The 54,704-nt window shown below is 63.3% G+C and carries 58 protein-coding genes and 1 pseudogene (2 of these 59 cut by a window edge); 26 read left to right on the top strand and 33 right to left on the bottom strand.

The features are described 5' to 3' along the window. Positions 1–432: the 3' portion of a fasciclin domain-containing protein gene (locus X735_RS153830; protein ID WP_023810789.1), read on the top strand. Its footprint begins 129 nt before the window's first position; only the last 432 of its 561 coding nucleotides appear in the window; its start codon lies off the left edge, out of view; the stop codon is at positions 430–432. A 183-nt stretch (positions 433–615) separates the two neighbouring features. Here X735_RS153830 and X735_RS153835 read toward each other — a convergent pair whose 3' ends face one another. The 3 genes and pseudogenes from X735_RS153835 to X735_RS1000000169765 all read right to left on the bottom strand — a co-directional run. Continuing rightward, entirely contained in the window at positions 616–2,157 is a 1,542-nt protein-coding gene (locus X735_RS153835) for a DHA2 family efflux MFS transporter permease subunit (protein WP_023810788.1), read from the bottom strand. After that, positions 2,154–3,446: an HlyD family secretion protein gene (locus X735_RS153840; protein ID WP_023810787.1), complete on the bottom strand. Its 1,293-nt coding sequence runs from the start codon at positions 3,444–3,446 to the stop codon at positions 2,154–2,156. Before X735_RS153840 ends, X735_RS153835 begins: the two co-directional genes overlap by 4 nt. A gap of 258 nt (positions 3,447–3,704) precedes the next feature. Continuing rightward, positions 3,705–3,902 (bottom strand): annotated as a pseudogene (locus X735_RS1000000169765) (MarR family winged helix-turn-helix transcriptional regulator); the annotation flags it as partial. A 179-nt stretch (positions 3,903–4,081) separates the two neighbouring features. Between X735_RS1000000169765 and X735_RS153845 the strand changes: the two are divergent. The 3 genes from X735_RS153845 to yihA all read left to right on the top strand — a co-directional run bounded on the left by X735_RS153845 (position 4,082) and on the right by yihA (position 5,815). Beyond that, positions 4,082–4,396, top strand: coding sequence for a hypothetical protein (locus tag X735_RS153845; protein WP_023810786.1), 315 nt, complete (start codon positions 4,082–4,084; stop codon positions 4,394–4,396). Between the two features lie 124 nt (positions 4,397–4,520). Then, the gene (locus tag X735_RS153850) at positions 4,521–5,159 is read left to right on the top strand and encodes a CatB-related O-acetyltransferase (RefSeq protein ID WP_023810785.1); all 639 of its coding nucleotides are present in this window, start codon (positions 4,521–4,523) and stop codon (positions 5,157–5,159) included. Then, positions 5,156–5,815, top strand: a complete 660-nt coding sequence (gene yihA / locus X735_RS153855; RefSeq protein ID WP_032909086.1) for a ribosome biogenesis GTP-binding protein YihA/YsxC — start codon at positions 5,156–5,158, stop codon at positions 5,813–5,815. The genes X735_RS153850 and yihA overlap by 4 nt, the downstream gene beginning before the upstream one ends. A gap of 152 nt (positions 5,816–5,967) precedes the next feature. On the opposite strand, the gene X735_RS153860 is transcribed toward yihA, so the two are convergent. Continuing rightward, positions 5,968–6,702 (bottom strand): TetR/AcrR family transcriptional regulator, encoded by a 735-nt coding sequence (locus X735_RS153860; RefSeq protein WP_023810783.1) that lies wholly within the window; start codon positions 6,700–6,702, stop codon positions 5,968–5,970. 132 nt (positions 6,703–6,834) lie between these two features. On the opposite strand from X735_RS153860, the gene X735_RS153865 reads away from it, so the two are divergent. Together X735_RS153865 and X735_RS153870 are read left to right on the top strand one after the other, a co-directional pair. Then, positions 6,835–8,034 carry an HlyD family secretion protein gene (locus X735_RS153865; protein ID WP_023810782.1) on the top strand — a complete coding sequence of 400 codons (1,200 nt, stop codon included), beginning with the start codon at positions 6,835–6,837 and terminating at the stop codon, positions 8,032–8,034. Positions 8,035–8,056: 22 nt separating this feature from the next. Continuing rightward, the gene (locus X735_RS153870; RefSeq protein WP_023810781.1) at positions 8,057–9,652 is read left to right on the top strand and encodes a DHA2 family efflux MFS transporter permease subunit; all 1,596 of its coding nucleotides are present in this window, start codon (positions 8,057–8,059) and stop codon (positions 9,650–9,652) included. Between the two features lie 112 nt (positions 9,653–9,764). Here the strand turns inward: X735_RS153870 and msrB are convergent, their stop codons facing one another. The 4 genes from msrB to X735_RS153890 form a co-directional block, all read right to left on the bottom strand. After that, complete coding sequence (gene msrB, locus X735_RS153875; protein WP_023810780.1) at positions 9,765–10,268, bottom strand: peptide-methionine (R)-S-oxide reductase MsrB; 504 nt, start codon at positions 10,266–10,268, stop codon at positions 9,765–9,767. Between the two features lie 210 nt (positions 10,269–10,478). Continuing rightward, entirely contained in the window at positions 10,479–11,036 is a 558-nt protein-coding gene (locus tag X735_RS153880) for a fasciclin domain-containing protein (RefSeq protein ID WP_023810779.1), read from the bottom strand. Positions 11,037–11,258: 222 nt separating this feature from the next. Continuing rightward, a complete protein-coding gene (locus X735_RS153885) occupies positions 11,259–11,987 on the bottom strand; it encodes an anti-sigma factor (protein WP_023810778.1) in 729 nt (242 codons plus the stop codon). Beyond that, a complete protein-coding gene (locus X735_RS153890) occupies positions 11,984–12,523 on the bottom strand; it encodes a sigma-70 family RNA polymerase sigma factor (RefSeq protein WP_013528490.1) in 540 nt (179 codons plus the stop codon). Before X735_RS153890 ends, X735_RS153885 begins: the two co-directional genes overlap by 4 nt. A 152-nt stretch (positions 12,524–12,675) precedes the next feature. Between X735_RS153890 and X735_RS153895 the strand changes: the two genes are divergently transcribed. Continuing rightward, positions 12,676–14,175 carry an amidase gene (locus tag X735_RS153895; protein ID WP_023810777.1) on the top strand — a complete coding sequence of 500 codons (1,500 nt, stop codon included), beginning with the start codon at positions 12,676–12,678 and terminating at the stop codon, positions 14,173–14,175. 160 nt (positions 14,176–14,335) lie between these two features. Further along, positions 14,336–15,229, top strand: coding sequence for an acetylglutamate kinase (gene argB / locus X735_RS153900; RefSeq protein WP_013528489.1), 894 nt, complete (start codon positions 14,336–14,338; stop codon positions 15,227–15,229). Positions 15,230–15,237: 8 nt separating this feature from the next. On the opposite strand, the gene bchE is transcribed toward argB, so the two are convergent. Both bchE and X735_RS153910 read right to left on the bottom strand, forming a co-directional pair. Then, positions 15,238–16,806: a magnesium-protoporphyrin IX monomethyl ester anaerobic oxidative cyclase gene (gene bchE, locus X735_RS153905; RefSeq protein ID WP_023810776.1), complete on the bottom strand. Its 1,569-nt coding sequence runs from the start codon at positions 16,804–16,806 to the stop codon at positions 15,238–15,240. 116 nt (positions 16,807–16,922) lie between these two features. Beyond that, positions 16,923–17,399 (bottom strand): Lrp/AsnC family transcriptional regulator, encoded by a 477-nt coding sequence (locus X735_RS153910; protein WP_023810775.1) that lies wholly within the window; start codon positions 17,397–17,399, stop codon positions 16,923–16,925. Positions 17,400–17,537: 138 nt separating this feature from the next. Here X735_RS153910 and phhA point away from each other — a divergent pair, with 138 nt between their 5' ends. Further along, entirely contained in the window at positions 17,538–18,374 is an 837-nt protein-coding gene (gene phhA, locus X735_RS153915) for a phenylalanine 4-monooxygenase (RefSeq protein WP_031213067.1), read from the top strand. Positions 18,375–18,394: 20 nt separating this feature from the next. Here the strand turns inward: phhA and X735_RS153920 are convergent, their stop codons facing one another. The 3 genes from X735_RS153920 to X735_RS153925 all read right to left on the bottom strand — a co-directional run bounded on the left by X735_RS153920 (position 18,395) and on the right by X735_RS153925 (position 20,964). Beyond that, complete coding sequence (locus tag X735_RS153920; RefSeq protein ID WP_023810773.1) at positions 18,395–19,834, bottom strand: GMC family oxidoreductase; 1,440 nt, start codon at positions 19,832–19,834, stop codon at positions 18,395–18,397. Beyond that, positions 19,831–20,007, bottom strand: a complete 177-nt coding sequence (locus X735_RS1000000167415; protein ID WP_023810772.1) for a hypothetical protein — start codon at positions 20,005–20,007, stop codon at positions 19,831–19,833. Before X735_RS1000000167415 ends, X735_RS153920 begins: the two co-directional genes overlap by 4 nt. A 195-nt stretch (positions 20,008–20,202) precedes the next feature. Further along, positions 20,203–20,964: a GGDEF domain-containing protein gene (locus X735_RS153925; protein WP_023810771.1), complete on the bottom strand. Its 762-nt coding sequence runs from the start codon at positions 20,962–20,964 to the stop codon at positions 20,203–20,205. A gap of 160 nt (positions 20,965–21,124) precedes the next feature. Here X735_RS153925 and X735_RS153930 point away from each other — a divergent pair, with 160 nt between their 5' ends. After that, the gene (locus tag X735_RS153930) at positions 21,125–21,850 is read left to right on the top strand and encodes a pyrimidine 5'-nucleotidase (RefSeq protein WP_023810770.1); all 726 of its coding nucleotides are present in this window, start codon (positions 21,125–21,127) and stop codon (positions 21,848–21,850) included. An 81-nt stretch (positions 21,851–21,931) separates the two neighbouring features. Here X735_RS153930 and X735_RS153935 read toward each other — a convergent pair whose 3' ends face one another. Beyond that, positions 21,932–22,777 carry an LOG family protein gene (locus X735_RS153935; RefSeq protein ID WP_023810769.1) on the bottom strand — a complete coding sequence of 282 codons (846 nt, stop codon included), beginning with the start codon at positions 22,775–22,777 and terminating at the stop codon, positions 21,932–21,934. Between the two features lie 226 nt (positions 22,778–23,003). Between X735_RS153935 and dapD the strand changes: the two genes are divergently transcribed. From dapD to X735_RS153955, 4 genes are all read left to right on the top strand, one after another. Next, entirely contained in the window at positions 23,004–23,858 is an 855-nt protein-coding gene (dapD, locus tag X735_RS153940; RefSeq protein ID WP_023810768.1) for a 2,3,4,5-tetrahydropyridine-2,6-dicarboxylate N-succinyltransferase, read from the top strand. Between the two features lie 72 nt (positions 23,859–23,930). After that, complete coding sequence (locus X735_RS153945; protein ID WP_023810767.1) at positions 23,931–24,293, top strand: DUF805 domain-containing protein; 363 nt, start codon at positions 23,931–23,933, stop codon at positions 24,291–24,293. Beyond that, positions 24,286–24,663, top strand: a complete 378-nt coding sequence (locus tag X735_RS153950) for a DUF805 domain-containing protein (protein WP_023810766.1) — start codon at positions 24,286–24,288, stop codon at positions 24,661–24,663. The genes X735_RS153945 and X735_RS153950 overlap by 8 nt, the downstream gene beginning before the upstream one ends. A gap of 13 nt (positions 24,664–24,676) precedes the next feature. Continuing rightward, positions 24,677–25,450: a hypothetical protein gene (locus X735_RS153955; protein WP_023810765.1), complete on the top strand. Its 774-nt coding sequence runs from the start codon at positions 24,677–24,679 to the stop codon at positions 25,448–25,450. Here the strand turns inward: X735_RS153955 and X735_RS153960 are convergent. Then, a complete protein-coding gene (locus X735_RS153960) occupies positions 25,353–26,393 on the bottom strand; it encodes a 2-dehydropantoate 2-reductase (RefSeq protein ID WP_023810764.1) in 1,041 nt (346 codons plus the stop codon). The genes X735_RS153955 and X735_RS153960 overlap by 98 nt on opposite strands. Before the next feature lie 127 nt (positions 26,394–26,520). On the opposite strand from X735_RS153960, the gene dapE reads away from it, so the two are divergent. Both dapE and X735_RS153970 read left to right on the top strand, forming a co-directional pair. Then, the gene (gene dapE, locus X735_RS153965) at positions 26,521–27,714 is read left to right on the top strand and encodes a succinyl-diaminopimelate desuccinylase (protein ID WP_023810763.1); all 1,194 of its coding nucleotides are present in this window, start codon (positions 26,521–26,523) and stop codon (positions 27,712–27,714) included. Between the two features lie 5 nt (positions 27,715–27,719). After that, entirely contained in the window at positions 27,720–28,355 is a 636-nt protein-coding gene (locus X735_RS153970; protein ID WP_023810762.1) for a hypothetical protein, read from the top strand. Here the strand turns inward: X735_RS153970 and truA are convergent. The 6 genes from truA to def all read right to left on the bottom strand — a co-directional run bounded on the left by truA (position 28,322) and on the right by def (position 32,043). Beyond that, on the bottom strand, positions 28,322–29,092 hold the full coding sequence (gene truA / locus X735_RS153975; RefSeq protein WP_023810761.1) for a tRNA pseudouridine(38-40) synthase TruA: 771 nt from the start codon (positions 29,090–29,092) through the stop codon (positions 28,322–28,324). The two genes, X735_RS153970 and truA, sit on opposite strands and share 34 nt — an antisense overlap. A 121-nt stretch (positions 29,093–29,213) precedes the next feature. Then, the gene (locus X735_RS153980; protein WP_023810760.1) at positions 29,214–29,720 is read right to left on the bottom strand and encodes an N-acetyltransferase; all 507 of its coding nucleotides are present in this window, start codon (positions 29,718–29,720) and stop codon (positions 29,214–29,216) included. Then, on the bottom strand, positions 29,717–30,670 hold the full coding sequence (gene fmt, locus X735_RS153985) for a methionyl-tRNA formyltransferase (RefSeq protein WP_023810759.1): 954 nt from the start codon (positions 30,668–30,670) through the stop codon (positions 29,717–29,719). The genes X735_RS153980 and fmt overlap by 4 nt, the downstream gene beginning before the upstream one ends. A gap of 43 nt (positions 30,671–30,713) precedes the next feature. Beyond that, positions 30,714–31,130, bottom strand: a complete 417-nt coding sequence (locus tag X735_RS153990) for a type II toxin-antitoxin system VapC family toxin (RefSeq protein WP_023810758.1) — start codon at positions 31,128–31,130, stop codon at positions 30,714–30,716. A 5-nt stretch (positions 31,131–31,135) separates the two neighbouring features. After that, positions 31,136–31,396: a hypothetical protein gene (locus tag X735_RS153995; protein ID WP_023810757.1), complete on the bottom strand. Its 261-nt coding sequence runs from the start codon at positions 31,394–31,396 to the stop codon at positions 31,136–31,138. Between the two features lie 116 nt (positions 31,397–31,512). Beyond that, positions 31,513–32,043, bottom strand: a complete 531-nt coding sequence (gene def, locus X735_RS154000) for a peptide deformylase (RefSeq protein ID WP_023810756.1) — start codon at positions 32,041–32,043, stop codon at positions 31,513–31,515. A 103-nt stretch (positions 32,044–32,146) separates the two neighbouring features. Between def and X735_RS154005 the strand changes: the two genes are divergently transcribed. Continuing rightward, entirely contained in the window at positions 32,147–33,418 is a 1,272-nt protein-coding gene (locus tag X735_RS154005; RefSeq protein ID WP_023810755.1) for a DNA recombination protein RmuC, read from the top strand. A gap of 20 nt (positions 33,419–33,438) precedes the next feature. Here X735_RS154005 and X735_RS154010 read toward each other — a convergent pair whose 3' ends face one another. The 3 genes from X735_RS154010 to X735_RS154020 form a co-directional block, all read right to left on the bottom strand. Further along, positions 33,439–33,843 carry a GFA family protein gene (locus X735_RS154010; protein ID WP_023810754.1) on the bottom strand — a complete coding sequence of 135 codons (405 nt, stop codon included), beginning with the start codon at positions 33,841–33,843 and terminating at the stop codon, positions 33,439–33,441. A gap of 62 nt (positions 33,844–33,905) precedes the next feature. Next, positions 33,906–34,871, bottom strand: coding sequence for a cation diffusion facilitator family transporter (locus tag X735_RS154015; RefSeq protein ID WP_023810753.1), 966 nt, complete (start codon positions 34,869–34,871; stop codon positions 33,906–33,908). A 143-nt stretch (positions 34,872–35,014) separates the two neighbouring features. Continuing rightward, positions 35,015–35,824, bottom strand: a complete 810-nt coding sequence (locus X735_RS154020; RefSeq protein ID WP_023810752.1) for a transglutaminase family protein — start codon at positions 35,822–35,824, stop codon at positions 35,015–35,017. Between the two features lie 211 nt (positions 35,825–36,035). Between X735_RS154020 and X735_RS1000000170250 the strand changes: the two genes are divergently transcribed. Continuing rightward, complete coding sequence (locus X735_RS1000000170250) at positions 36,036–36,161, top strand: hypothetical protein (RefSeq protein ID WP_013528464.1); 126 nt, start codon at positions 36,036–36,038, stop codon at positions 36,159–36,161. A 207-nt stretch (positions 36,162–36,368) separates the two neighbouring features. Beyond that, positions 36,369–36,683, top strand: a complete 315-nt coding sequence (sugE, locus tag X735_RS154025; RefSeq protein WP_023810751.1) for a quaternary ammonium compound efflux SMR transporter SugE — start codon at positions 36,369–36,371, stop codon at positions 36,681–36,683. A 138-nt stretch (positions 36,684–36,821) separates the two neighbouring features. Here sugE and X735_RS154030 read toward each other — a convergent pair whose 3' ends face one another. Then, complete coding sequence (locus X735_RS154030) at positions 36,822–37,250, bottom strand: DUF6481 family protein (protein ID WP_023761392.1); 429 nt, start codon at positions 37,248–37,250, stop codon at positions 36,822–36,824. A 301-nt stretch (positions 37,251–37,551) separates the two neighbouring features. Between X735_RS154030 and X735_RS154035 the strand changes: the two genes are divergently transcribed. From X735_RS154035 to X735_RS154045, 3 genes are all read left to right on the top strand, one after another. Then, positions 37,552–38,613, top strand: coding sequence for an LLM class flavin-dependent oxidoreductase (locus tag X735_RS154035; protein WP_023810750.1), 1,062 nt, complete (start codon positions 37,552–37,554; stop codon positions 38,611–38,613). A gap of 117 nt (positions 38,614–38,730) precedes the next feature. Beyond that, positions 38,731–39,900: an AI-2E family transporter gene (locus X735_RS154040; RefSeq protein WP_023810749.1), complete on the top strand. Its 1,170-nt coding sequence runs from the start codon at positions 38,731–38,733 to the stop codon at positions 39,898–39,900. Between the two features lie 68 nt (positions 39,901–39,968). Then, entirely contained in the window at positions 39,969–40,970 is a 1,002-nt protein-coding gene (locus X735_RS154045) for an LLM class flavin-dependent oxidoreductase (protein WP_023810748.1), read from the top strand. A 32-nt stretch (positions 40,971–41,002) separates the two neighbouring features. Here the strand turns inward: X735_RS154045 and X735_RS154050 are convergent, their stop codons facing one another. Further along, positions 41,003–42,022, bottom strand: a complete 1,020-nt coding sequence (locus X735_RS154050; protein WP_023810747.1) for a LacI family DNA-binding transcriptional regulator — start codon at positions 42,020–42,022, stop codon at positions 41,003–41,005. A 221-nt stretch (positions 42,023–42,243) separates the two neighbouring features. On the opposite strand from X735_RS154050, the gene X735_RS154055 reads away from it, so the two are divergent. The 4 genes from X735_RS154055 to X735_RS154070 all read left to right on the top strand — a co-directional run bounded on the left by X735_RS154055 (position 42,244) and on the right by X735_RS154070 (position 47,014). Beyond that, the gene (locus X735_RS154055; RefSeq protein ID WP_023810746.1) at positions 42,244–43,827 is read left to right on the top strand and encodes a sugar ABC transporter ATP-binding protein; all 1,584 of its coding nucleotides are present in this window, start codon (positions 42,244–42,246) and stop codon (positions 43,825–43,827) included. Next, positions 43,824–45,140, top strand: coding sequence for an ABC transporter permease (locus tag X735_RS154060; RefSeq protein WP_023810745.1), 1,317 nt, complete (start codon positions 43,824–43,826; stop codon positions 45,138–45,140). Before X735_RS154055 ends, X735_RS154060 begins: the two co-directional genes overlap by 4 nt. Further along, on the top strand, positions 45,137–46,105 hold the full coding sequence (locus X735_RS154065) for a substrate-binding domain-containing protein (RefSeq protein WP_023810744.1): 969 nt from the start codon (positions 45,137–45,139) through the stop codon (positions 46,103–46,105). The genes X735_RS154060 and X735_RS154065 overlap by 4 nt, the downstream gene beginning before the upstream one ends. Before the next feature lie 156 nt (positions 46,106–46,261). Next, positions 46,262–47,014: a DUF5131 family protein gene (locus X735_RS154070; RefSeq protein ID WP_023810743.1), complete on the top strand. Its 753-nt coding sequence runs from the start codon at positions 46,262–46,264 to the stop codon at positions 47,012–47,014. Here the strand turns inward: X735_RS154070 and X735_RS154075 are convergent. From X735_RS154075 to X735_RS154105, 7 genes are all read right to left on the bottom strand, one after another. Further along, positions 47,011–47,862, bottom strand: a complete 852-nt coding sequence (locus tag X735_RS154075; protein ID WP_031213061.1) for a three-Cys-motif partner protein TcmP — start codon at positions 47,860–47,862, stop codon at positions 47,011–47,013. The two genes, X735_RS154070 and X735_RS154075, sit on opposite strands and share 4 nt — an antisense overlap. A gap of 116 nt (positions 47,863–47,978) precedes the next feature. After that, positions 47,979–48,440, bottom strand: a complete 462-nt coding sequence (locus X735_RS154080) for a MarR family transcriptional regulator (RefSeq protein ID WP_023810741.1) — start codon at positions 48,438–48,440, stop codon at positions 47,979–47,981. After that, on the bottom strand, positions 48,437–49,021 hold the full coding sequence (locus tag X735_RS154085) for an amino acid synthesis family protein (RefSeq protein ID WP_023810740.1): 585 nt from the start codon (positions 49,019–49,021) through the stop codon (positions 48,437–48,439). The genes X735_RS154080 and X735_RS154085 overlap by 4 nt, the downstream gene beginning before the upstream one ends. After that, positions 49,014–49,898 carry a thiamine biosynthesis protein ApbE gene (locus X735_RS154090; protein ID WP_023810739.1) on the bottom strand — a complete coding sequence of 295 codons (885 nt, stop codon included), beginning with the start codon at positions 49,896–49,898 and terminating at the stop codon, positions 49,014–49,016. Before X735_RS154090 ends, X735_RS154085 begins: the two co-directional genes overlap by 8 nt. Then, entirely contained in the window at positions 49,898–51,439 is a 1,542-nt protein-coding gene (locus X735_RS154095) for a 6-hydroxynicotinate reductase (RefSeq protein WP_023810738.1), read from the bottom strand. Before X735_RS154095 ends, X735_RS154090 begins: the two co-directional genes overlap by 1 nt. Further along, a complete protein-coding gene (locus tag X735_RS154100; RefSeq protein WP_023810737.1) occupies positions 51,436–54,270 on the bottom strand; it encodes a molybdopterin-dependent oxidoreductase in 2,835 nt (944 codons plus the stop codon). Before X735_RS154100 ends, X735_RS154095 begins: the two co-directional genes overlap by 4 nt. Further along, positions 54,267–54,704: the 3' portion of a xanthine dehydrogenase family protein subunit M gene (locus X735_RS154105; protein WP_023810736.1), read on the bottom strand. 423 nt of this gene lie beyond the right edge of the window; only the last 438 of its 861 coding nucleotides appear in the window; the start codon falls outside the window, past its right edge; its stop codon occupies positions 54,267–54,269. The genes X735_RS154100 and X735_RS154105 overlap by 4 nt, the downstream gene beginning before the upstream one ends.

Here is a 54,704-nt window from a genome sequence, read left to right as displayed (position 1 = left end):
GAGAACGCCGTCAATTCGAAGGATCACACGACGCTGGTCGCCGCGGTCAAGGCCGCCGGCCTGGTCGACACGCTGCAGGGCGCTGGCCCGTTCACAGTCTTTGCCCCGACCAATGCAGCGTTTGCGAAATTGCCCAAGGGCACCGTCGACACGCTGCTGAAGCCGGAGAACAAGGACAAGCTCACCAAGGTGCTGACCGCGCATGTCGTGGCCGGCAAGATTTCGGGCGCCGAAATGATGAAGAAGGCCAGGGCGATGGGCGGCAAGTACGAGATGAAAACCGTCTCCGGTGACACGCTGACCGCCGAAGTCAAGAAGGGCAAGCTCTACATCATGGATGAGTCAGGCGGCGAGGCGCGAGTGACGATCGCCGACGTCAACCAGTCGAACGGCGTCATCCATGTCGTCAACAAGGTGCTGTTGCCAAAGTAACGGCTTTCGGCAAAGGGGATCAAGGCAGGTCCGTTGGGGCTTTCTCGGCCTGCCGTCCCACCTCATGACGAGGTGCCATGTTTCTTGGGAAGTCGTATCGGCATCGGCCGGGGTCCTGTAGTCCCTCACAGGACCCCGGTTTCTTTTCGGCTGTTGCTTGTCCTGCCGGATGAGCTTCGACCGTCACTCCATCACGGCGCTGTGGTCGATCTTGGCCGGAGTCGCCGGCTTGCGCAGCAACAGAACCAGTGGAATGGCGGCAAGCGACAGGATCATCATCAGCTTGAAGTCGTTCATGTAGCTGATGATGGTCGCCTGCAGCGTCACCACGCCGTCGAGCGCGGCACGCCCGGCGGCGCTGTAAGGGTTCATCGCCTGGAAGATCGCCGGATTGCTGAACGCCTGATTGTAGGGCGTCACATAGGTGGCGATGTTGGCGTGGTTGATCTGCACGTTCTGCGTTAACAGCGCGGTGACCACCGATATGCCGACGCTGGAGCCGATGTTTCGCGACAGATTGTAAAGGCCTGTGCCTTCCGCGCGCCGCTCCGGCGCCAGCGTGGCGAAGGTGATGGTGGTCAGCGGCACGAACAGGAAGCCGAGGCCAGCGCCCTGGATGAAGCCGGTGCTGATGATCGTCCATTGCGACACATCAGGGGTCCAGCCGGTCATGTCGTACATCGCCCAGGCGGTGACCAGCAGGCCGGTCAGCAGCAGCCAGCGCGTGTCCACCTTGCCGATCAGCCTGCCGACCAGGAACATGCAAGCCATGGTCCCAAGCCCACGCGGCCCCATGACGATGCCGGCCGTCACCACCGGATAGCCCATCAGCGTCTGCAGATAAGGCGTCATCAGGGCCAGCGAGGCCAGATAGGTGATGCCGATGATGAAGATGAAGATCATGCCGACTGCGAAATTCCTGTCGAGGAACAGCCGCGGGTTCACGAAGGTGTTTTTGGCGGTGAAGGTGTGGACGAGGAAGATGTAGAAGGCCGACGCGCAGATCAGCGCCTCGACGATGATCTCGGACGACGAGAACCAGTTGAGCTGCTCGCCGCGATCAAGGAACATCTGCAGCGCGGCGATGGTTATGCTGAGCATGCCGAAGCCCAGCCAGTCCAGCCTGGCCTTGAGGTCGGTCTTGGTTTCCTGGACGAACATCGACACGCCGGCGAAAGCCAGGGCGCCGATCGGGACGTTGATGTAGAACACCCAGCGCCAGCTGACATTCTCGGTCAGCCAGCCGCCGATGACCGGCCCGAGCACCGGCCCGACCATTACCGAAACGCCGAACAGCGCCATCGCCGAGCCGCGCTCCTCGACGCTGTAGATGTCGAGCAGGATGCTCTGCGCCAGCGGCACCAGGGCCGCGCCGAACAGGCCTTGCAGCAGGCGGAAGCCGACGATCTGCGGCAGCGACTGCGCGAACCCGCACAGCACCGATGCGACGACGAAGCCGGTGATGGATATCAAAAGGATGCGCTTGCGGCCGAAACGATTGGCAAGATAGCCCGAAGGCGGCGTCATGACGGCCGCCGCGACGATGTAGGACGTCAGCACCCAGTTTATCTGGTCGGCGCTCGCCGAAACGCTGCCCTGGATATAGGGCAGCGCCACATTGGCGATGGTCGTGTCCAGCGCCTGCATGATGACGGCGAGGATCACGCAGGCGGTGATGGCGCCGCGATTGGCGACCACGCCACCTGTCGCGGACGCGCCGGTCATGACTTTTGTCCGAACCGGCCGAGGAGGTCCGTCACGAAGTCCGGCAGGCCGCGCGCATGGCCGGTATCGATGCCGACCACGACGCTCATCCCGCCACGCAACGGCGGCTTGCCCTGGAGATCGTCCAACGTCACGCGCATCGGAATGCGTTGTACGACCTTGACCCAGTTGCCGGTGGTGTTCTGCGCCGGAAGCAAGGAGAAGCTCGACGACGACGCCGGGCTGATCGAGGCGACCGTACCGTGCCAGACGGCACCCGGGTAGCTGTCGACGCTGATCGTCGCCGTCTGTCCCGGCCGCACATAGGTCAGTTCGGTTTCCTTCGGCTCCGCCGCGATCCACAGATCGGTCGCCGAAATCAGGCTGAAGGCCGGCTGCGAAGCCGGCAGGTACTTGCCGACCTGAAGCGCGTCGACATTGGTGACGATGCCGTCGAACGGCGCCTTGACGATGGAATCGGCAAGGTTGCGCTGGGCGTCGTCGACCGCCGATTGCGCCTGAAGGTAGAACGGATTCTTCTCCACCGGCTGGCTGGCGTCGCCGCCAAGCTGGGCAAGCGTCGCCTGTGCCTGCGCTTGGGCAACGGACACTTTCTGGCGGGCGGCGACGAGGTCGTGTTGGGCGCTGTCGAAGGTCGCCTTGGAGGAGGTGGAGGTCTTGAGCAGATCCTGCTGGCGCTGGAAAGCGGCCTCGTAGTAGGGGATGTCGGCCTGCGCCTGCTCGATCAGCGCCTGCGACTGCAGGTAACTCGCCTGCAGGGTCAGCACCTGGTTGCGCACCGTGCCGAGCTGCGCCTGGGCGGCGGCAAGAGCGGTTTCGAAAGAGGCCGGCCGCAGCCGGAAAAGCACCTGGTCCTTCTTCACCGCCTCGTTCTCGTGCACGTCGATCTCGGACACAGTGCCGGAGACATCGGTGGAAACGCCGAGCGACTGCGCCTGGATGTAGGCATTGTCGGTCGTCATGACCTGGCCGCCGATGACGTAGTAGTAGCCGCCGACGACCAGGGCGACCGGAAGCAGGGCAAACAGGATCGGCCGCGTCAGGCTGCGCCTGGGCTTAACCGTCGCCGGAGGCGCCACCGCAACCCCGGCCTGGCGTGGCTCCTTGGACGGAGCCTCGAGCGCCGCCGGCTCCAGGGCGACCGGTGCTTCGAGCTCGTCATTGTCGATGAGGGTGCCGGCTCGCCTTTGCTCGCGTTCGCTGTCCAGTCGGATGACCTGATCGCGCGCCCGGTCGGCGGCGGATCCATCTTCTTCGACAGGCTTCTTTGGTGAGGTTGATTCAGCCATGTGTTTTCTCCCGGTCGGCGGCAGGCTGGGCGCAAGCCGCGAGCAGATTGGATTTGATGAGGATAGGGTTTGCAGCAGATGCAGTTGCGCATCCGCGGAAAGGCCGACGAAGGCCTCGTCACGCGTCTTCTGCCCATTGCTGCGCATGATTTCGATAAGCGGATGGGCTTGCGGCTTCAGGTAAAGCAGCCATGCCAGGCGGTCGGCGGGATTGGGCCGGCGCTCGATGAAGCTGCGTGCCTCCATCCTGTCGAGCAGCCGGGCGAGCGTGATCGGCGTGATCTCGATAAGATCGGCCAGTTTGCTCTGGTGGATGCCTTCATGCAGGCAGAGATAGGCCAGCACCTGCCACTGGGCGCTGGTCAGCCCCGATGCCCGCGACCTCTGCTCGAACCGCTTTCGAAGCAGGCGCGCGACATCGTGCAGCACGAAGCTGATGTTGGGTGACGATGGCATGGGAGGCACTGGAGTTTTTCGGCGCGACTTTTAGTGAGCATGCTTATTATCATCATGCACATAATCCCGCTGGACGCGGTGCGCAAGACGGACTAAGCCCGCCTGGAAAAAATGACGCATGGGCTGCGACGCCACAAAAAGGCTCCGGTAGCAGGCTGTTGCCGCGCAGGGATGAGACGATGAAGTGGCTGAAGATATTGACCGTATCGGCCATCGCGGGATGGCCGGGCATTGCGTTCGCAAAGGACGCCGTCAGCTGCGGTGGCGCCGCCATGCTGGGTGGCGCGCAATTGAACTGCAGCCACGTCGAACCCCAGGCGCCGCCTCAGTTTTGCACCTATAGCTGGGCTCTCCACATGCCGACCGGAGACCAGAAAATCGTCGAAGGCAGCTTCATGCTGCCGCCCGGCGCGGCGAACGTCACCGTCTATCAGGGCAGCGGTTTCGACAGCGCGCTGTCCGATCCGATCGTGATCTGCCGCGGCAGCAAATGAGCAAGACCGTCAAGGAAAGCTCGCTCGTCGCCCGATTGGTGCTATAGGGCGGATCACGCTATTTTGAACGGGCGCATTCGAGTTTCGGATGCGCCTGGCGGCCATTTCTCTGACGGATTTCGACATGGACGGACCCAACCCAGACATCAAGCACCCGATCCCGATGCATACCCGCGTCGGCTTCCTCAAGGGGCTGGTGAACGCGCCGAACATCGAGGTCGGCGACTTCACCTATTATGACGACCCCGACGGTCCGGACAAATTCGCCGAAAAATGCGTCCTGCACCATTATCCGTTCATTGGCGACAAGCTGATCATCGGCAGGTTCTGCGCCATCGCCGAGGGCGCGCGCTTCATCATGAACGGCGCCAACCACGCTATGTCCGGCTTTTCGACCTATCCGTTCAATATTTTCGGCCATGGCTGGGAAAAGGGTTTTGACCCGGCGACCTGGTCTAGGGAAGTGCGCGGCGACACCATTGTCGGCAGCGACGTCTGGATCGGCATGGAGGCGGTGATCTTGCCCGGGGTGGAAATCGGCCACGGCGCCATCGTTGCCGCGAAATCGGTGGTGACACATGACGTGCCGCCCTATGCGATCGTCGCCGGCAACGCGGCCAAGGTGGTAAAGATGCGTTTCGACGACCGGACAATCAGGCGGCTGCTGGCGGTGGCGTGGTGGGACTGGCCGGTGGACAAGGTCAGCCGCAACCTCGATGCTATCCGGGGTGCCAATATTTCTCTTCTGGAGGCAGCAGCTTGAACGCTCTGAACAGCAGCACAATCGGCACCGAACTGTTTACGCGAGGATGGATCTTCATTCGCGGCGTTCCGGCCATGAAGTTCCTGCCGCCGGAAGGGCCGCCGGAAATCGCCTTTGCCGGCCGCTCGAATGTCGGCAAGTCGTCGCTGATCAACGCGCTGGTCAACCAGAAGGGGCTGGCGCGCACTTCCAACACGCCGGGGCGCACGCAGGAACTCAACTATTTCGTGCCGGACGGATTTTCGGGTGAGGGCGCCGACCTGCCGCCCTTGGCGCTGGTCGACATGCCCGGCTATGGCTACGCCACCGCGCCGAAGGAGAAAGTCGACGAGTGGACCAAGCTGGTCTTCGACTATCTCAAGGGCCGCGTCACGCTGAAGCGTGTCTATGTGCTGATCGACGCCCGCCACGGCATCAAGGCCAAGGACGATGAAGTGCTGTCGCTGCTCGACAAGGCGGCGGTGTCCTACCAGATCGTCCTGACCAAGACCGACAAGATCAAGACTGCCGGCGTGCCGCGGCTGATCGAGGAGACGCTGGCAAAGATCAAGAAGCGGCCGGCGGCGTTTCCGTTCGTGCTGGCGACGTCTTCGGAAAAAGCCGAGGGCCTTCAGGAATTGCAGGCGGCCATCGTGCTTGCCGCCAATGGCGGCTAAGCTATGTCGATATTCAGGTGATGCCGGCCTGCAAACGACGGCTTTCTGCGCTTCCGGTGCTCACGGACCCGAATGTCCGCTCCGCTCCGGTTCTCGAAAGCCACCGTTTTCGGCTCGGCCTGACCTGAATCTCAACACACCTTAGAACTGGGTTAAGGCTTGGCCTCGATAGCAATCGTCTGATGGCCTTCTTCCGCCACAAGCCTTTCGGTGCCGTATGCCCTGAGGAACATGCTGACGCCTGACCTGACGATGTGATCGATCTCGTCCTGGGTCGGGGCTTTCGTGCGGTAGGCGAAGATGCACTGGCGGAACAGACCGGCCAGGCACAGTTCGGTGAACTGATAGGCGGCAAGATCGACATCGTCGATGCGCAGCAGGTCGCGCTCGATGGCGGCATTGAGAAAGGCCGCGACCTTGTCGTGGCCACGCTTGGGACCGCGCTCGTAAAAACGCGCGCCCATGTCGGGTATCCGGTCGGATGCCCCGATCACCGTGCGCTGTGCCTGGATGACCTTGGCCGACGTGATCTTGAGGGCCAGCACCTTGCCGAACTTCACCAGCGTCTCGCGCAGGTTGTCGGCGTTGTCCAGCACGTCATACATGTTCTTGAAGATGGTGCCGCGCTCTTCCTCGATCAGCGCCTCGAACAGCTCCTCCTTGTTGGCGAAGTAGACGTAGATCGTACCCTTGGAGACACCGGCCTCGCGGGTGATGTCGTTCATCGAGGCGGCTTCGAAGCCCTTGTCGATGAAGACACGACGGGCGCCGTCGATGATCTGGCTGCGCTTGACCGGATCCTGCCCCGCGGCCGGGCGGCCACGGCGCAAGCTTTCCAACAGGTCGTCGCACGACTCGTTTTCGACATTGGGCGGGGTCTCGGCCATGAAAGTCACACCTCGAAAATAATTCGAACCAAGCGGTTCGATTGCCCTTGATATGGTCCTCTTTACGCGCTATGTCAACGGCCGGATCGAACCGAACGGTTCAGTATCATATTATAACTTTAGAGAGATGTCATGTCCTCGAACGCGCCGACCACAGCCGAAGTCCGTCCCTTCCCCAACGCCAAGGTTGCGCCGGCGACGGAAGCGCCGGATATGCCTGTCCAGCCCGTCTCGTCGCCGCCGGCAGAGGCTCCGGTCAAGAAGAAGCGCTCGGTGCGTTCTTTTCTGCTGCCGATCATCGGCGTCGCCTTGCTGAGCGCCGGCGCCTGGTACGGTTACGATTACTGGACAACGGGCCGCTTCATGATCTCGACGGATGACGCCTATGTCCAGGCGGACATGGCGTTCATCTCGCCCAAGATTTCCGGCTATGTCGATCAGGTCAAGGTCAGCGAGAACCAGCTGGTCAAGGCCGGCGATCCGCTGCTCGTCGTCGATGACGGCGATTACAAGATTGCCGTCGCCCAGGCCGAGGCGCAGATCGCCACCTTGAGCAAGACGCTCGACCGTATTGACGCCCAGACCGACGCAGCCCGCGCCTCGCTGCAGCAGGCCCAGGCGCAGAAGGTCGCCGATCAGGCCGCCGCCGACAATGCAGCCAAGGTCGCGGCGCGCGCCTCGCAGCTGCTCAAGACGCATGTCGGCACGCAGGCGCAGCTGGACGACGCCCAGACGGCGGTCCAGCAGGCCGATGCCGCCCTTGTCGGCGCCGACGCACAGATCGCCGCCGCGCAGGCCAATATCGGCGTGCTGCAGGCGCAACGCGCGGAATCGGCGAGCACGCTGGCGTCCCTGCAGCTCAGCCATGACAAGGCGCTGCGCGATCTTTCCTTCACCGTGCTCAAGGCGCCTTATGACGGCATCGTCGGCAACCGCTCTGTCGAACAGGGCGACCTTGTCAGCCCCGGCCAGAAGCTCGCCGTCATCGTGCCGATGGACAAGCTCTACATCGTCGCCAACTTCAAGGAGACGCAGCTTGCCCGGCTGGTGCCCGGCGAGAAGGTCAAGATCTCGGTCGATGCGACCGACGGCCAGGACTTCGAGGGAACCGTCTCGTCGCTGGCGCCGGCTTCGGGTGCCGTGTTCTCGCTGCTGCCGCCCGAAAACGCCACCGGCAACTTCACCAAGGTCGTGCAGCGCGTTCCGGTCCGCATCGATGTGCCCGCCGATGCGCTGAAGAGCGGCAAGCTGCGCGCCGGCCTGAGCGTCGTCGTCGCCGTCGACAGCCGTACCGCCCCATCTGGTTCGGCATCAGCGGCAGCGTCGAACTGAGCGGCCGCCGGGGAGCAATGCCATGGCAACCGCAACCCTGACAGCAGGAGCGCCGCCGGCGAGGCCGGCTGTGCCTGACACCATTTCGACGCGGCGCGTCATCGCCTTCCTGGCGATGGTGTTCGGCATGTTCATGGCCATCCTCGACATCCAGATTGTCTCCGCCTCTCTGTCGGAAATCCAGGCCGGCCTGAGCGCCAGCTCCGACGAAATCCCGTGGGTGCAGACCGCCTATCTGATCGCCGAAGTGGTGATGATCCCGCTGTCGGGCTTCCTCAGCCGGATGCTGTCGACGCGCGTGCTGTTCACGATCTCGGCGGCGGGCTTCACCGCGGCCAGTGCGCTGGCGGCGACCGCCACCAACATCGACCAGATGATTGTCTACCGCGCCGTCCAGGGCTTCATCGGCGGCGGCATGATCCCGAGCGTCTTCGCCGCTGCCTTCACCATCTTCCCGCCCTCGCGCCGCGCCTTCGTCTCGCCGATGATCGGCCTGGTGGCGACGTTGGCGCCGACCATCGGCCCGACTGTCGGCGGCTACATCAGCCATGCCATGTCCTGGCACTGGCTGTTCCTGGTCAATGTCGTGCCCGGCATCCTGGTCACAGCGGCGGCCTGGACGCTGATCGACTTCGACAAACCCAACCTCAAGCTGTTCAGCAAGTTCGACTGGTGGGGCCTCGCCGGCATGGCGGCTCTCCTGGGCTGCATGGAATATGTGCTCGAGGAGGGTCCCAACAATGACTGGATGCAGGATCAGGGCGTCTTCATCTGCGCCATTGTCATGACCATCGGCGCGGTGCTGTTCTTCTGGCGGGCGTTCACCGCCGAGGAGCCGATCGTCGACCTGAAGGCCTTCACCAACATCAACTTCGCCTTCGGCTCGCTGTTCTCCTTCGTCATAGGCATCGGCCTTTACGGCCTGACCTATCTCTACCCGGTGTATCTCGGGCGCATCCGTGGCTACGATTCGATGATGATCGGCGAGGCGCTGTTCGTCAGCGGCCTGGCCATGTTCTTCACCGCGCCGATCTCGGGCATCCTGTCGAATAAGATGGACCCGCGGCTGATGATGATGATCGGCTTCTTCGGCTTCGCCACCGGCACCTGGTGGATGACGCATCTGACCGCCGACTGGGATTTCTATGAGCTGCTCATCCCGCAAATCCTGCGCGGCTGTTCGATGATGCTGTGCATGGTGCCGATCAACAACATCGCGCTCGGCACCTTGCCGCCCGAGCGGCTGAAGAACGCTTCAGGCCTGTTCAACCTCACCCGCAACCTTGGCGGTGCGGTTGGCCTCGCCCTGATCAATACCGTGCTGATCGACCGCAATGCCTTCCACTACGCAAGGCTCTCCGAACATGTGCAATGGGGCAGTGAAGCCGCGCAGACCAAGCTGCAGAACATGACGCTCAATTTCGAGCAAACCCCCGGCCTCGACGCGACAAGTGCCGCGATCTCCAAGCTGTCTGGCATGGTCCAGCAGCAGGCGGCGCTGCTGTCCTTCATGGATGTGTTCTTCATGCTGACGGTGCTGTTTGCGACGCTTGGCATGTTCACCATGCTGATCCGCAAGCCGGCCGCGGCGGGCGGAGGTGGCGGCGGCGGCCACTGATACGTGGGCAGCTGTTTCGGGAAGCTCCTCCAGTCCACGCCTGAAAAAGCTCTGACCGCGCAAAAAACTCCGGGCCCGCAAGCCCGGAGTTTTCATATCCAGTTGGAATTTGTCAGGCTGTGGCGGGCTTGAAGGTCAGCGCGACGCCGTTGATGCAGTGGCGCAGGCCGGTCGGCGCCGGACCGTCGTCGAAGACGTGGCCGAGATGGCCGCCGCAGCGGCGGCAATGCGCCTCGGTGCGCGTCATGCCGAGCGAGCGGTCCACGGTCGTGCCGATAGCCTTGGGGATCTCTTGCCAGAAGCTCGGCCAGCCGGTACCGGAATCGAATTTCGTCTCCGACGAATAGAGCGGCAGGTCGCAGCCGGCACAGGCGAAGATGCCCTTGCGGTGTTCGTTGAGCAGCGGGCTGGTGCCGGGATACTCCGTGCCTTCCTTGCGCAGCACGTTGAAGGCGGCAGGCGACAGGATGGCTTTCCACTCGGCGTCGGTCTTGGTGACTTCGAAATTTTCGGCGGCCTGTGCTGCCTGCGGATCGCCCATGCGCAGCATCGTTGCCGCGATCCCGACGACGCCGATGGCGGCGGCACCGCTCAAAAGAAAGTCGCGACGGTTCATGACCAGTTCCTCCTGATGTCCTTTTGCCAAACTATACCGTCGCGCGGAAATCAAAAGCCGGTGACGGAAGCCCCTCGAACGAACACTCCGCGCCCGCCCACATCCGAATGTGGGAGGCGCGGAGTGCGCGGGTCAATTGCGGATCACAGAGCGGGATCGTGCAATCGACGGAGGGCCCTTGCTGCCAGTTCGCCGGCAGCAAGCCCCTTGTTACATCTTCGGCAAAAGAACCTTGTCGATGACGTGGATGACGCCATTGGACTGTTCGACATCGGCGATCGTCACATTGGCGACATTGCCGTTCTCGTCTGTGACCGTGACCTTGCCGCCGTCAGCCTTGAGCGACAGCTCGCAGCCGCCGGCCGTCTTGACCTTGTGGGTGCCGCCGTCAGCCTTGGCCATCGAGGCCACGTCCGCCCCCATCGCCTTGGCACCGATGACATGGCAGGTGAGGATCTTGGTGAGCTTGTCCTTGTTTTCAGGCTTGAGCAGCGTCTCGACCGTCCCGGCCGGAAGGGCTGCGAAGGCCTCGTTGGTCGGAGCGAACACAGTGAACGGACCGGCGCCCTGTAGCGTCTCGACAAGGCCGGCGGCCTTCACGGCGGCGACCAGCGTGGTGTGGTCCTTCGAGTTCACGGCGTTCTCGACGATGTTCTTGTCGGCAAACATCGCGGCGCCGCCAACCATGGGGTTTTCGGCATAGGCGGCGGTGGCAAGGGCCGAAACGGCGATCGTACCGGCGAGCAAAAGGGTGGCGTATCTACGCATGATGTCGAACTCCTCGGGTTTTTCTCTTCCCATTTTTGGGGACGCGAGGAGATACGGGACAAAATCGCCCGAGTTTCAGAAATATCGTGATTTTTTATTTTATCTAACGCGCCCGGCGGATTTCCCAAGCAATCGGTCGCGGCCCACATGCTGTCTATGGGCATGTTCAGTGAGGGATAGACTTATGATAGTCTTTGTGATTTTTCAAGCGCGCGGAGCCGGTCAGATGCTCTTCAGGTCGCCGGCGGCGACTACCGGTCCGGTCGGCTGTCCGGTCGGCGAACCGCCTGACGGCTCGAGGCTGACGGCAAGCACCGCGCCCTGGGCAAGCTTCTGCTGGGCCGCCGGCGAGACGACAATGTGCGCCGTAGCGCCGGCCGGAATGACGCCCATCGACACCGGCGGGTTCTTGCCCTCGATCATCCACAGCTCGAAGTCCTTGCCGGAAGCACGCTCACCGGAGACATGCGACAGGCCGATTTCGTGATGCGCGGCATCATAGACGGCGAGATATCTGACGTCGCTGCCTTCGGCGGCCAGCGAAGCGACGAGGCGCGCCTGCGGCTGCTCGACCGGGGGGTTGAGGACTGGCACGGCGATGTAAATCGCCAGTGCCGCAGCCGCGGCCGCGGCAAGGCCGCGCCAGAAGGCCAGGCTGGACCACAGGCCGCCGCGCGATTCGGCGGGCGTGGTCACGGCGGCAGCGTTGGCGAACAGGCGGCGGTCGACAGCGGTCTTCACCGAAACCGACGGCTCGACTTCCCGATAGGCGGCGGCAAGCGGTGAGAGACTGACCTCCCAACTCTCGACAAGACGAGCGAAAACCGTATCCGCATCGATGCGGCGGGAGACGATCTGGCGTTCGTCGGCATCGAGCACGCCGAGAACGTATTCGGCGGCGAGCAGGTCGTCGCCTCCACGTTCCGGTCCTGTGTCTTCTGCCAGCGTCATCTTTCCAGACATTCTCTGAGTTTCAACAGGCTGCGGCGCAGCCATGTCCGCATCGTGTTCAGCGGCACGCCATGGCGCTCCGCCAGTTCGGCATAGCTCTCGCCCTTGAGATAGGCGCCCCGGACGGCGGCTGCCCGGTCCTTCTCCAACTCATCGAGACAATGGTGGATACGTTCGGATTCGTCGCCCGCCACCGCCATCGCTTCAGGCCCCGGCGCCGGATCGGCCACGTCGAGCGCGGCATCGATGTCGGCGGCGGGCTTGCGTCGCGCTCGTATGCGATCGATCGCATGGTTGCGCGCGATTGCCACCAGCCAGGAGATCGGGCTTAGATCGGAGACCGCAAAACGATCCGCCTTCGTCCATATCTTGACGAAGACTTCCTGCAGCGCTTCTTCCGCGTCTCCCCGGTCGTTCAAGACACGAAGGCAGACGCCAAAAAGTTTCGCGCTGGTCTGCCGGTAAAGCAGATCGAACGCGGCCCGATCCTTCATCGAAGTCCGAACGATCAGCTTGGTGATGTCCTGCGGCGTCATTGCAGGCAAGTTAGGCGATTGCGATGTATTTGCAACGGCGGAAATAATCTTGTGCACGCCTAAGCTTTTGTGTGTCGCCGGCCCGGATCCGTCCACCGATTGCCAATGGAATCGCCACTGGCTAGCTTGCCCTCAGTGATGGGGGAGCGCGCATGTCGGTCGAACGGATCCTTTGGGAAGAAGATGCCACGGGCCTCGCCAATCTGGTCCGCAAGGGCGACGTTTCGGCCGTCGAGCTGACGGACACCGCGATTGCCCGCGCCGAGGCCACCCGTCCCGACATCAATGCCACGGCCGAACCGCTCTACGATGCCGCCCGGGCCCGCGCCAAGACCATCGACCGCTCGCTGCCGCTGGCCGGTGTTCCCTTCGCCATCAAGGATCTCGGCATCGCCATCAAGGGCGTGCCGACGCATGGCGGCAGCCGCATTCCGGCATGGCTGGCCGATGTCAATTCGGTGCTGACCGACCGCTATCTCGCTGCCGGGCTTATCCCGATCGTCACCTCGACATCGCCGGAGCACGGGCTTCGATTGATGACCGAATCCAGGGCCTTTGGCATCACCCGCAATCCGTGGAACACCGGCCATACCAGCGGCGGCTCTTCGGGCGGTTCGGCAGCCTTGGTCGCAGCCGGCGTCGTGCCGGTGGCGCATGCCTCCGATGGCGGCGGCTCGATCCGCGTGCCTGCCGCCTGCACCGGGCTTGTCGGCCTGAAAACGTCGCGCGGCCGCACACCGCTGACGCCGCTGGTGAGCGAAAGCTGGTACGGCATGGTCGTCGACCATGCGCTCACCCGTTCGGTGCGCGATTGCGCGCTGCTGCTCGACCTCATCCACGGCCCCGATCCTCTGTCGCCCTATGCCGCGCCGCCGCCGAAAGGCACGTTCGCGGCTGCCGCCGCGCGCGATCCCGGCAAGCTCAGCCTGGCCGTGTACCGCAAATCGCCGCTTGGCCTGCCGATCTCGGACGAGACGCTCAAGGCGCTCGACACGGCGGTGGCGCTTGCCCGCGAGGGCGGCCACACGGTCGAAGAGATCGACCTGCCCTTTATCGGCCGCGATTTCTTCGCCGATTTCTGCAGGACGGTTGCCTCCGCCGTTGCCGGCACGATGCGCGCCGAAGCGCTGCGTGTCGGGCGCTCCGTTACCGGTGACATCGAGCGGGCGACGCGCGTGCTCGCCCGCTTCGGCGAACTGGTGTCGGCGGGCGAGACCTATGCCGACCTGCAGCGGCTGCATGCCGCCTCGCGACGGCTGATTTCGGAGACTGCGCGGTATGACGCCGTGCTGATGCCGGTCATTGCCCACCCGCCGCTCGCCTGCGGCGCCATGGATCCGAAAGGCGCCGACGAACTCATCGAGAACCTGCTCGACAAGCTTCATCTGACGCCCTTGCTGAAGCTGAAGCCGTTCTTCGGCCAGCTGATGGACAAGAGCCTCTGGTTCACCCATTGGCCGGCGATCCAGAATGTCAGCGGCCAGCCGTCGATCGCGCTGCCGGTCCATGTCACTGACGCCGGCCTGCCGCTCGGCGTCCAGGCGGCCGGCCGTCCGGGCGACGAGGAGACGCTTTTGTCGCTCGCCGCGCAGATGGAGAAGATCTCGGGTTGGCTGGGCCGCAGGGCGCCGCTGTTGGTGCCGACACGATGACGAGGTCGTGAAGCGCTCGAATATGACAGCAAAGCCATTTGCGGGCGGCGCCAATTCCCGCTAAGACGCCGCCGTCCTTACCTGATGCATGTCGCCCAAAAGTGTCCAGCGGTTTTTGGGACAACGACATGCTTAAAATAAAAAGCCGGGAACCAAGCCGATGACGGAAATAACCGCCACCGCCGAAATGCAGGCAGCCCTGTTGTCACGGGCTCTGCCCTACATGCAGCGTTACGAGCACAAGACGGTCGTGGTGAAATATGGCGGCCATGCCATGGGCGACATCGAGCTTGGCAAGGCCTTCGCGCGCGACATCGCGCTGCTCAAGCAGTCCGGCGTCAACCCGATCGTCGTCCACGGCGGCGGCCCGCAGATCGGCGCCATGCTGGCCAAGATGGGCATCGAATCGAAGTTCGAGGGCGGCCTGCGCGTCACCGACCAGAAGACGGTCGAGATCGTCGAAATGGTGCTGGCCGGTTCGATCAACAAGGAGATCGTCGCGCTGATCAACGCCGAGGGCGAATGGGCGATCGGCCTGTGCGGCAAGGACGGCAACATGGTGTTCGCCGAAAAGGCCCGCAAGACCATGATCGACCCGGACTCCAACATCGAGCGCGTGCTCGATCTCGGCTTCGTCGGCGAGCCGGTCGAGGTCGACCGCACCTTGCTCGATCTTCTGGCACGCTCCGAGATGATTCCGGTGCTGGCGCCGGTGGCGCCAGGACGCGACGGCCACACCTACAACATCAATGCCGACACCTTCGCCGGCGCCATTGCCGGCGCCTGCCAGGCGACGCGCCTGCTGTTCCTCACCGACGTGCCGGGTGTGCTCGACAAGAACAAGAAGCTGATCGACGAACTGACCGTGGCCGAGGCCAAGGCGCTGATCAAGGACGGCACGGTCTCGGGCGGCATGATCCCCAAGGTCGAGACCTGCATCGAAGCGATCGAACGCGGTGTCGAAGGCGTCGTCATCCTCAACGGCAAGACGCCGCATGCGGTGCTGCTGGAACTGTTCACCGAGCATGGTGCCGGCACGCTGATCGTGCCCTGAGGGGCTCTTCAGCCGGCTAACTTTTTCGCCTCGGAATCTTCAATATTGCCGATGATGGGAATGGCAGGCTTTCTGGCCGGGCGTCGAACGGACATCGATTCCTCTTCGGCGTCCTGCGGCGCGCCCCAGAATTCGGCCAGCGTCGGGCCGTCTTTCACCCTGATGTCGCGGACCAGAAAGCCCCAGACCTCGCGGAACCAGACGCGGCGGCCCATTTGCGTGTACCAGCGCATCGAATGGCGCTGCTCGGGATCCTTGTGGAACAGGATGCGCGCCAGCGCCTTCGGCCGCGACTGCACAGCCAGCTCGATCAGCTTGACGCTGAAGAACAGCATCCACGGTTTCAGCCGCGTCATCTGCAGCACCTGGTGCTTGTAGTCCCACAGGCGCGCGTCCTGCTGGATCACCTTGCGATCCCGCGCGATGCGGAAGAACGGCGTCCAGCGATGCGGCGTCACATACAGTGCCTGGATCTGGTCCGGGTCGTAGGCGATGAGCTGCCGGAAGCCGCGCCACAGGTCGCGAAACCCTTCGTCCTCGAAGCCGGCCACCCAGGTCGCCATAGACAGGATGCCGTTGAGGCGCAGCAGCCTTATCGCCTCGCGGTCGGATGAGATGCTGCCGCCCTTGCGGATCAATTGCAGCGTCTGCTCGTCGGTGTTTTCCATGCCGAGCAGCCAGCGGATGACACCGGCCTTGCGGTAGAGATGCAGGATGTCGGCATCGCGCACGATGTCGTCGGCGCGGGTCGAACCGACGATCAGCACCGGCACGTTCTCGGCGATCAGGGCGTCGAGGAAGGCCCGCCAGGCCTTCTTCGAGACCGTCGGATTCTCGTCGGCGAGATTGATCAGCTCGACGCCGTGCTCGCGGTGCAGCCAGGCGATCTCCTTGGCGAACTTCACTGGGTCGCGATGCCGCCATCGGGTCCAGAAGCCGCGCTGGCCGCAATAGTTGCACAGATGCGGACAGCCGCGCGAAAACTGCATGACCACGGCCCGCTTGCCGCCCCAGTAACTGTACCGCGAGTGCTCAATCAGCTCCCAGCCGACGCGGTAGGCGTCGAGGTCGGCAATGGTCATGGCCGGTTGCGTGGCGACGGGACGGCTGAGATCGTCGCGATAGGCGATGCCGGCCACGCTCGCCGGTGGCTGGCGCATTTCCAGCGCCTCGACCAGCGCCACGACGGTCGCTTCGCCCTCGCCGCGCACGATGAAGTCGAATGTATCCGTTGCGGACAGGATGTCGCGCCAATGATAGGTGGGGAAAACGCCGCCATAGATGATGATGGTCGCCGGCTCCCGCTGCTTGATCTGCTCAGCGATCAGCAAGGCGGTCGGATGCGCCGAGGTCGAGCCGGAATGGCCGATCAGGACGAAGTCGGGGTGGTCCTCCAGTGCGTTGCGCACGACGTCATCGAGCGGCATCGGCCCGAACTCGGCGTCGACGAGCCGTACTTCGTGCCCGGCATCGATCAGCGGCCCGCCGATCGCCAGCAGGCCGAGCGGCGGCAAATGATCGTCGGGCACGCGGCTGCCGATGGCGGTGTGCGGCGGATTGATCAGGACGATTTTCATGGCGGACCTCTTGGGCATTTGGTCCGCGCAAGCTGGCCGGCGATGTGGACACGCGCTTGGCCCGTTTCAGCAGTTTGCGTGCAGTTTTTCCCCAAGGAGTGCGAAGGCAGGCATTGTCACCGCCGGAGGTGGGCGAGCGGCACGTGGCCGGGTCCCTTGATGTTCTGCAGCACGAGCTGGGTGTGGACGTCGCGCACGCCGTCGAGCCGCATCAGCCGATGCATGACGAAGGCGTTGAGCTCGTCGACCGACGGCACCATGACATGCAGCAGGAAATCATGGTCGCCGGTCATCGTCCAGCACGACGACACCTCGTCCATGCGCTGCACGGCGGCGATGAAGCTTTCGGGAGAGCCGTCGCTGTGGCTCACCAGGCGCACCTGGATGAACACCTCGACCATCAGGCCGACCGCGCGGCGGCTGATCACCGCGGCAAAACCCTTGATGATGCCGGCATCCTGCAGCGCCTCGAAACGCCGCGCGCACGGCGTCGTCGACAGGCCGATCTCTTGCGCCAGTTCGGAAACCGGCTTGCGCCCGTCGCGCTGCAGGACATCGAGCATCTTGATCTCGAAATCGTCGAACTGAGGCATTTTCACTCCGAGAGAGGGTTTTGTGAGTGGATATTATCTCGAATATTCCGTTCGAGCCATCATCAAAACCGATTTCCCTCGGCAAATCCGGGTAGCCTTTCGGCACGTCTGCCATTCATGATTTGCGAGGAGAAAACCATGACGACGATGAGCGTTGCCGAATACGCCCGCGACTGCGCGGCGCAAGGATTGCGCGGTGACTATTCGGTCTGCCGTGCCGATTTCACCGTGTCGCAGGGTTACGATTACAGCGAAGAAGAGCAGGCGGTCTGGCGCACGCTGTGCGACCGCCAGACCAAGTTGACGCGCAAGCTCGCCCACCATTCCTATCTCGACGGCGTCGAAAAACTCGGCCTGCTCGACCGTATTCCCGATTTCGACGAGGTCAGCGCCAAGCTGCGCAAACTGACCGGTTGGCAGATCGTCGCGGTGCCGGGGCTCATTCCCGCGGCCCCGTTTTTCGATCATCTCGCCGATCGCCGCTTCCCGGTCACCAACTGGCTGCGGACCAGGCAGGAGCTCGACTACATTGTCGAGCCCGACATGTTCCATGATTTCTTCGGCCACGTGCCGGCGCTGTCGCAACCGGTGTTCGCCGATTTCATGCAGATGTATGGCGAGAAGGCCGGCGACATCATCGCGCTGGGTGGCGACGAGATGATTTCCCGGCTCTACTGGTACACGGCCGAATATGGCCTGATGCAGGAGGCCGGCCAGCCGCTAAAGGCCTTTGGCGCCGGCCTGATGTCGTCGTTTACCGAGCTGCAGTTCGCGGTCGAAGGCAAGGACGCCCACCACGTGCCCTTCGACCTGGAAACGGTGATGCGCACCGGCTACGAGATCGACAAGTTCCAGCGCGCCTATTTCGTGCTGCCGTCCTTCGACGCCTTGCGCGATGCCTTCCAGACCGCCGATTTCGCGGCGATCGTCGCCCGGCGTAAGGACCAGCCGGCGCTCGACCCGGCGACGTTATAGCGAGCACGTTGCCGCAGACGTCAGGCGGTGACCACCTTGCTCAGATGATCGCCCAGCCGGCAGGCCAGCGCGGTGATTGTCGTCGTCGGGTTGCATTGACCTGACGTGCAGAACACCGAGGAGCCGCCGACATAGAGATTGTCCATGCCGTGCATCTTGCAGTTGGCGTCGACAACACTTTTGGTGACGTCGGTGCCCATGCGCGTGCCGCCCATGTGATGATGGCCCGCCGTCTCGTCGTTGGTGGGATAGTCCTGGCCGTTGCTGATCCAATCGGCAATGCGCACGCGGCCGAGATTCTTCTCGATCAGTGTCTTGCCGAACAATCTGAGCCCTTCGAGCAGTGTGCGGCGCTCCATTTCCGATTTCTTCCAGTGTAGCTCGATGCGCGGCACGCCGGCGTGGTCGACATCGGTCTTCGACAACTCGATCTGGTTGGATGCCAGCGGCGCCTGTTCCCAGGCGACGTAGAGCTGGGCGGCGCAACGCAGCCTCTGGCTGAGCTTGGAGGACATCCACTCGGCCATGTCGGGCGCCGTGCAGGCGAGGTCGGCGATAAGGCTCTTGACGCCGGGATACGGCGTCTCGATCAGCCGGATGCCAAAATTCATGATCTGCAGCCGCTCCATGGCGGCAAGTGTCGGCGAGAAGAAGGCCTCGTTGACGGCATCGACCTCGAACGCGTTGTAGTCGGTCAGGATGGCATTGCCGCCCTCGAAGGTCGGATGCTCCATCCAGTAGCGGCCAAGCGCCGTCGCATTCGGCACGACGCCGCCGTTCGAGCGCTGGTTGGACCACAGAAGCAGCCGCGAATTCTCCAGCCCACCGGTGCAGACGATGAAATAGTCGGCGCTGAAGGAGCCGGCATCCTGCCCGTTCGACCACAGTCTGGCGCCAGTCACGCGTCTGCCGTCGCCGGCAAGTTCGGTGGCACAAGTGTTGAGCACCACCGCGATGTTCGTGGCCTTGTCGAGTTCATCGCCGAATTTCTCGGCGAAGCGCACGGCCGGGCTCTTGATCAGCTGCACCCAGCGAATGTCGTCCGAGATCGGCATATCGGGCCGGAGGGCCGGAAGGTCGAGAATGTCGCGCACTTCCGGCAGATAGGGTTCGATGTCGGTGCGGCGGATCGGCCAGCCCGTGTCGGGTACCCAGGCCTTCGGCTCGAAATCCTGCTTGTCGAGGACGCGGCACCAGCCTGCCCAGTGGTTGGAACTGCCCCCCATGAACCGCAGCCGGGTTATGTCGAGATCGAAATAGAAATCCCCGACCGTGCTGCCCCGGTAGAAATCCTGCGAGTCGTCGCTGAATTCGCGCGGACCGGCTTCCATCACCACCACCGGAATGCCGGCGGCGCCCAGCTTGCGGGCAATGGTGGTACCGGCCGGGCCGGAGCCGAGGATGCAGACTTTTGGAGTGAAGTTCGCGGCGCGATACGCCTCGTAGCTGTCAAAGATCATGCCAAGTCGCTCCGCTTCAGGATCCAGCCATTGACCTCGACGATCTCGTTCGGGTCGGGCTCTGGATCGGCGGCATCGGCATCAGGCAGCTTGCGGAACAAAGACAGGGCAGGCAATGCGATCAACGCCTGCACGAGCGCGCGGCGTGACATTCTTTTGATGATGAAACTCATGGCTGGTTTCTCGTCTGGGCTTCGGCACTGCATGGGCGTTCCCAGAACGGCAATTCCCGGAACGACACATGCATCACCGTGGAAGCCAGTATCGTGCCAAGTCTGGCCGTGAAGCAGTGAAAACCCGGCTAAGCGGTACAACCGAGTGCAAACAGGGTTAGAGTTTGCTTAACGGGCCGGTTGCGGCAGATCGGATCACGCCGCCTCGGAAATGCCGGTATCGATGATCGTCAGATTGCGGCCCTGGTGCTTGGCCTGGTAGAGGCGCCGGTCGGCGGCGCGCATCAGCTCCGACACACTGGCTTCCTCGCCGCAGATGGTGCCGCCGATGCTGACCGTGAGCGGGATGGTCCGCTCGTCGACGGGCCGGAAGCGGATCAGCTCGACTTCGCGGCGAATGCGCTCGGCGACGCGCTTGGCCTCCTGCTCGGTGGCGCCGATCAGAAAGGCGCCGAACTCCTCGCCGCCGATGCGGCCGAGCACATCGCCGCTGCGCACGCCGCGCTGGATCGCGCTGGCGATCAAAAGCAGCGCGTCATCGCCGGTCAGGTGGCCAAAATTGTCATTGATGGTCTTGAAGTGGTCGGCGTCGATGATCAGCAGCGCGCCGCGATCGGACTTGCGGCGCGAACCGTCAAGCGCGGCAAAGAAACTTTCCCGGTTGAGCATGCCGGTCATGTCGTCGCGGCTCGCCTTTTCCGCCAGTCGGCGATGCGCGGCGGCGAGCTGGGCATGAGCGCGGGCGAGATCGCGATGCGCGTTTTTCAGCCTGTCGCTTTGCCAGAAAGTGCTTGCGCTGGCGGCCCACGCCAGCACCAGCGGACAGAGGGTGGAGGTCAGCCAGATCGTACGATTGACCGGAAATCCCATGGCCGGAACGATGATCAGGGTCAGCAGGAGAGAGGCCGCGACTGAGGCGAAAGCAACGGCGGCGGATCTCAGAATTATGCTGTTCATCGCTTGCTCCCACAAGACTGCCTCTCTGCCAGCAAGCCCTGAAGGCCACCTTTCCCAGATGCCTAAAATTTGAATCGTGAGGCGATTTACGCAACCTCAACGAGCAGAAGTTGTGGATAAAGTCGCTTTCGGAATGCGCGTTTCATGCCATAAGGAGCCTATGACCACGCTCCCTGACCCCGCCCGCTTCGCCCATGTCACCGACTGGGTCTTCGATCTCGACAACACGCTCTATCCGCATCATTCGAATCTGTTCTCGCAGATCGACGTCAAGATGACCGCCTATGTCGGCGAACTGTTGGCATTGCCGCGCGACGATGCGCGCAAGTTGCAGAAGGAACTCTACCGCGAATATGGCACGACGCTGAACGGCCTGATGACACGTCATGGCATCGACCCCGACGATTTCCTCGAGAAGGTCCACGACATCGACTATTCATGGCTGGTGCCCGATCCCGTTCTCGGCACCGCCATCCGCCAGCTTCCGGGCCGCAAGTTCATCTTCACCAATGGCGACCGCAGGCACGCCGAGCGCACCGCGCGCCAACTCGGCATCCTCGACCATTTCGACGACATCTTCGACATCGTCGCCGCCGGGCTCAATCCCAAGCCGGCGCGCCAGACCTACGAGAAGTTCGCCGAACTGCACGCCGTCACCGGCCACAATGCGGTGATGTTCGAAGACCTTGCCCGTAACCTGTCGGTGCCGAAGTCGCTCGGCATGACCACGGTGCTTATCGTGCCGCGCAATTTCGAGCCGACCTTTGCCGAGATCTGGGAGCGCGACCCGGCCAACGAGGATGATGTCGATTTCGTAACCGACGATCTGGCGGGGTTTCTGACGGCGATTGTGGAGGGGGAAGGAAGAGGGGAATTGAAGAATTGAAGAATTGAAGAATGAAGGACGGTCTCCACGGATCAAGTTCCCCAGTTCTTCAATTCACCAGCTCTTCAATTCCCCACTGCCCTACTCCCCCAGCTTGTAGAACCGGCTGATGATCCCCCAGGCTTCGTCGGCGGTGTCGACGAAGTCGATGATGTCCTGATCGCCGGGGCTGATCGTGCCCTGCTCGGCGAGAAAATCGAGATTGATCGCCCGCTTCCAGAAGGATTTGCCGAACAGGATCACCGGCACGCGCTCCATGCGCCCTGTCTGGATCAGGGTCAGCGTCTCGAAGAATTCGTCCATCGTGCCGAAGCCGCCCGGAAACACCGCGACCGCCTTGGCGCGCATGACGAAATGCATCTTGCGGATAGCGAAATAATGGAAGTTGAAGCAGAGCTCCGGCGTCACATAGATGTTCGGCGCCTGCTCGTGCGGCAGGACGATGTTGAGGCCGATCGACGGCGCGCCGACATCGTCGGCGCCGCGGTTTCCCGCTTCCATCACGCCGGGCCCGCCACCGGTCACCACGACATATTCGCGGTAATAGGAGGTAGCCGACTGCTGCGAGCAGAGGCGGGCGAATTTGCGCGCTTCCTCGTAGTATTTGCTGTTTTCCTCGAGGTTCTTCTTCTGCGTCTCGTTCTTGGCCGCCCAGGCCTCGCCGCCGGGTTCCGGCAGGCGCGCGCCGCCGAACAGGATCACCGTCGAACGGATGCCGCGTTCGGCCAGGATCATCTCCGGTTTCAGGAGTTCGAGTTGCAGCCGGACCGCGCGCAACTCGCGCCGCGTCATGAAGTCGGGATCGTTCCAGGCGAGCCGGTAGGTTTCGGCACGCGTCTGCGGCGTGTCCGGCACACTCTTCGACCGCTCCAGATCCTCGTCCGAATGCGGCAGTGGCGTCCAGCCCGCCTTTTCCATAGGTGTCATATGCTCTACCCGTCCAAATTCTTAACTTGCGCCGCCCCATGACGCAGCCGCGATTGACCCTCACCAAGGCTTCACATAAGCAGGTTCCGCAAAAGTGTCCCGCGGTTTTGTGACAAGAACCTGCTACATGCAAAGACGCAAGCATGCGAAGCATGCATGGGGTCCGCGCGACTTTCAAAACAGGTTAAGGCGCAGCCCCTTAACAGCTTGGTAATGGAGCGAATTCATGTCGAAGCCCGATCTGGCGAGCCTCGAAAAGACCATCGAGAAGGCCTTCGAGGAACGCGACGCGATTTCGACTGCGACGCGCGGCGAAACGCGCGATGCCATCCAGTCGGCGCTCGACCTGCTCGACCGCGGCGCCGTCCGCGTCGCCGAGCGGCAGGCCGACGGCAAGTGGCATGTCAACCAGTGGCTGAAGAAGGCCGTGCTGTTGTCCTTCCGGCTCAATCCGATGGAGATCATCAAGGGTGGTCCCGGCGAAGCGATGTGGTGGGACAAGGTGCCGTCGAAGTTCGATGGCTGGGGCGCTGTCGATTTCGAAAAGTCGGGCTTTCGTGCCGTGCCGGGGTCGATCGTGCGTCGCTCGGCCTATATCGCGCCGGGCGCCGTGCTGATGCCGTCCTTCGTCAATGTCGGCGCCTATGTCGATACCGGCACCATGATCGACACCTGGGTCGGGGTAGGCTCCTGTGCCCAGATCGGCAAGAACGTGCATCTTTCCGGCGGCGTCGGCATCGGCGGCGTGCTGGAGCCGATGCAGGCCGGTCCGACCATCATCGAGGACAATTGCTTCATCGGCGCGCGTTCGGAAGTGGTCGAAGGTTGCATCGTGCGCGAAGGCTCGGTGCTCGGCATGGGCGTCTTCATCGGCCAGTCGACCAAGATCGTCGACCGCGCCACCGGCGAGATCTTCTATGGCGAAGTGCCGCCGAATTCCGTCGTCGTCGCCGGAACGATGCCGGGCAAGTCCTTTCCTAACGGCGAGCCAGGTCCGAGCCTCTACTGCGCCGTCATCGTCAAGCGTGTCGACGCCAAGACCCGCTCCAAGACCTCGATCAACGAATTGCTGCGCGATTGATCTTTGCGCAAAGCGAGCGCACCTTCCGCCGGCGCGACAATCGGTCGCGCTGGTTCAACATGGAGGGGTGACATGGACTGGAAGGATCTGCTCACAAGTTTTGATGGTCGCATAACCCGTGGCAAGTTCTGGGCCGCGATTGGCGTTTTCATCGTCATTGGCATCGTTGCCTTTATTCTCGATGCGATTCTCGGTACACGCATCACCACCGCCAGTGGCGCCCAGATCGGCATCATCGGCATTCTCATCGCTCTGGCCTCGATCTATTTCGCACTCGCAGTCTACGCCAAGCGCTGGCATGATCGCGGCAAGTCGGGCTGGTGGAGCCTGATCATGCTGGTGCCGCTCATCGGCCCGATCTGGTTTCTGGTGGAATGCGGCATTCTCGAAGGCGCCAGGGGCGCCAATCAATATGGACCGGACCCGCTTGCCTGACAGATCAGATCTCACCTGGCTTTTCTTCAAAACCTCGGGCCGCGTCAGTCGCGCGGCCTATTTTCTTGGCGGGTTGCTCGTCGCCATCATCCAGGCCTTCCCGCTCTACCGCTTCACGCTAGTGCCGGAAGGTTCGGCCGAGAGCAACATGTGGTCGTTCATCTTCTTCGTCGCCTTCATCGCCTCGCTGTGGTCGAACATCGCCCTGGCGGTGAAGCGGCTGCACGATTTGGACAAGCCGGGCATTGCCGCGCTGATCCTGTTCGTGCCGGTAGTGTCGATCGTCGCCTTCCTTGTGTTGTGCCTGTTTCCGGGGCAGCCTGGACCCAACCGCTATGGCCGGCGCACCAACGAGCCGGAACAATCCTGAGGGCCGATCGGACATGCGCTACCGCACGCTTGATCCGAAGCTGATCATCGAGACCGCGGAACGGCTGGAGACGCGTGTTGCGGAGCGTTTCCCCAAGGCCGGCCTGCGCGGCGTTGCCGCCGAACTGGTCTCGCTGTCGCGCGATCTGGCACAGGGCGCCAAGGCCCTGGAAGCGCCGATCTGGTGGCTGCGCGGCCTCATCGTCGCCGCTGTCGTTGCCGGCGCATTGATGTTCATCTTCGTCGGCACCGTCCTGCCATTCGACCGCATTTCCAAACCCGGTGATGCCGTCCAGTCGGTGCAAGGCATCGAAGCTTCGCTCAACATGTTCATCCTCGCCATTGTCGGATTTCTCGCCTTGATCCGCTCCGAGGAGCGCATCAAGCGCAAGCAGGTCTTTCGCCAGCTGCATGGCCTGCGCTCGCTGATCCACGTCATCGACATGCATCAGCTGACCAAGGATCCGGCGGCGCTGTCGGCCGATTTCAAGCCGACGTCGCATTCGCCCGCCCGCATCACCAATGCCGCCGACCTGGCCCGTTACCTCGATTATTGCTCCGAAATGCTGTCGATCACGGGCAAGATCGCCGCATTGTTCGCACAGTCGGTCAATGACGACGTGGTCATCGACGGCGTCAACGACATCGAGAACCTGGCGTCAAACCTGTCGCGGAAAATCTGGCAGAAGATCACGTTGATCGACGGCCGGCCGGTGCAACAACCTGCTCCGGCGGCAGGCCCGGCGAGCCAAGCCGCTCCGCTTCCGCCGCGCGCACCAAGGCGGTGATCCGCTGAACCGTCGGCACGGGCGTGCCGACCTTCCCCGCCAGCTGCAAGATGGCGCCTTGCAAGTCGTCGATCTCCGTCGGCCGGCCGCGCTGAAGATCGTCCCACATCGACGAGCGCGCCTGCGCGTCGATCGCCAGCATGCGCCGCGCCAGAAGCTTGAACAGCCAGTCAGGCAGCCTGAGCACCTTCGGCAGCAGCGCCGGCCGCAGGCCGGCGATCCGCGCCGGCTCGATGCCGGTCGCTTTCATCGCCGTGAGCGCCTCGTCGATCTGGCTGGCCAGGATCAGCCGCCAGCGCCGATCGGCCAGTTCGGCCGTCAGCGGCAGGCCGGAAAGCGCCACCAGTGCGTTGTTCAAATTCATCAGCAGCTTGCCCCACAGCACAGCCTTCATGTCGCCACGGGTTTCGACCGCAAACCCTTCGACTCCAAGCAGGTCGGCCAAGCCGGCGTCGCCATCCTCGACCATTACCGTGCCGTCGCTGGCGCGGTGAACGCGCAGCGGCAGTTCGCTGTCCGGCGACTGCACCACATTGAACGGCACCATGCCGGCCAGCACCGTACGTCCGGCAAGTTCAGCGCGCAGCCTGTCGGCATTGCCGACACCGTTCTGCAGGCTGATCACCACGGCATCGGGGCGGGCATGGGCCTTGATGAGGTCCGCCATATCCTGGGTGGCGCCGCTCTTGACCGTGACCAGGATCACGTCCGCCGGCGGCAGGGCGACGGCCGGATCGGCGGTGACGACAAGCGCCTCGGGCTTGATCGAGCGATCGGGGCCCTGGAGGTCGCTGACCCGCAATCCACCCTGCCGCAACGCTGCCTCGATGCGAGGCCGAGCCAGCAGAATGACCTCTCGGTTGGCCAGCGCCAGGCAGCCGCCGGCATAGCAGCCGATGCTGCCGGCACCGGCTATGACGATCCGTTTGTGCTTGTCTGCCATCCTGCCGCCCGCGCCGGGTCGCAACTATAAGACATGAAAACCATAATATCGGCGGTATCGCCAGCCATGACGCTGGCCCCTATGTCTGGCCGTGACAGGCCCTGCGCTTTCGACTATCGCTTTTGCCATGACGCTGCCGACCGATCCCGCCGAAAACCTCGCCGCCCTTATCCGTTGCGCTTCGGTGACGCCCGCTGAGGGCGGCGCGCTGACCGCGCTGGAGACGATGCTCAAACCGCTCGGCTTCCTGGTCGATCGGCCGGTGTTTTCCGAAGACGGCACGCCCGATATCGAAAACCTCTATGCAAGGCGCTCCGGCAATGGCCCGCATCTGATGTTCGCCGGACACACCGACGTGGTGCCTGTCGGCGACGAAGCCGCTTGGACGCATCCGCCTTTCGCCGCCGAGATCGCCAATGGCGAGATGTATGGCCGCGGCGCCGTCGACATGAAGGGCGGCATTGCCTGTTTCATCGCCGCCGTGGCGCGCCATGTCGAGGCCAATGGCGGTCCGAAAGGGTCGGTCTCGCTGCTGATCACCGGCGACGAGGAAGGCCCCGCGATCAACGGCACGGTGAAGCTGCTCGAATGGGCGGCTTCGCGGGGCGAGAAATGGGATGCCTCTGTCGTCGGCGAGCCGACCAATCCGGACGCTCTCGGCGACATGATCAAGATCGGCCGCCGCGGCTCGATGTCCGGCGCGGTCACCGTCAATGGCCGCCAGGGCCATGTCGCCTATCCCTTGCTTGCCGACAATCCGGTGCGCGGGCTGATGAGCCTGGTCGACGCCTTGCTGCATCCGGTTTTCGACAAGGGAACCAGGGATTTCCAGCCGACCAATCTGGAGATCACTTCCATCGACGTCGGCAACCCGGCCACCAATGTCATCCCGGCCAAAGCGACCGCGACCTTCAACATCCGCTTCAACGACACCTGGACTGATGAGACCTTGCAGGCCGAGATCCACAACCGGCTCGACCAGGCGGCTAGGCGCAAGAAGTACCGGCAGGGCAAGAAGACGCCGGTCGACTACGAACTCGTCTGGCGCGACCGGCCGAGCCATGTCTTCCTGACACGTGACGACAGGCTGATCGACACGCTGCGCGGCTCGATCAAGTCGGCGGTCGGCAAGGAGCCGACGCTGTCCACCTCCGGTGGAACGTCCGACGCGCGTTTCATCAAGGACTATTGTCCGGTGGTCGAGTTCGGGCTGGTCGGCAAGACAATGCACATGGTCGACGAGCGCGTCGCCATTGCCGATCTCGAAACGCTGACGCAAATTTACCAGCGCTTCATAGAAGACTGGTTCGGACAGGGCTGAACGGCATGCTTTCGGCGGACGAAACCCAAGCTTCGCTGACGGGCGCCTGGCGATTGATGCTCGGCAAGGCCGACGGCCTGCGCCTGCTCGACCTATCGGCCGACGGCTTCTGGAATTCCTTCTTCGCCATTGTCGTTGCAGCACCGGCGCTGATCGTCGGCTGGGTCGGCATCGCCAACGAAATCGGCGATCCCGACGCCTTCGCGGGGCGCTTCAGCATGCTGGTGCGCCTGGCGACGGTCGACATCGGCTCCTGGGTGCTGCCGCTGGTTGCGCTCGCTTTGATCGCGCCGCGCGCCGGCATCGGCGGCCGCTTCGTCCACTACGTCGTCGCCAGCAACTGGGCTTCGGCCATCACCGCCTGGCTGATGCTGCCCTCGGCGCTGATCCGGCTTTTCCTGTCGTCCGCAAGCCAGGCTGCGAGCCTTGTGTCGCTGTTCCTGTTTGCCCTGTCGATGGTGCTGACCTGGCGCATGACCAACGCCACGATCGGCAGGGGCGCATCGGTCGGCACCGCCGTTTTCGTCGGCATGTTCATCGCCTCGCTGCTGGTGCTGTTCGGCCTGCAGACGCTGCTCGGCATCACCGTGCCGGACGATGTCGGAGTTCAGAGCCTGTCCGGGCTCGTCTCGACTGGATAATCGACACCGGTGAGAAACAGCCCGTCGGGCGGCGCCACCTGGCCGCAGGCGGCGCGGTCGTGCGCCTCGAGCGCCGTTTTCAGGTCGGCCGCGCTCCAGCCGCCGTCGCCGACGCGCTTCAGTGAGCCGACCATCGAACGCACCTGGTTGTGCAGGAACGAGCGCGCCGAAGCCCTGACCTCGACTATGTCGCCCTGTCGGCTCACATCGAGCCGTTCCAGCGTCCTGATCGGGCTGTTGGCCTGGCACTGGGTCGAGCGGAAGGTGGTGAAGTCATGCCGTCCGAGCAGGACTTTCGCCGCTTCGTGCATGGCGCCGGCGTCGAGCCGCTTCGGCACCCACCACACCTTGCCCTTGTCGAGCGCGGCCGGGGCACGGCGGTTTAGGATGCGGTAGAGATAGTGGCGGCCGATGGCCGAGAAGCGGGCGTCGAAGCTGTCGGAAACGACCGTCGCTTTCAAGATGGCGATGCGCGCCCCGGCCGCCTGCAGATGGGCGTTGACGGCATCGCGCACCTTGTCGCCCGGCCACGCCTTGACGAGATCGACATGCGCCACCTGCGCTGTCGCATGCACGCCGGCATCGGTGCGGCCGGCGGCGCGCAGCCTGATCGCTTCGCCGCAGAATTTTTCGATCGCCCGCTCGATCGCCTGTTGCACCGAAGGCTGATCCGCCTGGTGCTGCCAGCCGGCAAACAGGCTGCCATCATATTCGATGTCGAGGCGAAAACGCGGCATTTGCGACTAGAGCTCTCGCCTCGGGCAATTCGAGGAAAAGTGTGAAACGGTTTTCCGTTCGGAATTGCGTTCAAACAAAGAGGTAGAGCAGTTCGCCGTTTCCATGAAACGGTGGACTGTTCTAGGCGGCGAGAGCGGTGAAGGCGGAGGCGTATACCAGCCTGCCGGCGTCAGGCGCGTCGCCCCAAGCCAGCGCCTGCAGCGCTTCGCCCTGGTATTCGCTCTCGAAGTTCTCGGCACGCGTGTGGCTATATCCGAAACGCCCGTAATAGGTGGGGTCGCCGAGCACCACGGCCAGCGTTTCGCCGGCATCCCTGAGGCGGATATGCGCCTCGCGGATCAGCGCGCCGCCGATGCCGCTGCCATGGAACGAGGGCTCCACCGCCAGCGGCGCGAGCGCCACGGCGGCGAAGGTCTTGCCGCCATTCTGGACGAACAGCCGCGAAAACAGGATGTGGCCGACCACCTGGCCGTCCTCTTCCGCCACCAGTTCGGCAACAGCGTTGCCGCCAGTCACCAGCGCGTCGACCAGACCGGCCTCCGCCTGCTGGCCGAAAGCGTGTTCCTCGACGAGGCGGATGGCCTCGCGATCCCGCGGCGTTGCCGCGCGTATCGACATCATGCTCATGAGAATTTCAGTCCTTTTTCGATCTTGGCCCCGCGCAGGAATTCCGACGCGGCAGCGGGCTTTCCGCCCGCCCGTTGAACTTCGACCAGCCTGATCGCGCCTGCCCCGCAGGCGACCGTCAGCCGGTCATCGAGAATTCCTCCCGACTCGCCCAACTCTTCCCAAAGCGACAGGCCTTGCGACAGCGTCGAGCGAAGCAGTTTCAGCCGCTCCCGGCGGCCGCCAATTCCTATCTCCGACCAGGCGCCGGGAAAGGGCGACAGGCCGCGAATATGATTGTGGACCTCACTTGCTGAGCGAGTCCAGTCCACGCGAGTCTCGGATTTATCGATTTTCTTGGCGTAGGTCACCCCCTCCACAGCTTGTGTGGTGAATGTCAGGGTGTTCCCTTCCAACCGCGCCAGCGCTTCCACCATCAAGGCAGCACCGACGCTCATCAACCGATCATGCAAATCGCCGGCTGTCATATCGGGTTCGATGGCGCATTTTTCAATCAGCCCGACCGGGCCGGTGTCCAGCCCCTCTTCCATGCGCATCACCATCATGCCGCTTTCCAGGTCGCCGGCCATGATGGCGCGCTGGATAGGCGCGGCACCGCGCCAGCGCGGCAGAAGCGAGGCATGGCCGTTGATGCAGCCGAGCCGGGTCGCCTCCAAAACCGCCTTCGGCAGCAGCAAGCCATAGGCGACGACCACAGCGACGTCGGCCCGCAAGGCACGGAAGGCGGTCTGCTCGGCCTCGCCTTTGAGCGAAACCGGCGCTCGCACCTCGATGCCCAGTCGCTCCGCCTCGCGCTGCACCGGCGACGGTGTCAGCTCCAGCCCGCGCCGTCCGGCAGCGCGCGGCGGCTGGGTATAGACGACTGATATCTCATGGCCAGCCTCGGCGATCGCGCGCAAAGTCGGCACCGAAAACTCCGGCGTGCCCATGAAGATGACGCGAAGGGGCATTTTTCTTCCGAGACCTTCTCTCTACCTGCGCCGGGAAGTCAGCTCAGGCTTCAAACGGGTTTACCAGCTTCAGGTCAAGTCCGTCGAAGTCTCGAACGTTGCGGGTGGCAAGCGTGGCGTCGTGCACCTGGCAGATCGCAGCTATCATCGCGTCCTTGGTTTCGACAGGTCTGCCAGCGAGTCGTCTTGCCGCGGCAATGCGGCCATAGTGTTCTGCGGGCAGATCCCCAAAAACCAGGATCCGACCCGAAAATTCGCCCCGGATCCTCGAAATGCTTTGGAGAAGACCATCCCGCCGGATGGCCTCCTGAACGAGGTAGGCTCCGAAATAGAGCTCTGCAAAAACAATGGTGGAGAGGAAAAGGGTCGCAGGCTCTTGGCCATTCAACCAGTTGAGAACGTTTTTGCTCCGTTGCCGCGATAGCACGTCCGATATGACGTTGGTGTCCAGTATAATCATTTCGGTCAACGGAAATCAGGCGGCCCACGATCGGCCTCACTTCGCGACCTCGCTATTTCCTGAATCTCGTCGCTTGTGAAACGATCATCGCCGACGAGCGAATAGAGGCGATCGCCGACTTTTTCGGCGCCAGCAAATTGTGTTGCAAAACCCTTCTGTATCAAGACGACCGCTTCCTCCGAAAGGCTGCGCCTGTTCAGCCGCGCACTTTCCTCGAGACGCCGTTTCAATTCCGGATTGATCCCACGGATCAGCATGTCACCCATAGACACCTCCTACGTGATATCACTGATATCACAGCAAGTCGGTATTTTCAATCGAAGGTTCGTGAAGCTGAACCGCCGAGGCTGATCGGAGGGGCCGTGCTCCGACAGAGCATGCCCTATCCCACCAGCTTGCCCGGCGCTTTGTCCTTGGCGAGCTTCTTGAATTTCTTCACCACCATGTCGCGCTTCAGCTTCGAGATGTGGTCGATGAACAGGACGCCATTGAGGTGGTCGATCTCATGCTGCAGGCAGGTGGCCATCAGGCCCTCGGCCTCCATCTCCTGCAGCTTGCCGTCGCGGTCGAGATACTTGACCCGTACGGCGGCCGGGCGTTCGACCTCGGCGTAATAATCCGGGATCGACAGGCAGCCTTCCTCGTAGACGGAGCGCGCATCGGCGCTCTCCAGGATTTCCGGATTGATGAAGACATGCGGCGCCGGCGTCTCGTCTTCCTTGGCGAGATCGATCACCAGCAAGCGCAGCGGCTCGCCGATCTGGATTGCCGCCAGACCGATGCCCGGTGCGTCATACATGGTCGCCAGCATGTCGTCGGCTAATTTGCGCAGGGGCGCGTCGACACGCTCCACCGGTTGGGAAACCTGGCGCAGGATGGGGTCGGGAAGGATGATGAGCGGCTTGATCGGCATGGCGTTCCACGTAAGACCTCCAGCGAAAAGCGTCAACCGGTTGGCATGAGGCTCGTTCACGTTTTGATCTGTGCTATCGCGGCGAATCGTCTATGCTGTCCACATGAATGATTTGAGCACCATCCTTTCGGAGCCTGTCGCCCGGCTTGGCGCCACAACCATCACGCTCGGCCATGCGCTGGCCTTCGGCGCTTTGCTGTTTCTGGCCCTGTTCGTGGCGCTGGTCATTGCGCTGTGGCGGTCGGCGAAGGCGCGCGCCGTGGCGGCTGCGGAAGCCGCCGATCATGCCCGCGATGCCGAGGCGCGGATGGCCGGAATTCTGCAAAGCCAGGCCGAAATGCAGGGTCGCATGGGCGCCATTGCCGAAGTGTTCGGCGCACGGCAGGCGGAGCTGACGCAATCGATCGGCCAGCGCCTGGACGCCATGACCGGCCGGCTCGGCCAGACCATGACCGAGCAGACGAAATCCACGCATGAGAGCCTGGCCAAGTTGCAGGAGCGGCTGGCTATCATCGATGTCGCGCAGGGCAACATCCAATCGCTCGCCGGCCAGGTCGTGCAGCTGCAGGCGATCCTCTCCAACAAGCAGACGCGCGGTGCTTTCGGCCAGTCGCGCATGGAGGCGATCGTTGCCGACGGCCTGCCGCATGGCGCCTATGAATTCCAGGCGACGCTGTCGAACGGCAGCCGTCCCGACTGCCTGGTGAAGATGCCGAACGGCGCGCCGTCGCTGGCCATCGACGCCAAGTTTCCGCTCGAGGCCTGGAATGCCATCCGCGCCGCCGACGGCGCCGACCTGCAGAAGGCCGCCTCGCAGGCCTTCCGCCGCGACATCGAGATCCATGTCCGCGATATCTCGGAAAAATACCTGATCCAGGGCGAGACGCAGGACACGGCCTTCATGTTCGTGCCGTCGGAATCGGTGTTCGCCGAGATCCACGAGAATTTCGAGGCGATCGTCCATAAGGCGCACCGTGCCCGAATCGTCATCGTCTCGCCGTCGCTGCTGATGCTGTCGATCCAGGTCATCCAGGCGATCCTCAAGGATGCCCGCATGCGCGAACAGGCGCATCTGATCCAGGGCGAGGTCATTCGGCTGATGGAGGATGTCGCGCGTGTCGATGAGCGGGTGCGCAAGCTGCAGGTCCATTTCGGCCAGTCGGCCAAGGACATCGACGACATCCTGGTTTCGACGTCGAAGGTCACCAAGCGCGGCCAGAAGATCGAAGCGCTGGAGTTCGGCGCGCAGCCCGACGGCGATGCCGCCGCGGACGCAGCGTCACGGGCTCCCGCCGCGAAAGTCGATACTGGCGCGCGCGTTGCCGATTCGAAAACCGGGCAGCTCAGGCTGAGGGTCGTCGAAGGCGACGACTGAGCAGCAGCGCCGGATCCGCCCTACTGCTCTTCCTTGGTCGTCATACCTGGGAATTCCGGCAACCAGGGCAGCGCCGAGCGGTGCCAGCTTTGCCGTCTCGGGACCAGCTGTTCACGTTGCCGCGCCGTGCCGACCCGGATGCCATAAACCTTCGGCCCGTCGCCAACCGATGTCGCGTAGAGATGCGAGCCGCACTCGCCGCAAAAGCCCTGCGCGCGCTTGTCGCCGCTCGATCCTGTCTTGATATAGACCTTTGGCGCACCCTTGGTGATCCGGTAGTGGCCTTCCGGCGCGCCCACGGTCACGCGAAAAGCCGTTCCGGTCAGTTGTTGGCAATCGGTGCAGTGGCAGATTCCGGTGTTCTCCGGGTCGACCTCCGCCTCGTAGGTGATGGCGCCACAATGGCAGCCGCCGTCGATTTTCATCTTCGCTCCTCCAAAGTCCCTTTAATCCTAGCGGGGGAAGACCGTGAGGCAATGGCGCAGCGCTAGTCCAGAGCCGGATCGGATGCGTTCTCGATCAGCCTGCGCCGCTGCTCCCAGGTGCCTGACGTCTGCGGCTTGACGAACAGCCGTGTGATCTCCGGCATCTCCTTCTTCAGCTGCGCCTCCAGGCGCTCGACGCAAGCTTCGATCTCGGGCGCCGTCAAATGGTCCTCGAACTCGATGCTCAGGCCGGCGACGATCTCTGCCGGCCCCATATGGACGGTCAGGACGCCGTTCGCCCGCTGCACCGCCGGATCCTGCTGGGCGATCGCCAGCACCTTCATCTGCACCTCGAGCGAGGCCGGCTCGCCGATCAGCAGGCCCTTGCTTTCGCGGGCCAGGAAGATTGCCGTCGCGCCCAGGATCAGCCCAATGCCGATGGAGGCGGCGCCGTCGAGTTCCGGCATCTCCAGAACTTCCGCCGCCAGGATGCCGGCGAACGCGACGATCAGGCCGAGAAGTGCTGCGCTGTCCTCGAACAGCACGGTGTAGACGCTCGGGTCCTTGCTCGACTGCACCGCCCGCAGCCAGCCCTGCTTGCCCTTCTGCTGGCGGAACTCTTTCAGCGCCACCCACCACGAACTGCCTTCGAACAGGAAGGAAAGGCCGAGCACGATGTAGGTCACCTCGGCGTTGGCGACCGGCTCCGGCGCCATCATATGGATCACGCCTTCGTAGAACGACACGCCGGCGCCCAGCGCGAAGACGAGGAGCGCGACGATGAAGCTCCAGAAGTAGAGTTCCCGGCCGTGACCGAGGGGATGCGTCCGGTCGGCCGGGCGGGCGGCACGGTGCATGCCGTAGAGCAGCAGGCCGCCATTGCCGGTATCGACCAGCGAATGCACGCCCTCCGACAGCATCGCCGAACTGCCGGTAAAGGCGGCGGCGGCGAACTTGGTCAGCGCGATGGCGAAATTGCCGGCGAGCGCCGCGTAGATCACCTTTTTTGAGCCGCCGTGCCCGGCCATGGTGCTGTCCCCATTCGATGCACACCCAGTCTAATGGTCAGATGGAAGAAGCTCCACAGCCACCACAACGTGTGAACCGCTGGCTCGTTCAAAAACGGCGGTCGTTAAAGAGGTTTGTCGTTAGAGACTGGTAGGCAGAACGACTACTCGATGATCTCGCTGGTCCACACCTTGAAGCCGGCAAGCGTTCCCGGCCCGAATATATGGGTCAACGGAACGTCGGCGGCGTCGCGGCCGGAGGCGATCAGGATGCGGCCGATGCGCGGTGCATTGTTGCGCGGGTCGAAGACATGCCAGCGGCCGCCGAGATAGACTTCCATCCAGGCGCAGAAATCCATGCTCGCCCATGGTTTCGGCATACCGATGTCGCTGATGTAGCCGGTGCAATAGCGCGTCGGGATGTTGAGTGCCCGGCAGAAGGTGACCGCGAGATGCGCATAGTCGCGGCACACGCCGCTCTGTTCGCGATAGGCTTCCGCGGCGGTGCGTGTCGGCCGAGCATTGCCGTAGTTGAAGACGATGTGATTGTGGACGAAGTCGCAGACCGCCTGCACGCGCGGAATGCCCAGCGGCGTGTTGCCGAACAGCCGCCACGCTTCATCAGCCAGAAGGTCGCTTTCGCAAAAACGGCTGGGCAGCAGAAACAGCAGCGTGTCCGCCGGCAGATCGCGCACCTCGTGCTGCCAGGCCATCAGGTCGCCCATCTCGAAAGTGCCGGGATCGCGGATCACCGCGTCGGTGCCGAAGGTGAAACGCCCGGGCGGCGCAACGAACCGGTTGCACCAGTTGCCGAAACTGTCGCGATAGCTTTCGATCGGCACCGGCGGGTTGGAGATCAGGAAATCCGGCCGCTCGAGATCGGAGGCACGCGAATAGTGGACATTCAGCATTGCGATGAGCGGCGTTTCCTGCGGAAAGTCGAAGCTCATCTCGCAGCCGATGTGAATTCGCATTGTCGTCCTGACGGCCTGCCTGACGATCACCGGGCGGAGGCACGGGTTGATGCTGCAGTGCGAAGACAACCATGGCATGGACCGCCATGGTTTACGAGCAAATTAGAAACCGGTTGAAAGCGAGCCGCTGACGGCGGCAGCAGTCGCTAACCCCTTGCAGTCCGGCGGTTCTCTTGTTTCACTTCGCTTCCCACATCAGGAGGAACGAATCATGGCTAAAGGTGCGATGAAGGCAGGCAAGGAAGCCCGCAAGCCGAAGAAGGACGCCAAGAAGCCCGCCCCGGCTCCGGCCCTGAAGGCGCCGCCGGTGAAGGCGATGAAGCTCAAGGACAAGTAAGTCCGGCCGATTTGCTTCGAAATGGGATTGCGACCGGCAGCGCTGTTGCCGGTCGTTGTTGATCGAGCGCTCGAAATTCCTATATTGGCGTGGCGGGGACGACCTCGCGCTTCCCCAAAATCCGGACGGGACGACCCGCCATTGTTTGACTGATCGTCGGACGCCGAAAATCGCTTTTCGGCCCGATGCTCTGATGGAGCGTTGTCGATGTCGTGGGTTCTTCTCTTTTTCGCCGGCCTGTTCGAGATCGGCTGGGCAATCGGCCTCAAATACACCGATGGCTTCTCGAAGCTGGTGCCGACCGTGCTGACCGTTGCCTCGATGGTCGTCAGCCTCACTCTGCTCGGCCTGGCGCTGAAGGCGCTGCCCGTCGGCACCGCCTATGCGGTGTGGACCGGCATCGGCACCGTCGGTACGGCACTGCTCGGCATCTGGCTGCTCGGCGAACCAGCCACCGCGATCAGGCTGGCCTGCATTGCGCTCATTGTCTGCGGCATCATGGGATTGAAGTTCGCCGCCTGACCGATAGCGCTCTTGTTTTATGCATGTCGTCCTCCCAAAACCGGGACCACTTATGGGCGACATGCATGGGACAAACACAATCAGGGCCGCTGCGAGGCGACCCTGATTCTCGAAGCCGATTGCTTCGTAGCCTGGAGGCTAGCGGGCCGAGAAGCCCGGCGGCGTCCTGCCGGTGCGCTGCTTGCGTGCCGCATAACGCGCGTCACGCTTGGCCTTGCGCTCGGCTTCATCGGCCAGAAAACGGGCGATGCGCTCGTTCTCTTCGGATTCCCGAATCTTGGCCTCAGCCTGTGCAGCTTCCTCGGCGGCGATACGTGCCGCTTCGGCTGCTGCCTCGCGCTCGGCCTTCTCGACCGCTTCGCGTGCCAGCTTCTCCTGCTTCAGCCGGGCCTTTTCGGCCTCGCGGATTTCGCGAGCCGCAAGGATAGCCTTGCGTTCAGCCTGCCGCGCCAGCACTGCGGGATCATCCGCCGCCGGCTTTGCCTTGAAGCGCTCGAGGAGCGCCTTCTTTGCCTCGTTTGCGGCGTTGCGCCGCTCGAAAACGTCTTTTTCCCTGTAGATAGCCAAGTCCACTTCCCTGAAGTCAATTCGCGACGCTTACATACGCGCGAAAACCGAGAGTTCAAGCGCCAAAACGGCATGGCAGCCATGAAATTGTCGGCTGTTGCAGCCGGGAGACGCCTTTGGAGCAATTCCAGGAGAAATGTGAAGCGGTTTTCCCGGGAAAAGCGCGCAGCGCTTTCCCTTGGGAATTGCGACGAAGAGATAGAGTCGAAAACGACATGCACTGTTCACCGTCGCCCCTCTGGCAGCGAGGTTGGCGGATGGCTACGTCTAGCGGCAAATTCCAACATCAGGATGACATTAGATGGAACTCGGTCTCTACACCTTCGCCGACGTCAGCCCGCAGCCGGGCCCCGGCGCAATCGGCCCGCATGAGCGGCTGCGCAACCTGATCGAGGAGGTCGAACTGGCCGACCAGGTCGGTCTCGACGTCTTCGGCCTCGGCGAGCATCACCGGCCCGACTATGCCGCCTCCGCACCGGTCGTGGCCTTGGCCGCGGCGGCCGAGCGTTCGAAGCGCATCAAGCTGACCAGCGCGGTCACCGTTCTGTCTTCCGATGACCCGGTGCGCGTGTTCCAGCAGTTAGCCACGCTCGACCTTCTGTCGGGAGGCCGCGCCGAGATCATGGCCGGACGCGGCTCGTTCATCGAATCCTTCCCGCTGTTCGGTTACAACCTCGAGGACTATGATGAGCTGTTCGCCGAAAAGCTCGATCTGCTGCTTGCCATCCGCGACAGCGTGAAGGTCACCTGGTCCGGCAATCTGCGCGCGCCGATCAACGATCGCGGCGTTTATCCCCGGCCCTTCCAGGACAGGCTGCCGGTCTGGATCGCCATTGGCGGCACGCCGCAGTCTGCCGCCCGCGCTGGCGCGCTCGGCCTGCCGCTGGCGCTCGCCATTATTGGCGGCGAGCCGGCGCGTTTCGCGCCGCTGTTCGATCTCTACCGCGAAGCCGCCAAGCGCGCCGGTAGTGATCTGGCGGGCCTCGCCACCAGCATCAACGTGCACGGCTTCATCGCCGAGACGACCGAGCAGGCGGCCGACGATTTTTACGGCCCGCAGGCGGAGGTGATGAACCGCATCGGCCGCGAGCGCGGCTGGGGTCCGACATCCCAAGCGCATTTCGACCAGTCGCGCGGCCCGAACGGGGCCTTGTTCGTCGGCGGCCCCGAGCAAGTGGCTGAGAAGATCGTCGCCCAGCACAAGATCTTCAAAAACGACCGCTTCCTGCTGCAGATGGCGATCGGCACCATGCCGCATGCCAAGATCATGAAGGCGATCGAACTCTACGGCACCAGGGTGGCGCCAATCGTACGCAAGGAAACAGCCAAGGCTGAGCCGGCACCGGCAGCGCCGGTCGCCTGACCCGGAGTCCGGTGCGAGCGGCCTCATTCCGGAAGCCGGCTCATGGAACCTGCGCCCATAACTCTGCGTTCATGCAGGCAATAGCCGATCGCCGAGGGCGCCGGCTCGAGGGTGAGCATGAAAACCGAACCCGCTGCCTTGGCTCACGCCGTCGCCGACGAATCGGATTCGCGCGTTGCGGCCCGCGCCGACACGCATCTGATGCGTTCGCTGCTCGTCGGCATTTTCCTGTTCATGGCCATCTATGCACTCTACTTCGCTCGCGCTTTCTTCATGCCGGTCATTCTGGCTTTCCTGCTGGCGCTGACGCTGACGCCGATCGTTAGGCTCCTGCGCAGGCACGGCATCTCCGAAGTGATTTCGGCGACCCTTCTGGTGCTGGTGTCGATCTGCATCTTTGCCAGCGTAGGCTACCTGCTCAGCGGACCGATCATCGACCTCATCAACAACACCTCTTCGATAGGCCAGCAACTTGCCGAACGGCTGGCACAATTGCGCCGCCCGCTCGAGAAGATCATGCAGATTTCGCATCAGATCGAACAGCTGACCCAGACTTCGCAGGAGCCGGGCATTCAGAGGGTGGCGGTGGCGCAGTCCGGCATCCTGTCGGCGGCCGCCAGCAACATCCTGTCGGCGGGAACAGGCCTGACCATCATCTTCGTGCTGTCGCTGTTCCTGCTCGCCTCCGGCACGATGTTTTATGAAAAGATCATCCAGTCCTTCGCCCGCCTCAGCGAAAAGAAACGGGCGCTGCGCGTCGTCTATGACGTCGAGCGCGAAATCTCGCACTATCTGCTCACCGTCACCATCATCAATGCCGGCCTTGGCACAGTCATCGCTCTCGGTCTGTGGGCGCTTGGCATGCCCAATCCGCTGGTCTGGGGAGCCGCCGCGGCGTTGCTCAACTTCTTGCCCTATGTCGGAGCGCTGATCACCATTGCGCTTGTCACGGTCATGGCGTTGATCAGCTTCGATACCATCTTCTACGCGCTTCTGGCGCCGGCCTTCGTGATCTTGTGCGACATCGTCGAAGGCCAGTTCGTGACGCCGATGGTGGTCGGCCGGCGCCTGGAGATCAACGCCGTGGCGATCTTGATCGCCATCGCCTTCTGGTCATGGCTGTGGGGCTTCGTCGGCGCCCTGATGGCGGTGCCGCTGCTGGTCGTCATCAAGGTATTCTGCGATCATTTCGACGGGCTCAGCCATGTCGGCAATTTTCTCTCCGCGCAGCACGCGGTTGTCGTCGAGGAGGACGACATCGCCGACCCCGAAGCTGTCAAAGGCTGATCAATATTTTTGAATTTGCGGCGCCGCCGGATGCTTCCTACATGCGGTCCTGACACAGGATCCCACCCATGACCGCTCTTTCCGTTCTCGACCTGTCGCCGATCGTCGAAGGCAGCGATGCCTCGCAGTCGCTGGCCAACTCGCTCGATCTTGCCCGCCATGCCGAGCGCCTGGGCTACAAGCGTTTCTGGCTGGCCGAGCATCACAACATGCCGGGTATCGCCAGCGCGGCCACAGCCGTCGTCATTGCCCATGTCGCCGGCGGCACCAAGACCATTCGCGTCGGCGCCGGCGGTATCATGCTGCCCAACCATTCGCCGCTGGTGATTGCCGAGCAGTTCGGCACGCTGGCCGCCTTGCATCCGGGCCGCATCGATCTCGGCATCGGCCGGGCGCCCGGCACCGACATGGGCACCGCCCGTGCCTTGCGCCGCAATCTCGAGGCCGGGGTCGACAATTTCCCTCAGGATGTCGTCGAGCTGATGGGCTATTTCCAGCCGGCCGAGGAGGGCCAGCGCATCCGAGCCGTGCCCGGCGAAGGCCAGGACGTGCCGGTCTGGATCCTTGGCTCCAGCCTCTACGGCGCGCAGCTCGCCGCCATGCTCGGCCTGCCCTACGCCTTCGCTTCGCATTTCGCGCCGGCGGAGCTGGATCACGCGCTGGATGTCTACCGCTCGCGCTTCCAGCCGTCCGAGCAGCTCGACAAGCCGCATGTCATGCTTGGCCTCAATGTCTTCGCCGCGCCCACCGATGCGGAGGCCCGTTTGTTGTTCACCTCGCTGCAACAGGCTTTCGTCAATCTGCGCACCGGTCGGGCCGGCCGGCTGCCGCCACCTGTCGAGAACTATGACCGCGATCTCGATCCGATGGCAAAGACAATGCTCGGCCAGGCATTGTCCTGCGCCGTCGTAGGCTCCCCGGAAACGGTGCGGCAAGGCATCGATGCCTTCGTGCGCCGCACCGGCGCCGACGAACTGATGGTCACCGCGCAGATTTTTGATCATGCGGCGCGGGTGCGATCGTTCGAGATCCTGGCCGAGGCGCACAAATCCTTGTCGCAGGCGGCCTGACAAATCCTGGTACGACTTACGCCGGGGGAAGGCTACGCGCTCACGCTCTGCGCAATCGCGCCGAGCGGACGGCATGAATTGCGGATCATCAGCCGGCCCTTGAGCAAAAGCTTGCGCGGCGGCGCGTCCCTGTTGCCGGCGAGACGGTCGAGAAGCAGATTGGCCGCCTGTTCTCCGATCGCCTGCACCGGCTGGGCCACCGTGGTCAACTGCGGCTGGAACACGTCGGACCATGGAAAGTCGTCGAAGCAGGCGACCGAAATGTCTTCCGGGCAGGACAGGCCGATGTCGCGGATCGCCTTCATGGTGCCGATCACCATCGGGTTGTTGGCCGAGAAGATAGCACTTGGCCGATCATGCGAGGAAAGCATCTGCATGGTTTCGTTATAGCCGTCGATCTCATGGAAATTGCCGAAGCGGATCAGTTCTTCGGCGATCGGCAGGCCGGCGGCGTGAAGCGCCTCGCGATATCCCGCCATGCGGTCATGCATCGGCGAGATGTCCGAGGTGCCGGTGATGTAACCGATGCGCCGGTGGCCGAGATTGATCAGATAGGTGATGGCGTCGAACACCGCGCGCTGGTTGTCCAGCACCACGGCATCGGTGTCGACGCCTTTGCAGATACGATCGAGCAGCACGACCGGCACGTTGGCGTCGTCGACGATCCGCTTGAGGATCGCGCCGTCGCCGACGCGCGCCACGATCAGCCCGTCGACCATGCGGTCGAGCAGCAGCCTGATCTGGTCGTCCTGGGTGTTCAAATCCTCGTCCGTGCAGCACAGCATGACGGCATAGCCGGCCCGGTCGAAGGCCTGCTGGATGACCGAGACGACATCGGTGAAGAACGGGTTGGTGATGTGCGGCACGGTCAGTCCGATGGTGCGGGTCGTGCCCATCTTCAGGCTGCGGGCGATCGCGTTGCGCTTGTAGCCGATATCGCGGATCGCCTGCTCGATGCGCTGGCTAAGCTCCGGGCTGACCGTCGCCGTGCCATTGATCAGCGCCGAAACGGTGGCGACAGAAACCCGCGCCGCTTCAGCCACATGGAGCATGGTGGGCGCGGTGGATTTGCGGTGTCTTTTTTGCCCTGACGCTGTCATTTTCGAAACGTTTCGCCACCCCTTGCTGGCCAATACGTACGGAATCCTGTCCTTTTAAGCAAGAATCGAATTGCATCAAACGCCCGGCACCTTATATCGGCTTGACATGATCGAAACGTTTAGATTAGCGTTTGCGGGAAATTGACGACGACGGAAGGGAGGCCGCCATTGTCATGCAAGAGAGCAATTCCCTTTCCCCGCAGCACGATGCGACTGATCGGTCGGACACCGTTCTGAGTGCCGAGCGCATTTCCAAGAGCTTCGGCGGCATCGCCGCGCTTGTCGATGTCAGCTTTGAGCTGCGGCGCGGCGAGGTTCATGCCTTGATGGGCGAGAACGGCGCCGGCAAGTCGACGCTGATGAAAATCCTCTCCGGCGTCTATACCGGCTATGAAGGCACGGTCAGCGTCGATGGCCGCCCCGTCAGCTTCGCCGGAGTGCGCGACGCCGAGGATGCCGGCATCGCCATCATTCATCAGGAGCTCAACCTGGTGCCCGAGCTCAGCGTCGCCGACAACATTTTCCTCGGCCGCGAGAAGCTGATCGCCGGGCTGATCGTCGACCGCAAGGCAAGCAGCCGCGCGGCGGGTGCTTTGTTGCAGCGGCTCGGCATCGAACTCGATCCGCAAGCCCGCGTCGGCGCCTTGCGTGTCGGCGAGCAGCAACTGGTCGAGATCGCCAAGGCGCTGTCGATGTCGGCGCGCATCCTGATCATGGACGAGCCGACCTCGGCGCTGTCGCCGGCCGAATGCCAGCGGCTGTTCCGCATCATCCGCCAGCTTGCCGACAGCGGAGTCGCCATCGTCTACATCTCGCACCGCATCGACGAGGTCATGCATCTGGCCGGCCGCGTCACCGTGTTTCGCGACGGACGCCATGTGCTGACCGAGCCGATGGCCAGGCTCGACGAAGATGCGATCATTTCGGCGATGGTCGGCCGCAACCTGCTTGCTTCCTCCCAGGAAGAGCGCAACACCACTGGCATGACCGTGCTTTCGGTCGAAAACCTGTCGCTGTCGAAGCCCGATGCGCATGGCTGGCGCACGGTGATCGACGGCGTCGGCTTCGATCTTGCCGCTGGAGAAATCCTTGGCATTGGCGGGCTGCTGGGTTCGGGCCGCACCGAGATCCTGGAAGCGATCTTCGGTTCGAGCGATGGCCGCACCGGCGGCGAAATCCGTATCGACGGCCAGCGCATGGATATCCGTTCGCCGCGCGATGCAAGGCGGCTGGGCATCGCGCTGGTGACCGAGGATCGCAAGACGCAAGGGTTGCATCTGCAGGCTTCGATCGCGGACAATGTCGCGCTGCCGCTGGTCGGCTCGCTGGCCCGCTTCGGCATCCGCTCGCTGGCCGGCGAGCAGGGGCTGGCGCGGCAGGCGGTCGAGGCCCTCGGCATCCGCTGCCGGGACATCGATCAGCCCGCCGGTACGTTGTCGGGCGGCAACCAGCAGAAGGTCGTCATCGGCAAGTGGCTGGCAACCAGGCCAAGGGTGCTGCTGCTCGACGAGCCGACGCGCGGCATCGATGTCGGCGCCAAGCGCGAGATCTACGACCTGATCTTCAGGCTGGCGCGCGACGGCCTCGCCATCGCCGTCATCAGCTCCGAACTGCCGGAGCTGCTGCACCTCTCCGACCGCATCCTGGTGATGGCCGATGGCCGCCAGACAGGCATTCTTTCCCGCGACGCGGCCAGTGAGGAGGCCATCATGCGCCTCGCCGCCCCGCGTCGGACCATATCGAGACCAGCCGCATGACTGCCCTGAAACTCCTGTCCCGAACCAAGCTCTATTGGGGCCTGATCGCCATCTTCCTGATCGGCGTGCTCGGCTCGCCGATGAGCTCGAAGGGCAACAACATCTTCCTCTCCTACGGCAATCTGCTCGATGTGCTGCGCCAGGTGTCGACCACCGGCCTGATCGCCACCGGCATGACGGCTGTGATCATCACCGGCGGCATCGATCTCTCCGTCGGCTCGCTGATGGCTATCTGCTCGGTGGTCTGCGCCATGCTGCTGACGGTTCCAGGCGTGACACCAGGCGTCGTGCTGGGCGTGCCGACCGTCGCTTTGGTGGCGCTTTGCCTCGGTTTCGTCGTCACCCGCTTCATTTTCCAGAACCTGGCAAAGTCCCGCGCCGGCGCCGATCTCCTCCGCGAGATCAGGCTGGACGGGATTCGTGGGGTGGTCACGCCCGCCGTCGTCGGCGTGGTCCTGTGCTGCCTGTCGCTGTGGTTTCTGCTGCCGCAGATCGAGCCGAAATTCGGCGTGTTCGGCGTGCTGCTGGTGGCGCCATGCGTCGGCCTGCTGTTCGGCGCGCTCAACGGCTTCATCATCGTTGCCGGGCGCCTGCAGCCCTTCATCGTCACCTTGGCGATGATGGTGACGGCGCTCGGCATCGCCCGGCTGACCGCCGGCCAGAACAATGCCGTGCTGCCGGTCTATACCGGCTCCAACGCGACCGCCGATTTCGAGATACTGCGCTCGCTGGTGTTCGGCATCATCCCGATGCCGGGCCTGTTCTTCCTCGGCGCCATCCTGATCTATGGCGCGGTGCTGCGCTTCACGCCGTTCGGCCGCTATGTCTACGCCATCGGCGGCAATGAGGAGGCGGCGCGCCTCTCCGGCATCGCCGCCGGCCGCGTCAAGATCGCTACCTATGCTGTCTCCGGGCTGCTCGCCGGCATCGCCGCCGTGCTCTATGTCGCGCAGTACCGGCAAGGCAAGCCGGATGCCGGCGCCGGGCTGGAGCTCGATGCCATCGCCGCCGTAGTCATCGGCGGCACCAGCCTGATGGGCGGCCGCGGCAGTCTCACCGGCACGTTCTGCGGCGTGCTGATCTTCGGCCTGCTCTCCAACATCCTGCAGCTCCACAACATCAATTCGAACCTTCAGCTGGTGCTGAAGGGGATGATCATCATCGGCACCGTGCTCGTGCAGGAGCGCAATGCCGGTGATCTCCTGGCCTATCTGCGCCTGCCCGGCGGGCAATCGGCGCACAAGGAAACGGCCGCGGCAAAGCGGCCGTCGCAAGAGACACCGTCTCTCAATCTCGGAGGAAACAAAAAATGAAACGACGTGACATGCTGAAGCTTGCCGCCCTGACCGCGGCGCTGCTGACCACCACCGCGCTTCTGACCACCGGCAATGCCTTCGCCCAGGACAAGAAGTGGAAGATCGGCTTCTCGCAGGTGACGACCATCGAGCCCTGGCGCGCGCAGTTCAACAAGGACATCCTGGCCGAAGCCGCCAAGCATCCCGAGGTCGAACTGATCATCACCGACGGCGAGGACAAGACCGAAAAGCAGGTCGCCGATGTCGAGAACCTGATCCGCCAGGAGGTCGATGCGCTGTTGGTGTCACCGAAGGAATCTGCCGGCCTGACCGGCGTCGTGCAGCAGGCGATCGACGCCAAGATCCCGGTCTTCGTGCTCGACCGCAATGTCGACACCAAGGACTACACGCAGTTCGTCGGCGGCGACAACGCGCTGATCGGTCGCGCGGCCGGCGAATATGCCGTCGAACTGCTTGGCGGCAAGGGCAAGGCTGCAGGCAACGTCGTCGAGATCTGGGGCGGCATGGGCACCCAGCCGGCGCATGACCGCCATGACGGTTTCCATGAATTCACCGACAAGGAACCGGGCATCAAATATCTGCTCGACCAGCAATCGGGCGACTGGAAGCAGGACCAGGCCTACAATCTGATGGCCAACGCGCTGAAGAGCAACGAGAAGATCGATCTCGTTTACGGCCACAACGACCCGATGGCCTATGGCGCCTATCTCGCCGCCAAGGATGTCGGCCGCGAGAAGGACATCAAGTTCATCGGCATCGACGGCCTGCCCAATGAAGGCGTGCAGATGGTGAACAAGGGCGAGCTGACGGCGACCTTCACCTATGTCACTCCCGGCGCCGAAGGCCTGCGCCAGGCGATCAAGTTCCTCAACGGCGAGAAGGTCGAAAAGACCATCACTCTGCCGACCGAGAAGATCACCAAGGAAAACGCTGCCCAGGTGCTGAAGGACAACGGCCTCTGAACGCTATTGCCGGAGAAGGTAGCTCCGGTGTTTAGAATTCGGCCATAGCTCTCCCGCTCTTTGGTGGGCTATGGCCGGAACCTCTTCAGCCGTCGAACTCGATAACGGAAGCTTCATCACCTTGAATTAACCATCAACGTGAAGGAGAATCTTCCTATGGCTGAGACTTCGATCGAATGGACCGACGCGACGTGGAACCCGGTGGCCGGCTGCACGATCCTGACCGCCGGTTGTACGAACTGCTACGCGATGCGCATGGCGGCACGACTAGATGCCATGGGCATGAACAAGTACCAGGGCTTAACACGGAAGACGGGTGGCCGGGCGAAGTGGACCGGCAAAGTCATCACCGATCCGAAATCGCTGTCGATCCCCGCAACTTGGTCAAAACCACGCCGCGTCTTCGTGAACTCGATGTCCGATCTCTTTCATGTCGATGTGCCAGCCGATTTCATTCGGCAGGTATGGGCTGTGATGGAAGAGACGCCACGGCATACTTATCAGATTCTAACGAAGCGCCCGGAAGTCATGGCCAAGGTTCTGACGCGTGGCGACTTTCCCGTTCTGCCGAATGTCTGGCTCGGGACCAGCGTTGAAGACCATCGAGTGCTGGGCAGACTCGATGACCTTCGCCGAGTGCCAGCAGCAATCCGGTTCGTTTCTCTAGAGCCGTTGATTGGATCTGTGGCCGGTGCCAATCTCACCGGTATTCAATGGGCAATCGTTGGCGGTGAAAGCGGGCCAGGGGCACGGGATATGAATCCTCACTGGGTCGACGAGATCGAAACGATGTGCCGACGCGCGGGCACGGCATTCTTCTTCAAGCAGTGGGGAGGCAATAATAAGAAAGCCGCCGGTCGTATGCTCAATGGTCGTATCTACGATGAGATGCCGTCAGCTACCGCCTAGAAAAGGTTGCCCTGTCTTTGGTTGTTGGCAGCGACCTTCCAAAACGCCAGAGCGAGTTCATGCTTGGCGGCTAGCAGAAGCCAATATAGCGGCTGGTTGCCGGGTCCGGTTACTAGCTTGGGTTCGGGGGAGGGCCATACGCCGAGTCGTCCAACAAGTTCCGACCAATAACGCAAAATTGCCTGGCGTGTTGCCTTGGCGTTTCCCGCTTTGATGGCGTCACGCCAGCCAGGAATGAAGGCATCGAACACCGTCGAGTCGCCCGACGAGTATTTGTCGAGGTTCCGCTGCAGGTCCATTTGGCTGACATGTACAAGCATGTCGACGTACCGAAGGTCTGACAGCGTGCTGATCATCTCGAAGTTGAGCGTCTCCAGGTTGTAAGGATCCAGGTATGCGAAATTCAAGCTATGAGGGTTCACAACGCCGACGACCGTCTTGATGGTGGCAACAGCATTACCCGTGAAAGCCACGACCGGAGCGTTCAGCGCTTGTAGCCGTTTCTTGCAAGCCTCAACCCGCCCGGGTTCGATATCTCCGATATATACCGCAGAGAATGGCGTTCTGCTGTCCGCACTCTTCTTCCAGGCAGCAACCACACCGCCATCAATGAACTCATTGGTGCCGCGAATCCTGCATCTGCCCGGTCCACAGAACGGATCAATCAGAGTTGCTCCAGCCTTTCCGTGATCGAGCCATTTTGATCGGACGCCACGGCTGATGTCGACATAACGACATAGATACTCGTGCTTAGTTTTGGCCCAGGCGCCGACCTCCTCTACGGGCGATCCGTCGTCGCCTTGAACAAGCTGCCCCACAAACGCCCCCGTTTTGATCGATCCAATCATCTTTGGTGTCAATCGACAAGCGACGAGCTAACCGCATTCGCCTGAGGCGAACTCTTCTCCGACAGCTATATTACATAAGGCCTTGCTAGTCGGCCCATTCTCGCGGCAGCGCCGCTCTAAGCCAGCTTCACCAGCAGCTTCATGAAGGTGGCGATCTCCTTGGCGGAGAGCGGCGCCAGCGTCTCCTGGGTGATCTCGCGCGCCAGCGGGATCAGGCGCTCGATCGCATCGCGGCCTGCCGCGGTCAGATTGACCAGAAGCCGTCTTTTGTCGACCTCGTGCCTGGAAAGCTCGACAAGGCCGCGCGCCTTCAGCCGGTCGATGACGCCCTTCACCGTCGCCGCATCCATCGCGATCAGCGTGCCGAGCTGGTTCTGCGAGGTCTCGCCGACGTCACGCAGCTTGGCCAACGCCGCGAATTGCGGCGGCGTCAGGTCGCCGATATGCGCGGCAAAGATCGCGACATGGCGCTGATGCGCCTTGCGCAGGATGAAGCCGACCTGCTCCTGCAGGAGGTAATCCTGGTCGTCCGGCGCCTCGACCTCGACCAGCTTGAGCAGATTGTCCTCGCCGCTCACCGCAAGCCATCCCAGGCTTTGATGTCATCGGCCGCGAGACCACCCATGCGATCGTGGATGCGCGGGCCGCAGGTCATGGCGAGGCAGAACAGGATCTCGTCGGGGCGCGGACCATCGGACATGCCGACTTCCATGGCGTCGAAATGGCTGCGCACATAGGCGGCGTTGATGTGGCCGAGCGGCACGTCGAGCTTCGAACCGAAAGCGCCGACCTTCTTGGCCGAGGGCACGATCGCCTTGGCGTCGCCGAGCCGCTCGCGCATGGCGTAGCCGCCGGGCACATGCCAGAGCGCGCCGTGCTCGAGTTCGCCTGCTGTGCCGACAATGGCGCCCTTGCCATAGCCGTCGATCTGTTTCACATCGCCGCCGAGGGCCGTGATCAGCCGGTCGGCGAGCAGCAGGCCGAGCGGCTTTAGATCATCCATGGCGCTCTGCAGCTCCTCGACATAGCGCCCGGCGAACGGATTCTTCACCACGGCAAGAGCGGCGGCGCGGCGGCGCGGCACCCTGGCCACCGGCCCGCCCTCGTGAAAAATCTCTTCGGTCAGCACCGCGATCTTGCGGATCGGAAACTCAGGCATGGGCAACCTCCTCCCTCGAACTTTTGTTGGGCGCGGCAAGCGCAACCGAGCCACTGATGCGGGCCTCACCGCCAAGAAACAACGCCGATCCGGCAATGAGGCCGCGCCGGCGAAAATCTTCGGCGACGGCAAGGCCATTGTCCAGCGCCTGCGCCACTTCGCCAGGTGCAAGCGTGCCGACGTCTTGGGTCACCAGCCGCGAGCCAAGATCGCTGTCGGGCGACAGTTCATGTGCGGAAATGCGTCTGATGGCGGGATTGCTGGGCAGGTCCACTGCGTTGGCAATGAGGGTCGCCGCCGCATCGGCCTCGGCGCCAGTCCGCGCGAGCACGGTGACGGCGTCGGCAATGCCAAGCGAGAAGGAGCGGCCGCGCCAGCCGCTGGTGGCAACGCCACGAACGCCATCTTCCGCGCGGATCGTGATCCGGTCGGCCATGCCGTTGCCGGTGCCGGCGACCGCCAATCCCATCGACTGTCCCCTGCCGATATGGATTGCGCAGTCGCCGCCATTGTTGACATAGGCGCGATCGAGCTTGCGACCCTCAAGCAATGCAGCGAGCATTTCGTCGGCTACCGATCCCGCGACGGCGGCCATCGGTGTTATGAAGCATTCCGCCAGGGGCATGACGGCTGCCTCCATGCGGCGCGCCGTCGGGCCGGCGAAGGTGCGCGGCGCCAGGAAAAACGCCGGCAGCCGCAATTCGGGGAGTTCCTCGACCAGTTCCATCAGGATCGTCTGGAACCGCGCTACGGCTTGTTCATAGGCTCGGCGGCATTCATCCGCCTCACCAAAAACCTCGACGATCAGGTCGATCGGCCCGTGGTTGAGATGCAGCCGCTTGCCGTCCTGCAGCCAATGGGCTTGCGGACCTTGCATCACCCGGCCCCGTTCGGGCCAGCACGACGTAGCTGCGCGAGTGGCGGCCATGGATTGTTGGCTTCGGCGCCTGTGCCGCGGCGCGGATTCAGGTACTCACCGCCTTTTGCGACAATGTCCTCGACGCTGCGTATCTCGGCCTCGTAGCCGCCGAGCCTGACATAGTCGTCGCGGCGCAGCGTGAACTCGATCGGGGCCACCAGCGCCGGTGTCGGCACATAGCCGAAGGCGCCTTCCGGCACTCGTGTGACATCGACCATCAGCGTGATGCCGCCGCCCGGCCAGACATAGACCGGCGCGCCGCCGACCGTCACATAGGTGGTCAGGCCTTGCACCGAACGGGTCAGATTGACCGGGTTTTCGGTGACGCCGGCACGCAGCGAACCGCCGGCGCCGCCGATGAACAGCACGGTGCACAAAGCCGGTTCGCAATTGTCCTCGATCAACTCGACGGACTTTTGCAGCCTTTCGGGAAAACGCTTTTGCACCGGCTTCAGATCGTCATCGAGTTCGTAATAGGCGAACTGCTCGCCGGTGGTCGACACCATCAGCAGCGACAGGCCCGGCCGCGCGCCCTTCTTGACGTTCCACTCGCCGAGGATCGACAGTGGGTCGGAAATGCTGGTGCCGCCCCAGCCTAGGCCGGGTTCGGAGACCTTGAAATAGCGGCCCGGCGTCGAACGACGGCCGATTATTTTTATACCCGTTTCCTGCCAGTCCAGCACCTTGCCAGCCTGGTGCTCGGAAACGACGCCGGTGATGTGGTCGTCGACCACCACCACCTCGTCGACCAGACCGCGCCATTGCGTGGCGAACATGCCGATGGTGGCCGAGCCGCAGCCGACGCGCATGCGGTGTTCCTGCTTGCCGTCGATGATAGGCGCCTTGCCGGCTTCGACTGTTATGGTGGCGCCGCCGTCGATGGCCAATTCCACCGGCTTGCGGTTGCACAGATTGAGCAGAGCGTCGCAGGTGGCGCGGCCCTCGGCCTTGGAGCCGCCGGTCAGGTGATGCACACCGCCCAGCGACAGCATCTGCGAGCCATATTCTCCCGTCGTGACATGGCCGATCGCTTCGCCTTGCGATCGCACGACAGCCATTTCGGGTCCGATATGACGGTCGGTGTCGATCTTCACCTTGACGCCGCAATACGAAAAAATGCCTTCGGTGACCACGGTGACGAGATCGACGCCTTCGACTTCCTGGCTGACGATGAACGGCGCCGGCTTGTAGTCGGGATAGGTGGTGCCGGCGCCTATTGCCGTGACGAAGCGGCGGCCGGTGTTAACCAGTTCGCCGTCCCATGCCTCGCCTTCGGCAATGAACGGCACGATTGCCGCGCCGGTCTCGGCCGCATGATCGAGGATCGTCAGCGGGTCCATCCGCACGATCCTGCCGCCGACATTGCCGTAGCGGTCGCAGGCGCCGGTGCGCCCATCCGATATGTAGCACATCACCGGACAGGCATCGCAGCGGATCTTCTCCGCCACCTGCTTCTCGCCGGGATCATGGGTTTCGAAGCGCTCGGCAAGCTCGCTCATCGGCGTGCCTCCTTTTCGCGGATACCATCTTTTTCGCGGATGCCAGCGCGGATACGCGTCGGCGTCGCCGGTATCTTGGTGACCAGCACGCCGGTGGCGTGGCGGATGGCATTGAGGATTGCCGGCGCCGTCGGGATCAGCACATGCTCGCCCAGCCCCTTGGCGCCGAAGGGTCCTTCCGGATCCGGAACTTCTATCAGGATGGTCTCGATCGGCGGCACGTCGCCAATGGTCGGGATCAGGTAATCGTGCAGATTCTCGGTGCGGCCGGGGATATACTCTTCCATCAGCGCCATGCCGATGCCTTGCGCGATGCCGCCTTCGATCTGGCCCTCGGCCAGCAGCGGGTTGATCGCCTTGCCGACATCGTGCGCGGCGGTGATTTTCAGCAGCTTCACCGTGCCGAGCTTGAGGTCGACCTCCAGTTCGGCGATCTGCGCGCCATAGCCGTAAACGGCGTATGGGTTGCCCTGGCCCTTGGCGTCGAGGGGCAGCGTCGGCGGATCGTAGGTCTCCTCGGCGCGGAAGACGAAGCCTTCGGCGTCCACGTCGAGCGAGGCGAGGTCCATGCGGCGGACAGCTTCGCCTTCGCGGATGACGATCGCCGGGCCGTCGAGTTGCAGGGCTGCGTTTTCGGAAACATTGGCAAAGCGCAGGATCTTTTCACGCAAGGCGCGGCCGGCCTTTTCGGCCGCCTTGCCGGTGACGAAGGTCTGGCGCGAGGCCGAGGTCTTGCCGGCATCGGGGCTGATCGCCGTATCGGCGCTTTTCAGCCGGAATCTCTCAAGCGGCAGGCCGAGCGCGTCGGCGCAGATCTGGGTGATAACGGTGTTCGAACCCTGGCCGATATCGACGGCGCCCTGATGCAAGATGACCGTGCCGTCAGCCGCGATGCCGACCCGGATTGTCGACGGGTTGGGCAGCGAGGTGTTGCCGCAGCCATACCAGCAGGACGCGACGCCAGCGCCGCGCTTTCTATCCCTGTTGGCACGGTTGAATGCATCCGCATCAGCCGTCGCGCGCACCCAATGCGGCTGTAGCGATTCCAGGCATTCGGCAATGCCGACGCCGGACTCCAGAAGCTGCCCGGTAACCGTTTCGGAGCCGTTTCGAAGGCAGTTCCTCAAGCGAAAGTCGAGCCGGTCGATGCCGAGCTTGCCGGCCAGCTCGTCATAGAGCGTCTCCTGCATGATCGTCGCTTGCGGCACGCCGAAGCCTCGGAAGGCGCCGGAGATCGGTCCATGGGTATGGATGGCGCGGCCTTCGGCCCGGTAATTCGGCGTCGCATAGGGTCCGGAGGCGTGCACCGGCACGCGGTTGGCCACCGTCGGCCCCCAGCTTGCATACGCGCCGGTGTTGAAGTCACCTTCGAAGATCATGCCGGTGACAAGGCCGTCGGCATCGGCGCCGATGGTCGCTTTCATCTCGGCCGGATGGCGCTTGGTGGTCGAGATCATCGATTCGGTGCGGGTGTAGGCAAGTGCCGCCGGCCGCCCCGTCTTCATCGCCACCAGGCCGATCAGCGGCTGCAACGAAACGTCGAGTTTGGAACCGAAACCGCCGCCGGTCGCGGTCGGCACGATGCGCACCTTGTCGACGGCAAGGCCGAGCACCTTCGCCGTCTCGTCGCGGTCCATATAGGGCGCCTGGGTGCAGGCGACGACGACCAGCGTGTCGCCGTCCAGATAGGCATAGCCGGCTTCCGGTTCGATATAGGCGTGCTCGACATAGGAGGTGTCGATGGCGCCGGACACGGTGAACGCAGCGCCGGCAAGCGCCGTCTCGGGGTCGCCGCGTTCGACCAGGCCGGAGGTGAGCAGGTTCGCCGGCCGACTTTCATGGATCAGCGCCGCACCTTCGGCCTGCGCTTCGGCGGGTTGCAGAAAATGCGGCAGTTCGCTCCAGCGGATAGGAAAATCCGACAAATCGAGATCGAGGATCGCCTCGCGCTCGCCGGCGACCAGCGCCACCGCCTCGCCGCGAAGACGAGTAAAACCTTCGGCCAGCGCCGGCTGGTCGGCGAATGGGCCGATAGCGCCGAAACAGTTCTTTCCCGGAATGTCGGCGGCGGTGAAGACCCCGGCGATGCCAGGATGCTGTTTCGCCCAGCCGTCGAGGTCGCCGAAGGCGAAAGCGGCGTGATAATGCGGCGAGCGGACCACCAGCACGGCCAGCGCATCGGCGGGGAAGGAATCGCCGCCGAATTTCTCAGCCCCGGTGACCTTCGGCACGCCGTCGAGTCGGATCGGCGAGGAGCCGATCGCGTGGCCGGATGGAGGCAAGCGGAAATCCAGGCTTACTGCCTGCACGGAGGCATCCATCACTGCGGCAATGATCTTCCGGTAGCCGGTGCAGCGGCACAGAATTCCGCCGAGCGCGTCCTGTACCTCGACCTCGGTGGGGCTCGCCTTCTTCTCCAGCAACGCCGTCGCCGCAACCAACAGGGCGGGCGTGCAGATCCCGCACTGCGCGGCGCCGTAGGCGAGGAAAGAGGCCTGCAACGCCGACAGCCGGCCGTTGGAAAGCCCTTCGACTGTCGTCACCGATGCGCCGGCAGCGGAAGCCGCCGGCATCAGGCAGGCGCAGACGGGATCGCCGTCGACCAGCACCGTACAGGCGCCGCAATCGCCGGCATCGCAGCCGACCTTGGTGCCGGTCAGCCCCAGTTCGTCGCGCAGCACCAGAGACAGCCGGCGCAGCGGCGGCACATTGACCGAGACGGCGGCGCCGTTGACCTCGAAGACGATATCGGCGCGCGCAGCGCCGAAGCCTGGCTGGGCACTGCTCGGATCGGGCAAGGCTTCACGCGCGTCAGGCTGAATTTGGCTCATGCCGCCACCTCTTCGCCAGTCGTCCGGCCCACAGCCGCGAGCAGGGCGCGGGCAACAATCTCGCGCACCGCATCGAGCCGGTATTCGGCGCTGCCGCGCACATCGGCGATCGGCGACAGTTCGCTCATCGGCGCGGACAGGACCGCAAAGGCAAGTCCGCCATCCGCCGGCAGCCCGCACAACGCGGCTTCGACGCCGGCCAGCCGCCTGGCCACCACCGAGCAGGAGCCGGCGGCGACCGCCGCTTGCCGGACAAGGCCGTTGTCGACGACCAGACGTGCCGCCACCATGGCAATGGAAATGACGAGATAACGGCGCGCGCCGAGCTTGACGAAAGCCGACATGCCCGTAGCAGCGGGTCTCGGCACGCGGATGGCCGTGACCATCTCACCGGGCAGCAGAGCCGTTCGGCGATTGCCGAGAATGAAGTCCTG

Origin of the sequence: Mesorhizobium sp. L2C084A000 (assembly GCF_000502875.1) — a bacterium.
Lineage (GTDB): Bacteria > Pseudomonadota > Alphaproteobacteria > Rhizobiales > Rhizobiaceae > Mesorhizobium.
Note: the sequence above shows the minus strand (reverse complement) of the source record. Positions and strands in the feature narration are given on the sequence as shown.

What these genes read in the sequence shown, in the direction of transcription:
- X735_RS153835 (WP_023810788.1), bottom strand. Translation starts at nt 2,157, where the DNA reads ATGACCGGCGCGTCCGCGACAGGTGGCGTGGTCGCCAATCGCGGCGCC.
- X735_RS153840 (WP_023810787.1), bottom strand. Translation starts at nt 3,446, where the DNA reads ATGGCTGAATCAACCTCACCAAAGAAGCCTGTCGAAGAAGATGGATCC.
- X735_RS153845 (WP_023810786.1), top strand. Translation starts at nt 4,082, where the DNA reads ATGAAGTGGCTGAAGATATTGACCGTATCGGCCATCGCGGGATGGCCG.
- X735_RS153850 (WP_023810785.1), top strand. Translation starts at nt 4,521, where the DNA reads ATGGACGGACCCAACCCAGACATCAAGCACCCGATCCCGATGCATACC.
- X735_RS153860 (WP_023810783.1), bottom strand. Translation starts at nt 6,702, where the DNA reads ATGGCCGAGACCCCGCCCAATGTCGAAAACGAGTCGTGCGACGACCTG.
- X735_RS153865 (WP_023810782.1), top strand. Translation starts at nt 6,835, where the DNA reads ATGTCCTCGAACGCGCCGACCACAGCCGAAGTCCGTCCCTTCCCCAAC.
- X735_RS153870 (WP_023810781.1), top strand. Translation starts at nt 8,057, where the DNA reads ATGGCAACCGCAACCCTGACAGCAGGAGCGCCGCCGGCGAGGCCGGCT.
- msrB (WP_023810780.1), bottom strand. Translation starts at nt 10,268, where the DNA reads ATGAACCGTCGCGACTTTCTTTTGAGCGGTGCCGCCGCCATCGGCGTC.
- X735_RS153880 (WP_023810779.1), bottom strand. Translation starts at nt 11,036, where the DNA reads ATGCGTAGATACGCCACCCTTTTGCTCGCCGGTACGATCGCCGTTTCG.
- X735_RS153885 (WP_023810778.1), bottom strand. Translation starts at nt 11,987, where the DNA reads ATGACGCTGGCAGAAGACACAGGACCGGAACGTGGAGGCGACGACCTG.
- X735_RS153890 (WP_013528490.1), bottom strand. Translation starts at nt 12,523, where the DNA reads ATGACGCCGCAGGACATCACCAAGCTGATCGTTCGGACTTCGATGAAG.
- X735_RS153895 (WP_023810777.1), top strand. Translation starts at nt 12,676, where the DNA reads ATGTCGGTCGAACGGATCCTTTGGGAAGAAGATGCCACGGGCCTCGCC.
- argB (WP_013528489.1), top strand. Translation starts at nt 14,336, where the DNA reads ATGACGGAAATAACCGCCACCGCCGAAATGCAGGCAGCCCTGTTGTCA.
- bchE (WP_023810776.1), bottom strand. Translation starts at nt 16,806, where the DNA reads ATGAAAATCGTCCTGATCAATCCGCCGCACACCGCCATCGGCAGCCGC.
- X735_RS153910 (WP_023810775.1), bottom strand. Translation starts at nt 17,399, where the DNA reads ATGCCTCAGTTCGACGATTTCGAGATCAAGATGCTCGATGTCCTGCAG.
- phhA (WP_031213067.1), top strand. Translation starts at nt 17,538, where the DNA reads ATGACGACGATGAGCGTTGCCGAATACGCCCGCGACTGCGCGGCGCAA.
- X735_RS153920 (WP_023810773.1), bottom strand. Translation starts at nt 19,834, where the DNA reads ATGATCTTTGACAGCTACGAGGCGTATCGCGCCGCGAACTTCACTCCA.
- X735_RS1000000167415 (WP_023810772.1), bottom strand. Translation starts at nt 20,007, where the DNA reads ATGAGTTTCATCATCAAAAGAATGTCACGCCGCGCGCTCGTGCAGGCG.
- X735_RS153925 (WP_023810771.1), bottom strand. Translation starts at nt 20,964, where the DNA reads ATGAACAGCATAATTCTGAGATCCGCCGCCGTTGCTTTCGCCTCAGTC.
- X735_RS153930 (WP_023810770.1), top strand. Translation starts at nt 21,125, where the DNA reads ATGACCACGCTCCCTGACCCCGCCCGCTTCGCCCATGTCACCGACTGG.
- X735_RS153935 (WP_023810769.1), bottom strand. Translation starts at nt 22,777, where the DNA reads ATGACACCTATGGAAAAGGCGGGCTGGACGCCACTGCCGCATTCGGAC.
- dapD (WP_023810768.1), top strand. Translation starts at nt 23,004, where the DNA reads ATGTCGAAGCCCGATCTGGCGAGCCTCGAAAAGACCATCGAGAAGGCC.
- X735_RS153945 (WP_023810767.1), top strand. Translation starts at nt 23,931, where the DNA reads ATGGACTGGAAGGATCTGCTCACAAGTTTTGATGGTCGCATAACCCGT.
- X735_RS153955 (WP_023810765.1), top strand. Translation starts at nt 24,677, where the DNA reads ATGCGCTACCGCACGCTTGATCCGAAGCTGATCATCGAGACCGCGGAA.
- X735_RS153960 (WP_023810764.1), bottom strand. Translation starts at nt 26,393, where the DNA reads ATGGCAGACAAGCACAAACGGATCGTCATAGCCGGTGCCGGCAGCATC.
- dapE (WP_023810763.1), top strand. Translation starts at nt 26,521, where the DNA reads ATGACGCTGCCGACCGATCCCGCCGAAAACCTCGCCGCCCTTATCCGT.
- X735_RS153970 (WP_023810762.1), top strand. Translation starts at nt 27,720, where the DNA reads ATGCTTTCGGCGGACGAAACCCAAGCTTCGCTGACGGGCGCCTGGCGA.
- truA (WP_023810761.1), bottom strand. Translation starts at nt 29,092, where the DNA reads ATGCCGCGTTTTCGCCTCGACATCGAATATGATGGCAGCCTGTTTGCC.
- X735_RS153980 (WP_023810760.1), bottom strand. Translation starts at nt 29,720, where the DNA reads ATGAGCATGATGTCGATACGCGCGGCAACGCCGCGGGATCGCGAGGCC.
- fmt (WP_023810759.1), bottom strand. Translation starts at nt 30,670, where the DNA reads ATGCCCCTTCGCGTCATCTTCATGGGCACGCCGGAGTTTTCGGTGCCG.
- X735_RS153990 (WP_023810758.1), bottom strand. Translation starts at nt 31,130, where the DNA reads ATGATTATACTGGACACCAACGTCATATCGGACGTGCTATCGCGGCAA.
- X735_RS153995 (WP_023810757.1), bottom strand. Translation starts at nt 31,396, where the DNA reads ATGGGTGACATGCTGATCCGTGGGATCAATCCGGAATTGAAACGGCGT.
- def (WP_023810756.1), bottom strand. Translation starts at nt 32,043, where the DNA reads ATGCCGATCAAGCCGCTCATCATCCTTCCCGACCCCATCCTGCGCCAG.
- X735_RS154005 (WP_023810755.1), top strand. Translation starts at nt 32,147, where the DNA reads ATGAATGATTTGAGCACCATCCTTTCGGAGCCTGTCGCCCGGCTTGGC.
- X735_RS154010 (WP_023810754.1), bottom strand. Translation starts at nt 33,843, where the DNA reads ATGAAAATCGACGGCGGCTGCCATTGTGGCGCCATCACCTACGAGGCG.
- X735_RS154015 (WP_023810753.1), bottom strand. Translation starts at nt 34,871, where the DNA reads ATGGCCGGGCACGGCGGCTCAAAAAAGGTGATCTACGCGGCGCTCGCC.
- X735_RS154020 (WP_023810752.1), bottom strand. Translation starts at nt 35,824, where the DNA reads ATGCGAATTCACATCGGCTGCGAGATGAGCTTCGACTTTCCGCAGGAA.
- X735_RS1000000170250 (WP_013528464.1), top strand. Translation starts at nt 36,036, where the DNA reads ATGGCTAAAGGTGCGATGAAGGCAGGCAAGGAAGCCCGCAAGCCGAAG.
- sugE (WP_023810751.1), top strand. Translation starts at nt 36,369, where the DNA reads ATGTCGTGGGTTCTTCTCTTTTTCGCCGGCCTGTTCGAGATCGGCTGG.
- X735_RS154035 (WP_023810750.1), top strand. Translation starts at nt 37,552, where the DNA reads ATGGAACTCGGTCTCTACACCTTCGCCGACGTCAGCCCGCAGCCGGGC.
- X735_RS154040 (WP_023810749.1), top strand. Translation starts at nt 38,731, where the DNA reads ATGAAAACCGAACCCGCTGCCTTGGCTCACGCCGTCGCCGACGAATCG.
- X735_RS154045 (WP_023810748.1), top strand. Translation starts at nt 39,969, where the DNA reads ATGACCGCTCTTTCCGTTCTCGACCTGTCGCCGATCGTCGAAGGCAGC.
- X735_RS154050 (WP_023810747.1), bottom strand. Translation starts at nt 42,022, where the DNA reads ATGCTCCATGTGGCTGAAGCGGCGCGGGTTTCTGTCGCCACCGTTTCG.
- X735_RS154055 (WP_023810746.1), top strand. Translation starts at nt 42,244, where the DNA reads ATGCAAGAGAGCAATTCCCTTTCCCCGCAGCACGATGCGACTGATCGG.
- X735_RS154060 (WP_023810745.1), top strand. Translation starts at nt 43,824, where the DNA reads ATGACTGCCCTGAAACTCCTGTCCCGAACCAAGCTCTATTGGGGCCTG.
- X735_RS154065 (WP_023810744.1), top strand. Translation starts at nt 45,137, where the DNA reads ATGAAACGACGTGACATGCTGAAGCTTGCCGCCCTGACCGCGGCGCTG.
- X735_RS154070 (WP_023810743.1), top strand. Translation starts at nt 46,262, where the DNA reads ATGGCTGAGACTTCGATCGAATGGACCGACGCGACGTGGAACCCGGTG.
- X735_RS154075 (WP_031213061.1), bottom strand. Translation starts at nt 47,862, where the DNA reads ATGATTGGATCGATCAAAACGGGGGCGTTTGTGGGGCAGCTTGTTCAA.
- X735_RS154085 (WP_023810740.1), bottom strand. Translation starts at nt 49,021, where the DNA reads ATGCCTGAGTTTCCGATCCGCAAGATCGCGGTGCTGACCGAAGAGATT.
- X735_RS154090 (WP_023810739.1), bottom strand. Translation starts at nt 49,898, where the DNA reads ATGCAAGGTCCGCAAGCCCATTGGCTGCAGGACGGCAAGCGGCTGCAT.
- X735_RS154095 (WP_023810738.1), bottom strand. Translation starts at nt 51,439, where the DNA reads ATGAGCGAGCTTGCCGAGCGCTTCGAAACCCATGATCCCGGCGAGAAG.
- X735_RS154100 (WP_023810737.1), bottom strand. Translation starts at nt 54,270, where the DNA reads ATGAGCCAAATTCAGCCTGACGCGCGTGAAGCCTTGCCCGATCCGAGC.